The 56,394-nt window shown below is 65.3% G+C and carries 51 protein-coding genes and 1 riboswitch (2 of these 52 cut by a window edge); of the genes, 16 read left to right on the top strand and 35 right to left on the bottom strand.

Features of this window, described 5'->3' with window-relative positions:
- The 5 genes in view from AAFG07_RS27110 to AAFG07_RS27130 are tightly spaced (each overlapping or abutting the next) and all read right to left on the bottom strand, a layout consistent with a single transcriptional unit that may run on beyond the window.
- A protein-coding gene (locus AAFG07_RS27110; RefSeq protein WP_342722884.1) for a precorrin-8X methylmutase crosses the window boundary here: on the bottom strand, positions 1-477 show its 5' portion. The gene continues 153 nt to the left of window position 1, outside the view; only the first 477 of its 630 coding nucleotides appear in the window; the start codon lies at positions 475-477; its stop codon lies beyond the left edge, outside the window.
- Positions 477-1,640, bottom strand: a complete 1,164-nt coding sequence (cobG, locus tag AAFG07_RS27115) for a precorrin-3B synthase (protein ID WP_342722885.1) — start codon at positions 1,638-1,640, stop codon at positions 477-479. Before cobG ends, AAFG07_RS27110 begins: the two co-directional genes overlap by 1 nt.
- Positions 1,637-4,885 (bottom strand): cobaltochelatase subunit CobN, encoded by a 3,249-nt coding sequence (cobN, locus tag AAFG07_RS27120; RefSeq protein ID WP_342722886.1) that lies wholly within the window; start codon positions 4,883-4,885, stop codon positions 1,637-1,639. Before cobN ends, cobG begins: the two co-directional genes overlap by 4 nt.
- Positions 4,885-5,919 carry a cobalamin biosynthesis protein CobW gene (gene cobW / locus AAFG07_RS27125; RefSeq protein ID WP_342722887.1) on the bottom strand — a complete coding sequence of 345 codons (1,035 nt, stop codon included), beginning with the start codon at positions 5,917-5,919 and terminating at the stop codon, positions 4,885-4,887. The genes cobN and cobW overlap by 1 nt, the downstream gene beginning before the upstream one ends.
- Entirely contained in the window at positions 5,916-6,290 is a 375-nt protein-coding gene (locus AAFG07_RS27130) for a DUF1636 domain-containing protein (protein ID WP_342722889.1), read from the bottom strand. Before AAFG07_RS27130 ends, cobW begins: the two co-directional genes overlap by 4 nt.
- A 92-nt stretch (positions 6,291-6,382) precedes the next feature.
- Positions 6,383-6,599: riboswitch (cobalamin riboswitch) on the bottom strand.
- Between the two features lie 36 nt (positions 6,600-6,635).
- Between AAFG07_RS27130 and cobO the strand changes: the two genes are divergently transcribed.
- Complete coding sequence (gene cobO / locus AAFG07_RS27135) at positions 6,636-7,289, top strand: cob(I)yrinic acid a,c-diamide adenosyltransferase (protein ID WP_342722890.1); 654 nt, start codon at positions 6,636-6,638, stop codon at positions 7,287-7,289.
- Positions 7,290-7,300: 11 nt separating this feature from the next.
- Complete coding sequence (locus tag AAFG07_RS27140; protein WP_342722891.1) at positions 7,301-8,749, top strand: cobyric acid synthase; 1,449 nt, start codon at positions 7,301-7,303, stop codon at positions 8,747-8,749.
- Between the two features lie 4 nt (positions 8,750-8,753).
- On the opposite strand, the gene cobD is transcribed toward AAFG07_RS27140, so the two are convergent.
- Positions 8,754-9,719 (bottom strand): threonine-phosphate decarboxylase CobD, encoded by a 966-nt coding sequence (cobD, locus tag AAFG07_RS27145; RefSeq protein WP_342722892.1) that lies wholly within the window; start codon positions 9,717-9,719, stop codon positions 8,754-8,756.
- Positions 9,720-9,729: 10 nt separating this feature from the next.
- The gene (gene cbiB / locus AAFG07_RS27150; RefSeq protein ID WP_342729251.1) at positions 9,730-10,653 is read right to left on the bottom strand and encodes an adenosylcobinamide-phosphate synthase CbiB; all 924 of its coding nucleotides are present in this window, start codon (positions 10,651-10,653) and stop codon (positions 9,730-9,732) included.
- A 166-nt stretch (positions 10,654-10,819) separates the two neighbouring features.
- Here cbiB and cobU point away from each other — a divergent pair, with 166 nt between their 5' ends.
- The 5 genes from cobU to AAFG07_RS27175 are packed head-to-tail and all read left to right on the top strand — an operon-like array spanning position 10,820 to position 13,267.
- Positions 10,820-11,323 carry a bifunctional adenosylcobinamide kinase/adenosylcobinamide-phosphate guanylyltransferase gene (gene cobU, locus AAFG07_RS27155; RefSeq protein WP_342729252.1) on the top strand — a complete coding sequence of 168 codons (504 nt, stop codon included), beginning with the start codon at positions 10,820-10,822 and terminating at the stop codon, positions 11,321-11,323.
- 32 nt (positions 11,324-11,355) lie between these two features.
- On the top strand, positions 11,356-11,988 hold the full coding sequence (bluB, locus tag AAFG07_RS27160) for a 5,6-dimethylbenzimidazole synthase (protein WP_342729253.1): 633 nt from the start codon (positions 11,356-11,358) through the stop codon (positions 11,986-11,988).
- Complete coding sequence (locus AAFG07_RS27165) at positions 11,966-12,310, top strand: hypothetical protein (protein ID WP_342722893.1); 345 nt, start codon at positions 11,966-11,968, stop codon at positions 12,308-12,310. Before bluB ends, AAFG07_RS27165 begins: the two co-directional genes overlap by 23 nt.
- A 29-nt stretch (positions 12,311-12,339) precedes the next feature.
- On the top strand, positions 12,340-12,519 hold the full coding sequence (locus AAFG07_RS27170) for a CbtB-domain containing protein (protein WP_092127074.1): 180 nt from the start codon (positions 12,340-12,342) through the stop codon (positions 12,517-12,519).
- 10 nt (positions 12,520-12,529) lie between these two features.
- A complete protein-coding gene (locus AAFG07_RS27175; RefSeq protein WP_342722894.1) occupies positions 12,530-13,267 on the top strand; it encodes a CbtA family protein in 738 nt (245 codons plus the stop codon).
- Between the two features lie 25 nt (positions 13,268-13,292).
- Here AAFG07_RS27175 and AAFG07_RS27180 read toward each other — a convergent pair whose 3' ends face one another.
- Genes AAFG07_RS27180 through AAFG07_RS27200 form a run of 5 tightly spaced genes read right to left on the bottom strand, consistent with a single transcriptional unit; the run spans position 13,293 to position 18,492 of the window.
- Positions 13,293-14,564 (bottom strand): CoA transferase, encoded by a 1,272-nt coding sequence (locus AAFG07_RS27180; protein ID WP_342722895.1) that lies wholly within the window; start codon positions 14,562-14,564, stop codon positions 13,293-13,295.
- Position 14,565: 1 nt separating this feature from the next.
- Positions 14,566-15,300 carry a glutathione S-transferase N-terminal domain-containing protein gene (locus tag AAFG07_RS27185; protein WP_342722896.1) on the bottom strand — a complete coding sequence of 245 codons (735 nt, stop codon included), beginning with the start codon at positions 15,298-15,300 and terminating at the stop codon, positions 14,566-14,568.
- A gap of 18 nt (positions 15,301-15,318) precedes the next feature.
- On the bottom strand, positions 15,319-15,936 hold the full coding sequence (locus tag AAFG07_RS27190; protein WP_342722897.1) for a DsbA family protein: 618 nt from the start codon (positions 15,934-15,936) through the stop codon (positions 15,319-15,321).
- Between the two features lie 19 nt (positions 15,937-15,955).
- Positions 15,956-17,176 (bottom strand): ABC transporter substrate-binding protein, encoded by a 1,221-nt coding sequence (locus AAFG07_RS27195; protein WP_342722898.1) that lies wholly within the window; start codon positions 17,174-17,176, stop codon positions 15,956-15,958.
- 59 nt (positions 17,177-17,235) lie between these two features.
- Positions 17,236-18,492: a CoA transferase gene (locus AAFG07_RS27200; protein ID WP_342722899.1), complete on the bottom strand. Its 1,257-nt coding sequence runs from the start codon at positions 18,490-18,492 to the stop codon at positions 17,236-17,238.
- 113 nt (positions 18,493-18,605) lie between these two features.
- Between AAFG07_RS27200 and AAFG07_RS27205 the strand changes: the two genes are divergently transcribed.
- Together AAFG07_RS27205 and AAFG07_RS27210 are read left to right on the top strand one after the other, a co-directional pair.
- Positions 18,606-19,532, top strand: a complete 927-nt coding sequence (locus AAFG07_RS27205) for a LysR family transcriptional regulator (RefSeq protein WP_342722900.1) — start codon at positions 18,606-18,608, stop codon at positions 19,530-19,532.
- 119 nt (positions 19,533-19,651) lie between these two features.
- Positions 19,652-20,698 carry a LacI family DNA-binding transcriptional regulator gene (locus tag AAFG07_RS27210; RefSeq protein WP_342722901.1) on the top strand — a complete coding sequence of 349 codons (1,047 nt, stop codon included), beginning with the start codon at positions 19,652-19,654 and terminating at the stop codon, positions 20,696-20,698.
- A gap of 159 nt (positions 20,699-20,857) precedes the next feature.
- On the opposite strand, the gene AAFG07_RS27215 is transcribed toward AAFG07_RS27210, so the two are convergent.
- Positions 20,858-22,489, bottom strand: coding sequence for an NAD(P)/FAD-dependent oxidoreductase (locus tag AAFG07_RS27215; protein ID WP_342722902.1), 1,632 nt, complete (start codon positions 22,487-22,489; stop codon positions 20,858-20,860).
- Between the two features lie 181 nt (positions 22,490-22,670).
- On the opposite strand from AAFG07_RS27215, the gene AAFG07_RS27220 reads away from it, so the two are divergent.
- The gene (locus tag AAFG07_RS27220; protein WP_342722903.1) at positions 22,671-23,888 is read left to right on the top strand and encodes an ABC transporter substrate-binding protein; all 1,218 of its coding nucleotides are present in this window, start codon (positions 22,671-22,673) and stop codon (positions 23,886-23,888) included.
- 370 nt (positions 23,889-24,258) lie between these two features.
- Here the strand turns inward: AAFG07_RS27220 and AAFG07_RS27225 are convergent, their stop codons facing one another.
- The 12 genes from AAFG07_RS27225 to AAFG07_RS27280 form a co-directional block, all read right to left on the bottom strand.
- Entirely contained in the window at positions 24,259-25,092 is an 834-nt protein-coding gene (locus tag AAFG07_RS27225; RefSeq protein ID WP_342722904.1) for an inositol monophosphatase, read from the bottom strand.
- Between the two features lie 57 nt (positions 25,093-25,149).
- Positions 25,150-26,340 carry a multiple monosaccharide ABC transporter permease gene (gene mmsB, locus AAFG07_RS27230; protein WP_342722905.1) on the bottom strand — a complete coding sequence of 397 codons (1,191 nt, stop codon included), beginning with the start codon at positions 26,338-26,340 and terminating at the stop codon, positions 25,150-25,152.
- Entirely contained in the window at positions 26,337-27,917 is a 1,581-nt protein-coding gene (gene mmsA / locus AAFG07_RS27235) for a multiple monosaccharide ABC transporter ATP-binding protein (RefSeq protein ID WP_342722906.1), read from the bottom strand. Before mmsA ends, mmsB begins: the two co-directional genes overlap by 4 nt.
- 57 nt (positions 27,918-27,974) lie before the next feature.
- Positions 27,975-29,048: a multiple monosaccharide ABC transporter substrate-binding protein gene (gene chvE, locus AAFG07_RS27240; protein WP_342722907.1), complete on the bottom strand. Its 1,074-nt coding sequence runs from the start codon at positions 29,046-29,048 to the stop codon at positions 27,975-27,977.
- 614 nt (positions 29,049-29,662) lie between these two features.
- Positions 29,663-30,379 (bottom strand): HAD-IA family hydrolase, encoded by a 717-nt coding sequence (locus AAFG07_RS27245; RefSeq protein ID WP_342722908.1) that lies wholly within the window; start codon positions 30,377-30,379, stop codon positions 29,663-29,665.
- Entirely contained in the window at positions 30,379-31,305 is a 927-nt protein-coding gene (gene cbbX / locus AAFG07_RS27250; RefSeq protein WP_342722909.1) for a CbbX protein, read from the bottom strand. Before cbbX ends, AAFG07_RS27245 begins: the two co-directional genes overlap by 1 nt.
- Before the next feature lie 110 nt (positions 31,306-31,415).
- Entirely contained in the window at positions 31,416-31,841 is a 426-nt protein-coding gene (locus AAFG07_RS27255) for a ribulose bisphosphate carboxylase small subunit (RefSeq protein WP_342722910.1), read from the bottom strand.
- Positions 31,842-31,853: 12 nt separating this feature from the next.
- Complete coding sequence (locus AAFG07_RS27260) at positions 31,854-33,317, bottom strand: form I ribulose bisphosphate carboxylase large subunit (protein WP_342722911.1); 1,464 nt, start codon at positions 33,315-33,317, stop codon at positions 31,854-31,856.
- Positions 33,318-33,350: 33 nt separating this feature from the next.
- Complete coding sequence (gene fba / locus AAFG07_RS27265; protein ID WP_342722912.1) at positions 33,351-34,433, bottom strand: class II fructose-bisphosphate aldolase; 1,083 nt, start codon at positions 34,431-34,433, stop codon at positions 33,351-33,353.
- 15 nt (positions 34,434-34,448) lie between these two features.
- On the bottom strand, positions 34,449-36,470 hold the full coding sequence (tkt, locus tag AAFG07_RS27270; RefSeq protein WP_342722913.1) for a transketolase: 2,022 nt from the start codon (positions 36,468-36,470) through the stop codon (positions 34,449-34,451).
- A complete protein-coding gene (locus AAFG07_RS27275) occupies positions 36,467-37,342 on the bottom strand; it encodes a phosphoribulokinase (RefSeq protein ID WP_092127070.1) in 876 nt (291 codons plus the stop codon). The genes tkt and AAFG07_RS27275 overlap by 4 nt, the downstream gene beginning before the upstream one ends.
- Positions 37,343-37,352: 10 nt before the next feature.
- Positions 37,353-38,372, bottom strand: coding sequence for a class 1 fructose-bisphosphatase (locus AAFG07_RS27280; RefSeq protein ID WP_342729254.1), 1,020 nt, complete (start codon positions 38,370-38,372; stop codon positions 37,353-37,355).
- Between the two features lie 155 nt (positions 38,373-38,527).
- Here AAFG07_RS27280 and AAFG07_RS27285 point away from each other — a divergent pair, with 155 nt between their 5' ends.
- Both AAFG07_RS27285 and AAFG07_RS27290 read left to right on the top strand, forming a co-directional pair.
- Positions 38,528-39,460 carry a LysR family transcriptional regulator gene (locus AAFG07_RS27285; RefSeq protein ID WP_342729255.1) on the top strand — a complete coding sequence of 311 codons (933 nt, stop codon included), beginning with the start codon at positions 38,528-38,530 and terminating at the stop codon, positions 39,458-39,460.
- Between the two features lie 157 nt (positions 39,461-39,617).
- Positions 39,618-41,315: an ATP-binding protein gene (locus tag AAFG07_RS27290; protein ID WP_342722914.1), complete on the top strand. Its 1,698-nt coding sequence runs from the start codon at positions 39,618-39,620 to the stop codon at positions 41,313-41,315.
- A 23-nt stretch (positions 41,316-41,338) separates the two neighbouring features.
- Here AAFG07_RS27290 and AAFG07_RS27295 read toward each other — a convergent pair whose 3' ends face one another.
- Positions 41,339-41,761 carry a hypothetical protein gene (locus AAFG07_RS27295; RefSeq protein ID WP_342722915.1) on the bottom strand — a complete coding sequence of 141 codons (423 nt, stop codon included), beginning with the start codon at positions 41,759-41,761 and terminating at the stop codon, positions 41,339-41,341.
- Positions 41,761-42,483, bottom strand: a complete 723-nt coding sequence (locus tag AAFG07_RS27300) for a TetR/AcrR family transcriptional regulator (RefSeq protein WP_342722916.1) — start codon at positions 42,481-42,483, stop codon at positions 41,761-41,763. Before AAFG07_RS27300 ends, AAFG07_RS27295 begins: the two co-directional genes overlap by 1 nt.
- Before the next feature lie 156 nt (positions 42,484-42,639).
- On the opposite strand from AAFG07_RS27300, the gene AAFG07_RS27305 reads away from it, so the two are divergent.
- Together AAFG07_RS27305 and AAFG07_RS27310 are read left to right on the top strand one after the other, a co-directional pair.
- Positions 42,640-43,827, top strand: a complete 1,188-nt coding sequence (locus tag AAFG07_RS27305; RefSeq protein ID WP_212310932.1) for an HlyD family secretion protein — start codon at positions 42,640-42,642, stop codon at positions 43,825-43,827.
- 86 nt (positions 43,828-43,913) lie between these two features.
- On the top strand, positions 43,914-45,449 hold the full coding sequence (locus AAFG07_RS27310; RefSeq protein ID WP_342729256.1) for a DHA2 family efflux MFS transporter permease subunit: 1,536 nt from the start codon (positions 43,914-43,916) through the stop codon (positions 45,447-45,449).
- 36 nt (positions 45,450-45,485) lie between these two features.
- Here the strand turns inward: AAFG07_RS27310 and AAFG07_RS27315 are convergent, their stop codons facing one another.
- From AAFG07_RS27315 to AAFG07_RS27325, 3 genes are all read right to left on the bottom strand, one after another.
- On the bottom strand, positions 45,486-47,129 hold the full coding sequence (locus AAFG07_RS27315) for a benzoate-CoA ligase family protein (RefSeq protein ID WP_342722917.1): 1,644 nt from the start codon (positions 47,127-47,129) through the stop codon (positions 45,486-45,488).
- A 149-nt stretch (positions 47,130-47,278) separates the two neighbouring features.
- On the bottom strand, positions 47,279-48,094 hold the full coding sequence (locus AAFG07_RS27320; protein WP_342722918.1) for an alpha/beta hydrolase: 816 nt from the start codon (positions 48,092-48,094) through the stop codon (positions 47,279-47,281).
- 3 nt (positions 48,095-48,097) lie between these two features.
- Positions 48,098-48,592: a MarR family transcriptional regulator gene (locus AAFG07_RS27325; protein WP_342722919.1), complete on the bottom strand. Its 495-nt coding sequence runs from the start codon at positions 48,590-48,592 to the stop codon at positions 48,098-48,100.
- A gap of 294 nt (positions 48,593-48,886) precedes the next feature.
- Here AAFG07_RS27325 and AAFG07_RS27330 point away from each other — a divergent pair, with 294 nt between their 5' ends.
- Together AAFG07_RS27330 and AAFG07_RS27335 are read left to right on the top strand one after the other, a co-directional pair.
- On the top strand, positions 48,887-50,053 hold the full coding sequence (locus AAFG07_RS27330) for an ABC transporter substrate-binding protein (protein ID WP_342722920.1): 1,167 nt from the start codon (positions 48,887-48,889) through the stop codon (positions 50,051-50,053).
- Between the two features lie 84 nt (positions 50,054-50,137).
- Entirely contained in the window at positions 50,138-50,590 is a 453-nt protein-coding gene (locus AAFG07_RS27335) for a cupin domain-containing protein (protein ID WP_342722921.1), read from the top strand.
- Positions 50,591-50,781: 191 nt separating this feature from the next.
- On the opposite strand, the gene AAFG07_RS27340 is transcribed toward AAFG07_RS27335, so the two are convergent.
- From AAFG07_RS27340 to AAFG07_RS27360, 5 genes are all read right to left on the bottom strand, one after another.
- Positions 50,782-52,023 (bottom strand): flavin-dependent oxidoreductase, encoded by a 1,242-nt coding sequence (locus tag AAFG07_RS27340; protein WP_342722922.1) that lies wholly within the window; start codon positions 52,021-52,023, stop codon positions 50,782-50,784.
- Between the two features lie 283 nt (positions 52,024-52,306).
- Positions 52,307-52,702: a RidA family protein gene (locus AAFG07_RS27345; protein ID WP_342722923.1), complete on the bottom strand. Its 396-nt coding sequence runs from the start codon at positions 52,700-52,702 to the stop codon at positions 52,307-52,309.
- A gap of 1 nt (position 52,703) precedes the next feature.
- The gene (locus AAFG07_RS27350; RefSeq protein WP_342722924.1) at positions 52,704-53,543 is read right to left on the bottom strand and encodes an enoyl-CoA hydratase family protein; all 840 of its coding nucleotides are present in this window, start codon (positions 53,541-53,543) and stop codon (positions 52,704-52,706) included.
- 11 nt (positions 53,544-53,554) lie between these two features.
- On the bottom strand, positions 53,555-54,334 hold the full coding sequence (locus tag AAFG07_RS27355; protein ID WP_342722925.1) for an SDR family NAD(P)-dependent oxidoreductase: 780 nt from the start codon (positions 54,332-54,334) through the stop codon (positions 53,555-53,557).
- Positions 54,331-56,394 carry the 3' portion of a bifunctional salicylyl-CoA 5-hydroxylase/oxidoreductase gene (locus AAFG07_RS27360; protein ID WP_342729257.1) on the bottom strand. The gene runs 252 nt beyond the window's last position, so 2,064 of the gene's 2,316 nt are visible here — the last part of the coding sequence; its start codon lies off the right edge, out of view — the gene reads right to left on this strand; the stop codon is at positions 54,331-54,333. The genes AAFG07_RS27355 and AAFG07_RS27360 overlap by 4 nt, the downstream gene beginning before the upstream one ends.

The raw sequence follows: 56,394 nt of genomic DNA on the forward strand, positions 1-56,394 counted from the left end.
GATCGCCGCCGGCCGCGGACAGTCGGCGTCCTCCAGCATGTTGAGCAGATGGAACAACGCCGTCGGCGCGTTGCCGATCGCGACGATGGCGCCGGCCAGATGCGGCCGCCACAGCTCGAGCGCCGCCGCCGAGCGTGTATTGCGCATCGATTGCGCGAGTGCCGGAATCTTGACATCGCCGAGCGTGCAGATGACGGCGTTGCCGGCCGGCAGCCGTGCGCGCGTGATGCCCTCCGACACCATGCGTGCATCGCAAAGAACCGGCGCACCCTCCTGCAAGGCTGCCCGTGCGCGCCCAGCCATACCCGGCGTGAAACGGACATGCGCTTCCAGGCCCACCATGCCCGCGGCATGGATCATGCGCACGACCACCGGCTCCTCGTCTGATGTAAAGCGGGCAAGGTCGGCCTCCGACCGGATCGTCGCAAAGGACTGCCGATAGATCGTCGCACCATCAGTCTCATAGACGTGCGGCATCAGTGGCCTCCCATCAGCACGGAGGGATTTGCGAGGAGGTCCGAACGGGTGAGCCCTCGCAGGACCGGCACGTCCCGCGTCGTGCCGCAACGGATGAGGTCAAAGCCCGCGCTTGACGCAACGAGGGTGACGTCCACCGAGCCGGAATGGGCACAGCCCTTGGCGCAACCGGACACATGAAGCCGAGCATCAGCCGGGACAAACGATGCCAGCGCCGATGCCAATGCACGCGTATCGGCATGCGCCTCACGACAGCGCGGTGCGCCGCTGCAAGCGATCACGCGGAGCGCCGGATCATTGGGATCAGTGACGAGGTCCGCGTCACGGGGCATCTCATGCATGCCCTCCGCGAGCAGCATCCGCCAGGGCGTCATGCGAAGAGCTTGCGCGCAGCCGGCAAGATGGCTGAGCGTCTGGTGCGGCATTTGACCGAAGGCTACGCTAACCAGCGCGCCAGTCGGATAGAGGCCGGGCACAGGATCTGCCGATCGAGCCACGGGCGCCGCGTCGCCGCGAAGCGACTGCGGCAAGCTCGCGCCGCCGGACAGATGAGACGCCATCCGTCGTTTCTCAGCTTTGGCTCCGCCGGAGGTGACAAACCATTCGGCCATCGCGAGCGCGATATCCACCGCCTCTCCGCGCCAGACAGGGCGACCGTACCGTGCGCCATCGGGAAGCACCAGCAGTCCGCCGTTGCGAGCGCGCTCGATCCTGATATCCGCCGACGCGCCGGCCAGCACGCGCTTGCTGCCGTCATCGATCGCGAAACCGAACTTGGTGGGAAGATCGAGCCCCGCGCCGGCGAGCGCCCGCTCAAGCTCGGCCGCGAGCACGCGAGTATCGTCATCGGCAGTCCAGAATGGCGTCACCAGAATGTTGCGCTGCGCCTCGGTATCCGAATCCGCGTCAAGCAACCCGAGCCCGGCGAGCTCATCGATCAAGGCTGGATAACCCTCATCGCTGACGCCGCGGATCTGGAGATTGGCGCGGCTGGTCAGATCGATCAGGCCGTTGCCGTATCGCGCAGCCAGGTCGGCAATTCCCGCCGCCTGCGCCGCCTCCAGCCGTCCGCCGCGCGGACGGATGCGCACCACGAGGCCGTCGCCCGACTGCATCGGCCGCAGCGCCCCGGGACACCAGCCCTTGATCGCGATGGCGCTCATGAGGCCTCCTGCAGCGCTGCCGCAATCGAATTGCGCCGCGTCTGCCAGAGCGACGCGTCATGCAGCCGGGTGAAGCAGGTTTCGATCGCGGCCAGCGCCGCCGGATTCTCGCGCGCCATGAAGGCGCGGACGTCGTCATTGCCGAGCGTCGCGTCGTAATAGAGGTCGAACAGGTGCGGCGGCACAGCACCGGCGAGATGCGCGAACGTCGCCATGTGCTCCAGCGTCGCCGATATCTCGGCGGCGCCACGGAAGCCGTGGCGCATCATGCCGGCGATCCACGCGGGATTGGCGGCGCGCGCCCGCACCACCCGCGAGATTTCCTCGGTCAGCGACCGCGCATGCGGCTGATCCGGCCGCGTCGTATCGAGGTGATAGAGCGACGGGACTTTTGCGCCGAGCCGCCGGGCCGCCGCGGCGATACCGGCCTCATGCGCGGCATAGTCCGCCGCCAGCAGCAGATCGGTCTCCGGCAAATCCTGGGTGTGGACGAAGCTATCGGCAGCAGCGAGCCGTGCCTCGATGCCGGCGCGGTCAGGCCTGATCTCGCCATCAGATGCAATGGCCCAGGACGATGCCGACAGCCAGGCTTCGCCGGCCGCGTCGCGCGCCTCCTCCGTGAAGGCGTCCGGGACGGACGCGATGCCGGCGCCATAATGTCCGGGGCGAGGCCCGAACACGCGCGAGACGCGCTGCCGGTAAGGATTCTCGTCGCTCTCCTCGCTGCGTTCGGACAACGCCTCGGTCGCAGCTTCGAACAACTGCGCAAGTCCCGAGAAGACGTCGCGGAACAGCCCCGACACGCGCAGCGTCACGTCGATTCGCGGACGGCCAAGCTCTGCCGGCGCGATGATGTCGTAGCCCGACACCCGGCCCGATCCATGATCCCAGCGCGGCGCGATCCCGGCGAGGTGCAACGCCATCGCAAAATCCTCGCCGGAGGTGCGCATCGTCGACGATCCCCAGAGGTCGACGACCAGCCCTGTCGGCCAGTCACCGTGATCCTGCAAATGACGGCGCAGCAGCTCCTCGGCGAGCTTCACGCCCTGCGCATGCGCCGACGGCGTCGGCACCGCGCGCGGATCGACCGCAAACAGATTGCGTCCGGTCGGCAGCACGTCGCTGCGCCCGCGATAGGGCGAGCCCGACGGCCCCGGCGCAATGTGCCGACCGGCAAGCGCATCGCGCAACGCTGCCCGCTCTGCATCGCCGCAAGCGCCCTGCCCGAACACATGCAGGCCGTCGCCGAACTGGCTTTCCTTGAGATCGCAGACGAAACGATCGATCTGGGGAATGGCTTCGGCCGCGGAGACTGACGCCGCGAGACCGAGATCGTCCTCCAGCCCGGCGATGCGCGCTTCTTCGCGTATCGCGGCAATCAGGCGCTGCCGCCGCGCCGGATCGAGGCCGTCCGCAGTCGAATATTCATCGAGCAAACGCTCGAGCCTGCGCAAGCCCTCCGGCACCGCCGCCTGCGCCAGCGGCGGCGGCAGATGGCCGATCGTCACGGCACCGATCCGGCGCTTGGCCTGCGCGGCCTCGCCGGGGTCGTTGACGATGAAGGGATAGACGACGGGCAGATCGCCGATTAGCGCTTCCGGCCAGCATGCGGATGACAGCGCAACCGACTTGCCGGGCAGCCACTCCAGCGTGCCATGCGCGCCCATATGGACGACGGCATCGATGCCGTGCTGCCTGAGCCACAGATAGAAAGCGACATAGGCATGGCGCGGCGTTCGCGAGAGGTCGTGATAGTCCGTATCGCGCTGACCGACGTCACCGCGCTCCGGCTGAACCGCGATGATCGACTTGCCGCTCCGGATCGCCGCGAAATGAAACGCACCGTCACGGCAATCGGGATCAGCCTGCGGCGCGCCCCATGCGCGCGCAAGATCGTCCTGGAGCTGCTGCGGGAGGTTCGAGATCGTCGCGCGATATTCGGCCACGTCCCATGTCAGCTTCCGGTGCAGCAGCACGCCGCCCAGCGACTCCACCGGCTCCAGATCAAAGCCCGCAGCCACGAGGTCGGCGAGCAACACCTCCACCGAGGCAAGTGCATCGAGACCAACGGCATGCGCGATCTGATGCGGGCGGCCTGGATAGTTCGAGAGCACGACGGCGAGCTGCTTGTCCCGGGCGGGTTTGCCGGCAAGCCGATGCCAGGCTGCCACACGCGCGGCGACCGCGGCGACGCGCTCGGCATCCGGCCGATGCGCAAGATGCGCGAACTGCAGATCCGGATCGCGCTCGCCGGGCGATTTGAAGCTGACGACACCCGTGAACAGGCGGCCGTCGACCTCCGGCAGCACCACATGCATCGCGAGATCGCCGGGCGACAGGCCGCGCAGCGACAAGGCCCAATCCTCGCGCCGCGCCGTCGACAGAGCGACCTGGAACACCGGACATGATGCGGCATCGAACGGCGTCGTGCCGTCGTCACCGGCCGCGGAGAATGCGGTTGCATTGACGATGGCGGCCGGCGGGCATTGCGCGAACTGAGCGCGTAGCCAGTCGGCCACGCCCGCCGCCTTCAACGAGGTGACGAAGACACCGTGGGCGTCGAATCCCTTTTCGCGCAAAGCCTCGATCAGCGCATCGACCGGAGCCGCGTCGCCCGCCGCCAGATAGGAGCGATAAAAGGTCACCAGCACAAGCGGCCGGCCATCCGATGCCGGCAGCGCCGCGACGGCACCGCGCCGGGAATCGTAGACGCCGATCTCGGGAAGATCGATCTCACCGACAACCGGCCCGGCATAAAGGCCGGACGCCAGCGCCAGTTGCGCGATCACGGCCTGTGCGGCAACGGGGCCGCCCTTGTCGCACAGCACCTTCAGGCGGCGCAGCGTCGAGACCGGCAAGGTCGAGAATTCATCCAGCCGCAAATCGTCGCGGCCATCCGCCGGCAGCACCACCAGGGCGATGCCGCGCTCCTTCGCCAGACGATGCACCGCGGCCAGCCCGTAAGACCAATAGGGTTCGCCGCCGATCAGCCGAACCAGGATGCCGCGCGCATGCGACAGTGTCCGCTCGATATAGGTATCGACCGAAAGCGGATGGCGCAGCGCCGCGAGATTGGCGAGCCGCAGCGACGGCAGCGCGGCGCGGCCCCGCCGCCAGCCGGCCGCGAAGGCAGCGAGATCGCTGTCGGAAAACGACAACACCACGAGATCGGCCGGATCCTGGCCGAGGTCCCTTGGTGTCGCGGTCTCCTCAAGGCCGCGGCTCTCGCGGAAGATGACGTGCATCAGACACCTAGTCGCGCCCTGATCGCGGCTTCGTCGATGTCGCCGTGTTCGCCGATCACGACGAGCTTTGACTGCCGCGCCCGCGCGCCCCAGGGCATGTCGAACTGATGCCGCACCCGCTCGCCGACCGATTGCACCAGCAACCGCATCGGCTTGCCTTCGACCGCGATGTAGCCCTTGGCGCGCAGCACGTTCTGCTCGCGTGCCAGCCCCTTGATCGACGCGATCAGCGCATCGACATCCGCGATCTCCGGAAGATCGATCACCACGGAATTGAAGTCGTTGTGCTCGTGTTCGTCCTCACCGTCATGATGGGACGGCCGCGACGCGAGGTCGTCCTCTGCCGCAGCTTCGAGGCCCAGGATCACGCGGGCATCGATCGCACCGTCGACGATGGGCAACATCGGCACCTCGCGCGGCATCTCGGCCGCAATTACCGCCTTAGCCGCTTTGATCCCCTCGGCTCCGGCGAGATCGGCCTTGGTCAGCAATACGATGTCGGCACAGGCGATCTGGTCCTCGAACACTTCGGACAGCGGCGTCTCGTGGTCGAGGTTGTCGTCTGCGGCGCGCTGCGCATCAACCGCGGCCGGGTCAGGCGCAAAGCGGCCGGCGGCAACGGCCTCGGCATCGGCCAGCGCGATCACGCCGTCGACCGTGATCCGCGAACGGATCTCCGGCCAGTCGAACGCTTTCAGCAGCGGCTTCGGCAAGGCAAGGCCGGATGTCTCGATCACGATGTGATCGGGCCGCACAGGGCGTGCGAGCAATTGCTCCATCGCCGGGATGAAGTCGTCGGCGACGGTGCAGCAGATGCAGCCGTTGGCGAGCTCGACGATGTTCTCGGTCGGGCAATTGGCGTCGGCACACGACTTCAGGATCTCGCCGTCGACGCCTTCGCTGCCGAACTCGTTCACCAGCACGGCGAGCTTCTTGCCGTTGGCATTGCGGATCAGATGCTGGATCAGCGTCGTCTTGCCGGACCCGAGAAAGCCGGTCACGACGGTGACCGGAACCTTGGCGAGCGTGGTCATTCTGCGGCCTCCGGCACGACGGCGAGGGGTGGAATGCGGGCAAGCGATTGCTTGCGAAAGATTTCGGGACGGCTGCGCCACGGCACGATGCCGTCAGGCGCCGCCGCATAGGCAGAGGCGCCGGCGATCACATCCTTGGCATGATCAGCGGACAGGCGGCCGTAGACATAGGACCACCGCCCCGGCGCGCTGAGCGCAACCGAGCAGCCCTGGCTGCAAGCCGACAGGCATTCGACCGGAACCAGATTGACGTCATCGGGCACGCCGACCTCAACAAGCGCGGCATGCAGGCGCGCACCGGGCGCGACCTCACCTTCGGCCAGCGTCTGGCCGGCGCGACAGGTGATACAGACATGAAGTGTAACGCTCATCGCCCTTCCTGGATTGACTGCGGGAAGCGATGAGGCACACGAACCTGACGTGAACAGGTTCGTTCCCCGTCGCGGAACACCCCGTCCGCCGGTCTCAAACACACTGCGTCGGCAGGTCTCCCGGCTTGCGGAGTAGGATTTCTCCCTTGATGCCCACCTTCCCGACTCCATCAGGAAATCAGTGGCTTGGGCATCTCTCCGGTCACGGTCGCGGGGGCGGCTGCGCTTCGGGCAAACCTTGCGGTCTGAGCCCTATCGCATTCCCTCTTCGCCTGTCGTAGGACAGGAACCAACGCGGGGTCACCATTCGTCCTGGCCTCGCACTTGTCAAGCCGAAGGAACGTGATGATTTCTGATGGAAACGACGCTGAAGATCGCGCCGTCGGCACCGACCCTTCGCTGGATGCGCGGCATGCCGCCAAAATGGCGAAAAAGAAGGTCGCCCGCGACAAGATCATGGCGACCAAAAGCGGTGAAAAGGGCCTGATCATCGTTCATACCGGCGCCGGCAAAGGAAAATCCTCCTCCGCCTTCGGCATGATCGTGCGCTGCGTGGCGCATGGCTTTCCCTGCGCCGTGGTGCAATTCATCAAAGGCGCCTGGGATACCGGCGAGCGCCGCCTGCTGACCGGGCATTTCGGCGATCTCTGTCAATTCCACGCGATGGGCGAAGGTTTTACCTGGGAGACGCAGGATCGCGCCCGCGACGTCGCGGCAGCGCAAGCCGGTTGGGAAAAGGCCAAGCAGCTGATCGCGGATCCGAGCTTGCGGATGGTCGTGCTCGACGAGATCAACATCGCGCTGCGCTACGATTATCTGGCGATCGCCGATGTCGTCGACTTCCTGACCAATTCGAAGCCGCCGATGACGCATGTCGTGCTCACCGGGCGCAATGCCAAGGACGAATTGATCGAGATCGCCGATCTCGTCACCGAGATGACGCTGGTGAAGCACCCCTTCCGCTCCGGCATCAAGGCGCAGCCGGGCGTCGAGTTCTGACGGTCAGCACCATGGCGCGCGCGTTGATGATCCAGGGGGCCGGCTCGGACGTGGGCAAGTCGCTCATCGTCGCCGGCCTCGCGCGTGCCGCGCGACGACGCGGCCTGCGCGTGCTGCCGTTCAAGCCCCAGAACATGTCGAACAATGCCGCCGTGACCGTCGACGGCGGCGAGATCGGCCGCGCGCAGGCCTTGCAGGCGCTCGCCGCCGGCGTCGAGCCGCACACCGACATGAACCCGGTGCTGCTGAAGCCGGAAACCGATGTTGGTGCCCAGATCATCGTGCACGGCAAGCGGATCGCGACCGCCCGCGCGCGCGAATATGCCGCCATGAAGCCGTCGCTGATGGGCGCGGTGATGGCGAGCTTTGGGCGCCTGAAGCAGCGCGGCGACCTGGTGCTGGTCGAAGGCGCCGGCAGCCCCGCCGAGGTCAATCTGCGCAAGTCCGACATCGCCAATATGGGCTTTGCGCGCAGGGCCGACGTGCCCGTGGTCTTGGTCGGCGACATCGACCGCGGCGGCGTGATCGCGCAGCTCGTCGGCATCCAGGCGGTGATCGACCCCGATGATGCCGCGATGATCCAGGGCTTTGTCATCAACAAATTCCGCGGCGATCCGACGTTGTTCGACGACGGCTACCGCCTGATCGAAGCCCGAACCGGGTGGCGCGGCTTCGGTGTGCTGCCCTGGTTCGCTCGCGCCGGTGAGCTACCTGCCGAAGACGCGCTCGGGCTTGGCGACGCGCGCAAGCCCGGCCAGTGCAAGATCGCGTTTCTGGCGCTGTCGCGGATCGCCAATTTCGACGATCTCGATCCGCTGAAGCTCGAACCCGGCGTCGATCTCGTGATGGTGCGGCCGGGCGAAGCCATTCCGGGCGACGCGAAGCTCGTCATCCTGCCCGGCTCGAAATCCACCCGCGGCGATCTCGCCTTCCTGCGCGCGCAAGGCTGGGACATCGACCTGCTGGCGCATCATCGCCGCGGCGGCCACATCCTCGGGCTGTGCGGCGGATACCAGATGCTTGGGCAAAGCGTCGCCGATCCTGAGGGGATCGAGGGGCTCGCCGGCGAAACGCGCGGCCTCGGGCTACTCGATGTCACCACAACCATGACCGAACAGAAGACGCTGACCCGCGTCAGCGCGATGCATGCTGCGACCCGTCAACCGATCAGCGCCTACGAGATCCACATCGGGCGCACCGATGGCCCGGATCGCGCGCGGCCTTTTTCAATGCTTGACGGCTCGCCGGAAGGCGCCATGTCGCGTGACGGGCGCGTTCACGGCAGCTATCTGCACGGCCTGTTCACCTCGGACGAATTTCGCAAGGCGTTTCTTGCACAGCTCGATATCCCTGCGGCGGATCAGCCGTACGGCGCCAGGGTCGAGAGCGCGCTCGACGCGCTTGCCGAGCACATCGAGACCCATCTTGATGTGGAAGGCCTGCTCGCGCTGGCGCGCTAAACCATCAGCGCGACAACGCGGCGGCAAGACGGGACCATTCGGCCTCGCTGCCCGGCAGACCGAGACGCAACCATCCGGGCTTTTGCTGGAAGACGCGCGACCAGATCAGCGCTCGAGCAAGCCTCTCCTGCGCGGCGAGCGCATCGCCAACGTCGTAGAGACGAAACAGCGGCGTGCCGCCGAGCAGCGTCCAGCCCTGCGATCGCGCCGCCGCATCGAGCCTGACACAGTCATCCGCCAGCCGTGCGATCGTCGCCGTTGTCCAGTCGTGATCGAGCAAGGCGCGCCGCCCGATTGCGATCGCGGCCCCCGAAACCGGCCATGGTCCCGCCATCGCCGCAAGCGCGGCGATATCCAGCTCGCTGCCGATAGCGAAGCCGAGCCGCAAGCCCGCAAGTCCGTAAAACTTGCCGAATGAGCGCAGGATCAGGAGCCCGGATTGTCCGGCCTCTCCTGCAAGCGACAGGTCGGGTACAGCGTCCACAAAACTCTCGTCAATCACGAGCCGGCCAACGTGCGGCAGCAGCGCGAGCAGTTCGTCCCGATCATGGCACCTGCCATCCGGATTGTTCGGATTGACGACGATGGCAGTGTCCGCTCCCGCAAGCGCTGCGAGATCGGACACCTCATCGACGTCCCAACCGGCGGCCGACAACATCCCGGCGTACTCGTTGTAGGTCGGCGCAAGGATCCGTGCCCGCCCGCGCGGCGCCAGATGCGGCAGCAACTGAATGGCGGCCTGCGCACCGCTCATCGCCACGATCGGCGCGTCGGTGCGGTAGGCCTGCCGCGCGGCGTGATGGAGGGATTCAATCTCGGATCGCGACGGCAGCGCGTTCCATTGCCGCAGCTCGACATCGACGTCAGGATAAGGCACCCGATTGATCCCCGTCGACAGATCGATCCAGTCTTCCGTAGCGCCGCCGAAGCGCTGCTGGGCGACATCGAGATTTCCGCCGTGCTCACGCATGCGCCGCTCCTCACGCCAGCGCCAGGGCGACGAACGCCGCGACCAACAGCATCATGGCGTAACGATAGAGCTTCAACCCGGCGAGGACATCAGCGGCAGCCGGATCGCGCGCGCCCTCGTTCAGCCAGGGCTCATCCGCGATGCTGCCGTGATAGATGCGAGGCCCGCTGAGCCGCACATCGAGCGCGCCGGCCATCGCGGCTTCCGGCCAGCCGGCATTCGGCGAGCGATGGCGGTGCGCATCGCGCAACATGCACGACCACGCCTGCGAAGGCCGCGGGGCAAGCAACACGAACAGCAGGCCGGTCAGCCGCGCCGGAATGAGGTTGGCGAGATCGTCGATCTGGGCGGCAGCCCAGCCGAACGCCTCGTGCCGCTCGGTACGATGGCCGATCATGGAGTCCAGCGTGTTGATCGCCTTGTAGCCGAGGATTCCCGGCAGGCCGAACAGCGCGCCCCAGAACACCGGCGCCACGATGCCGTCGGAGGCATTCTCGGCGAGGCTCTCGATGGTCGCGCGTGCGATGCCGGTGTCGTCGAGCGTTGCGGGATCACGTCCGACAATCTGCGCGACCGCCGAACGCGCCGCCGCGATGTCGCCGGCGGCAAGCGGATTGGCCACCGCAGCCACATGGTCGTGCAGCGAGCGCAGCGCAACCAGCGGCCACGCCAACACGCCCACAACGACAATGCGTAGCCACCCGGATGCGAGCACGGACTGAACGGCCCAGCCAAGCGCCGCCGCCAGCGCGATCACGAAGATCGCGGCCGCAACACCGGCCATGCGCCGAAACGCCGGTGGATCGGCGGCCCGGTTCCATTTGGTATCGAGAAGCTTGATCAGCCGGCCAAGCCAGGTCACGGGATGGCCGATGCGGGCAAACAGCACCGACGGCCAGCCGATCAGGGCATCCACAGCCATCGCCACCGCCATTGCTCCCGCAAAAAACACGCACCCTCTCCTTGTCGCGAGCCCCCTGATGCGCAAGACGTGGACCGAGCGCAAGCCCTCCGTGACGGATTTCGGCTTTGTCTTTCACCGCGATTGGTGGTTAGAGCGTTTCGGGCGAAGCGGGACACCGCGCGCAACAGGGGATCTTATGGCCGTCGTTCTGATCACGGGTGGAGCCCGGTCCGGGAAAAGCCGCCGCGCCGAATTGCGCGCGCGCAGCTTTCCAGGTCAGCCGGTCTATATCGCCACCGCCGAGGCGCTCGACGCGGAAATGGACGCGCGGATCGCCACCCATCGCGCGCGGCGCGGCAATGACTGGATCGAACGCGAGGTGCCGCTCGATCTCGTGGAGGCACTGGCCAAGACCGATGGCGGCGGCGCAAGGCTGGTCGATTGCCTGACGCTTTGGCTGTCCAACCTGCTGCATGCGGAGCGCGACTGGTCGCAGGAGGTCGCGCGGCTGGCGGACGCGTTGTCGCGCCAACGCAGCCCGGTCATCATGGTTACCAACGAAGTTGGCCTCGGCATCGTGCCTGACAACGCACTGGCGCGGACGTTCCGCGACGCCGCAGGTCTCATGAACCAGAGCATTGCCGGCGCGGCGGACGAGGTCGAGTTCGTCGTTGCGGGGCTGCCGATGAAGCTGAAATGAGCAACACGATCGAACCCGGCAAAGGCCCCGCGATGGTCTCGTTCGACGATGCGTTTCGCCGGCAACTGCACGAACTTTTCGTGTGGCGGCGCGACGTGCGCCGCTTCCGCACCGATCCGCTGCCTGATGGTACGATCGAGCGGCTGATCGAGATCGCCTGCCTGTCGCCTTCGGTCGGGTTGAGCCAGCCCTGGCGGTTCGTCATTGTCGACGATGCGGCACGGCGCCGCGCTGTCATCGAGGACTTCAAGAGCTGCAACGCCGACGCGCTGCGATCCTATTCCGGCGAGCGTGCAGCAAAATATGCCGCATTGAAGCTATCGGGCCTCGAGGAGGCGCCCGGCCATCTGGCCGTGTTTGCCGAAAAGACCGACCAGATCGGCTCCGGCCTGGGGCGCGCCACAATGCCGGAGACAACAGAATACTCGGTGGTGGCCGCGATCTGCGCGATGTGGCTTGCTGCGCGCGCGGAAGGCATCGGGCTCGGCTGGGTCTCGATCTTCAATCCAGGCCGCGTTCACGAGATTCTGGAAATACCCGATACGTGGAAATTCATCGGCTACCTCTGTATCGGTTACCCCCAGGCGGAATGCGACCGTCCTGAGCTCGAGCAGGCCAAGTGGGAATCGCGGCGAGGTCCCGATGAATTCACCATCCGGCGCTGACGAATCTCCGGGCGGTAGCGGCGCCCTGAACGGCGCAGCCCACTGGCGCGCCGACATCGCCTCCCTGGTCTTTCCCATCCCTGAGCGCGGCGCCATCTGCGCGGTGCATCGGGGCGCGTTTCGAACATTGCTTGGCGTCGACCCGACGCCGGACGGCTGCATCGGTTATTTCGCACGGTTTGAAGACGCGTTCAGGGCCGCGGCGCGCGCCAAGATCCTGCGCAAGCGCATCTCCCTTGGAACAAATCTGCATCTTACCAGTCGCGACATCGCTCGAAAGCTGCTAGAAGCCGACCAAATCGAATGTGGAGAACGACCATGAGCCAATCCCAGGCCGCGCAAACCCAGGTCATGCAATCCCAGGTCACGCATCTGCCGGTCGCGACCGGACGGGTCGGACGGCTTGCCCAGTCCCTGATGGCGATGTCGCTTGGTCTGTTCATCGTCGGGGTGGTCGGCTTCTCGCACATCGACGTGATCCATAACGCCGCGCACGATGTGCGCCATTCCAACGCATTCCCCTGTCACTGACCCCGCCGGTATGAGCACGTTTCGCTCGATCGTCTTCTCGTCGGTCATTGCCGGATTCATCGTCGGCCTGATCGTCACCGCGGTCCAGCAGTTCGGCACCGTTCCGCTGATCCTCAAGGCCGAGGTCTATGAGAAGGCGGCCGAGCACAAGCACGAAGCCTCCGCGCCGCCGCGGGCCATCCTCGTCCACGATCATGCGGAACATGATCACGGCGCCGAGGCGTGGGAGCCGCGCGACGGCCTGGAGCGCAATCTCTATACCGCGGGAGCAAACATCCTGACCGCGATCGGCTTTGCGCTGCTGCTTTGCGGCTTCTTTTCGGTTCGCAGCGGCGCGACCGGCGAGCCGATCTCGTGGCACGAAGGCTTGATGTGGGGCCTCGCAGGCTTTGCCGTCTTCACGATTGCGCCGGGCCTTGGGCTGCCGCCTGAACTGCCGGGGGTCCCCACCGCACCACTGTTGTCGCGTCAGATCTGGTGGGTGACGGCGGTGCTGGCGACATCGGCCGGCCTCGGGCTGATCGTCTTTCGGCGTTCGATGCCGGCCGCCATCGCGGGCGTGGTCCTGATCATGCTGCCGCATTTGATCGGCGCGCCCGAGCTGGAGCATGTCGAGACCAACGTGCCCTCGTCATTGTCGCATCAGTTCGTGGTCGCGGTCACGCTGACCAGCCTGGTGTTCTGGTCGCTGCTGGGCGGCCTGACCAGCGCAGCGTTCGCCTATTTCGATCGGCCCGCATCGGCGTGACGCCCCTGCCTGAGAGCGTGGCCGCTCAGCTCGCCTGCCTGAGCGGCTTGCCGGCCCGCAGCTCCCTGTCCTGCACCAGCACCTTCTCCGCATAGAGCTGGTCGATCTCCTGCTCGGACAGCCCAAGGTCGCCCAGGATCTCCTCATTGTGCTCGCCGAGCAGGTCGGCCCTCAGCTCGGTGCGCTGCGGCCATTCCGAGAAGCGCATCGGCGCGCCCGGAATCGCAAATTGGCCGATCCGGGGATCGCTGACATGGCGGACCGTGCCGCGCTCGATCAGATGCGGCTGAGCCATGGCGTCATTCAGGGTCAGCACCGGCGCACAGGGGATCCGTTCCTGCTCCAGTGCGGCGATCGCCGCATCGCGTGACGGAAACGTCTTGAGCCAGACTTCGACGATCTCCCCCACCAGCACCCTGTTGTCGGCCCGGGCGCGTGCGGACTCGAACCGCGGATCTTTCTCGAGCTCCGGCCGCCCCAGCGCGCGAACCATTTGCGGCCATTGATGCGCCAGCGCGCAGATCACGAGAAACTCACCCCGGCCGCAATCGAACACGCCCACCGGGCCGCCATTCGGGTGCAGCGAGCCTTCCCGCTGCGGCACGAAGCTATCCCCGCGCAGCGAGACCTTCGGCACATTTGCCTCGTGCATGTGAAAGTAGGTGTCCAGCAGCGTCGATTCGATGAACTGCCCTTCTCCGGTCCGCTCGCGGTGCAGCAGCGCAAAGCCGACCGCCATCGCCGCGGCAACGCCGGTCGAGGCGTCCCCGATCGCGACCGGCACCTGCGCCGGCTTCCCATCGGGATCGCCGATCACGCCGGTGATGCCGGCGAAGGCCTGCGCGATGTAGTCGAAGCCGGGCTTGTCGCTCAGCGGACCGGTCTGTCCGGCGAACGAGATCGAGCACATGATCAGCCGCGGATTGATTTTCCGGAGCGTCTCATAGCCAAGTCCGGCGCGCTCCATCACGCCGGGCGTAAAATTCTCCACCAGGACGTCGGCCCTGGCGGCGAGCCGGGTCAGGATCTGGCGGCTCTTCTCATGCTTGAAATCGAGCGCGAGGCTACGCTTCGAATGGTTCTGCTGGAAGAAATACGTGCTCTGCGAGGTGTTCTTGTACGCGGGATCGCGCGGCTTCAGACCCTGGAAGCGCGACCGGTCGCCGAACGGCGCGAGCTCGATCTTGATCACGTCGGCGCCGGCTTCGGCCAGCAGACGCGTGCAGGTCGGGCCTGCGACGAACTGGGTGATATCGAGCACGCGATAACCGGTCAGCATTTTCGGAGGCAGAGTCATCTCAATTGTCCAGTTGTTGTGACTGAAGAGCTTCGGCGGGCGCGTGTCCGCGCGCCGGCCTCGTTCCAAACAGATTGCTGCGCGCCTGCGCGTCGAGCGTCTTGCGCACCGCGCGCCGCCCGACCGCGAGCCCCTTCTGGAGCAGCGGCCGTGCGCGCAGCTCTGTGAACCAGCGCCTGACGTGCGGGACATCGTCGAGCGTGAAGCCTTGCGCCTTATGGGTCATCACCCAGGGAAAGCAGGCGATGTCGGCGATCGAATAGTCGTCGCCCGCGACATAGGTGCTTTCGCCCAGCCGATCGTTGAGCACACCGTAGAGACGGCGGGCCTCGTTGCCGTAGCGCTCGACCGCATATGGAATCCTGCTCGGCGCATAGAGCGAGAAGTGCCCGTTCTGGCCCAGCATCGGCCCGAGCGCGCTCATCTGCCACATCAGCCATTGCTGCACGCGGGTGCGGCCATGCAGATCAAGCGGAGCGAACCTGCCGGTCTTCTCCGCGAGGTAAAGCAAGATCGCGCCCGACTCGAAGATCGTCAGCGGCTCGCCTCCACCGGGCGGATCCCTGTCGACGATGACAGGGATCCGCCCATTGGGATTGAGCTTGCGGAATTCGGGCTTGAACTGGTCGCCGCGCGTGATGTTGACCGGCACGACGGTGTACGGCAGCCCGCACTCCTCGAGCATGATCGAGACCTTCCAGCCATTCGGCGTCGGCGCGAAATGAAGATCGATCATCGGAGCCTCCGGCACGGCTCAGGCCAGTTGCTTTTCGCGCGACAGCGACAGTCCGGCCTCCTGCAGCCGCCGCTCGAGCATCGGCACCCGGTCGTTGCCCCAGAACTGCTCGCCGCGGAAGACACAGATCGGCACGCCGAAGATATGATCGCCCTGGCTCTCCTGCTGTGCCTCCTCATATTCGCGCCGGCCGTCACCTTCGAAATAGCTGCGGAATTCAGCGCCGGACATCCCGAGCGATTCGATGAAGCGCTCCACCGCATCGATCTCGTCGACCGCGAGCTCGCGCCGGAAGAACAGCTCGTAGACCAGGCGGCTGTATTCGATCAGCCGCCCCTGCTTCTCCGCGAACAGTCCGCCGATCAGCGCCGGTGCGGTGTCGAAGATCTTCAGCGGGCCGCGGATGATCTTCTTGTCGCCGCGCTCGTTCGCGGACCGCCGCGCATCCATGTAGGAATACTTGACCTTGTATTCCGAATAGACGCTGCGCTGGCCGGAGCCCTTGATCCGGAGCTGGAACGGCCGCCACTGCACCTTGATGTCGAACTTCTTCTCCAGCTCGAACACCGGATCGAATGCCAGCCAGGCATAGGGGCTCTTGTAGTCCGAATACATCTTGAGAACTTCGCGGGACATTGTCTCTCCTTTGCCGATGTCATTGCGATTGAGCGACGAGCGGGCACTGGCTCTCCGACAACGGCTGCGCCGCCTCGGATGCCGGAATGACCTTCTCGATGGTGTAGTAATCCCAGGGCTTCCTGACCTCGCCGGGGGCCTTGATGCTCGCCATGTAGAACGGATGCATCAGCCAGCCGTCGGCGCGCACAAAACCGTTCTCGACATACATGTCGTTGACCGGCAGCTTCCGGATCTCGTCGGCGACCTTCAGACCATCGAGCGTCCTGGCGGCAGCGACGGCCTGGAGATAATGCAGCGTTCCCGAATAGACCGCGGCCTGGTCCATGGTCGGCATCGCGTGATGCTGCCTGAAGAAGCGCTCCGACCAGGCTCGCGTCTTGTCGGTGCGGTCCCAGTAGAACGGGGTTGCGAAGGTCAGGCCCTGCACATTGGCAATCCCGAGTGCGTGCACATTGGTGATGTAGGTCAGGGGCACCACGATGTGCTGGCCGCCCTCGGCGATGCCGAACTCCTTGGCCTGCTTCAAGGCATTGGTAGTGTCCTCGGCCGCCGAGATCAGCCAGATCACCTTGGCCTTCGACGCCACCGCCTGCAGCAGGAAGGAGCTGAAGTCGGGATTGTTCTGCGGGAAGCGCACCGAGCCCAGCACCTTGCCCCCGGCCGCCTTGATCGCACCCGCCGCAGCGTCCTCCATCGCCTTGCCGAAGGAATAGTCGGCCGAGAGGAAGAAGAACGTATCGAGCCCTCGTTCGATCAGCGGCTTCGGCAGCGGCGCCGAAATAGCGTAGGCGTTGAGCGACCACGAGAAAGCGGTCGCCGCGCAGGCCTGCTGGGTGATTGCAGGGCTTCCCGTCACGCCGTGGATGACGATTTTGTTGCGCGTCCGCGCCAGCTCCTGCACGGCGAGCGCCACGGCGGATTGCGCCACGTCGACGACGACGTCGGCACCGCCATTGTCGAACCAGTTGCGGGCGATCGCCGCGCCGACGTCGGCTTTCGCCTGGTGATCGCCGGAGATCACCTCAATCGGACGATCCAGCACCTTGCCACCGAAATCCTCGACCGCCATCCTGGCAGCGAGCACCGAGCCCGGCCCCATGATGTCGCGGTACATCCCCGACATATCGGTGAGCACGCCGATCCTGACCGGCTGCACATCCGCCGCCCGAACCGGCGTCAGTATCGCGCCGCCGACCAGCAACGCGATCGCTGCAGCTGTGCTTGTTCGTTTCTTCACCACGACCATCTCGACGCTCCCCCGCTTGGGACGGCATGCATGTGCCGGCCTTCTTGCTTTCAGATGATCCGCCTGGACCTCAGATCGTCGATCCGCTGCCCGGAGAGGCCGAGCAGCCCGCCATAGATCTCCTGATTGTTCTGCCCGAGCGTCGGCGCCGGCGCGGTGTATCCCTTGTGCGTCCGTCCCATCTTGATCGGGAACCCGGCGCCGATGACGCGCTGCTCCAGCGGCTCGGTCGGATGCACGACCGCCTTCAGCATGTCGCGCGCGCCGAGATGCTCCCAGGCGAGGATGTCGTCGATGTCGCGGATCGGGCTCGCGGCGACATCGCCGCGATTGAGCGCCTCGATCGCCTCGAGCGTGGTGCGGCCCAACGTCCATTCGCCGACGATCGCATCGACGATCGTGTTGTTGGCGACGCGCCAGCCGGTGTTCATGAACTTTGCGTCCGCGGCGAGGTCGAGCCGGTCCATCACACCCAATAGCGCCAGCCAGTCCTCATTCGTGGCGGCGCCGAGCGCGATCGCACCGTCGCGCGTGGCATAGGTGTTGAAGGGCGAGAACCGCATGATGCGATTGCCCTGCCGTGGCGCCATCCCCATCTGCTTGTAGCAATCCAAGGGCTCGTCGAGCACCAGCGACAACAGGCAGTCGGCCATCGCGACGTCGACGAACTGGCCTCGTCCCGACACGCGCTGCTCGGTCAGCGCGGCGAGGATGCCGGAGACGGCAAAGGCGCCCGTGATGCCGTCCGCAAGCGCGGTGCCGGCCTTGCTTGGGCTGCCGTCAGGCGCACCGGTGATCGACATCAGACCGGACGCCGCCTGGATCATCAAATCGTAGGCCTTGAGACGCCGGTCGGCGCCGGTCGAGCCGTAGCCGGTCAGCGCACAATGCACGATCGCGGGGTTGACCTGGCGGTTTGCCTCATAGTCGACCCCGAGCCGCTCGGCCGCGCCGGGACGCAGATTCTCGACCAGGATGTCCGACTTGCGCAGCAGCGCATGGAACAGCTCCATGCCCTCTGCCGTGCGCATGTTCAGCGTGATCGACTTCTTGTCGCGGCAGCGCTTCAGATAGGCGAGGCCGAGGTCGCTGTCATGCTTGCGGTCGAGCGAGACGCCGTCCCTGCCGAGGAACGGCGGTCCGGTCATGGTGGGATCACCCTGCTCCGGGGTGTCGATGCGGATGACCTCGGCGCCGAAACCCGCCAGCATCAAGGTCGCGAACGGACCTGAATAGAACCGCGTCAGATCGAGGACGCGGACACCGTGCAGCGCGCCTTGCCGCGTCATCGTCGGGCTCGCCGTCATCTGCAATTTCCCTTCCCGCCTGCCGCGCTGTCGTTGTCTTCATCGTTGACGCGGCGGGCATATAGGTCAAATATTTTCCGATCCGGATTATTGATGCGAAACTGGAATGAATGATGCGCGAGCGACGCCCACGCCGGTTCGAGGTCAGCCTCAAACATCTTCGCGCCGCCAACTCGGTCGCGGTGTATGGCAGCTTCACCGCGGCTGCCGCCGACCTCGGCATGACGCAGTCGGCGGTGAGCCGTCTGGTGCTGCAGCTCGAACGCCAGCTCGGCGTCTCGCTGTTCCTCAGATCGACGCGCAACGTCATCCTGACCGCGCCGGGCCGCGAATTCACGGCATCGACGCAGCGCCTGCTCGCCGATCTCGGCGCCCAGGTCGACAACGCCCGCGCGCTCGGCGAACAGATCAAGGGACGCCTGATCATCTCCTGCCTGTTGTCACTCACGCACCACGTGGTGCCGGAGGCCGTGCTGAAATACCGGAAGGCGCATCCCGGCGTCGAAATCCACCTGCGCGAGGGCCTCGGCAGCGAGGTCTATGAGGATGTGCGCAGCGGTCTTGCCGATTTCGGCGTCGGCAACGTCACCGCGCTCGGCCAGGAAGTCGTCAGCGACGACGCGGTGCAGGAGTCCTGCTTCGCGATCCTGCCCTCGCGCCATCCGCTGCGAAACAAGGCGACGCTGAGCCTCCGCGAGCTGCGCAACGAAACCTTCGTCTCGCTTCCGACCGGCTCGGGCCTGCGCAAGCAGATCGACAGCACCGCGACCGCAAGCGGCATCGTGCTCAATCACAGCACCATCGTCGAGCAGTTCGGCACGCTCTACGATTTCGTCGCGGCCAATGTCGGCATCTCGATCGTTCCGGCCTCGGCGGTGCCGCCGCGGGCGCCGCGCGGCGTGGTCGTCAAGCGGCTGGTATCGCCGCCGCTGGTTCGTAAGATCGGGATCCTGCGGCTGAAGAACCGCCCGCTGACGCCGGCCGCGACCGGATTTCTGGATATCTTCCGGCCGCTGTTCCTGAGCGCGTCACGCCGATAACCCAAGAATCATTTGAGATTCGCAGCGGAGCCTGATTAGGTTCGCCGACGCCGTCTGCTGCGCGCCGCAACTGGCACGCATGGCGGCGGCAATGCCGAACCGACAGGGCCCGACCACCGATGACCAGGACGCGACGGACACGACCGACGATTCGTGACGTCGCGGCCGAGGCCGGCGTCTCCGTCTCAAGCGTCAGCCGCACGCTCAATGGCGGCCTCTATACCAGCGCCGAGCTGCATGCGCGCATCATGCGCGCGGTGAAGCGTCTCGGGTTCGAGCCCGACCAGGCGGCGCAGGCGCTGCGCTCGCGGGCCTCCAACACCATCGGCTGCATGGTGGCCGATTTCTCCAACCCGCACTACACCGGCATGGTGAGCGCGGCGGAGGAGGAATTCCAGCGCGCCGGCTTCCTCTTGATGCTGGCGGCGACCAAGCATGAGGAGGCGCGCGAGGCGGCGTTCCTGTCGGCGGTGCGGCGGCGCCAGATGGATGGATTGCTGCTGTTCGCCGGCGACAATTCCCACAAGGATTTCATGAAGGGGCTGGCGACGCTCGACCTGCCCTGCGTGACCGTCGACCGCGAGGTACCCGATAGCGTCATGGTTCGCGTCGATCACCGCGGCGGCGCGCTGGAGGCAACGCGCTATCTGATCGGCCTCGGCCATCGCCGGATCGCGTTGCTGACCGGAAGTGCTGCGGTGCTGCCGAGCTCGGAACGGCTTGCGGGCTACCGGCAGGCGCATCAGGAAGCGAAGATCGAGGTCGACCCGACCTTGATCCGCCCGCACATGCAGGGCGCCAACACCGCCTTCAGCTCGGTGTGCCAGCTGCTGCAAATGACAAAGCCGCCGACCGCGATCATCTCGCTCGGCACCAGCATGCTGGCCGAAGTGCTGGAGGCGATCACCAGCAACGGCCTGCGCTATCCGCAGGACGTATCGATCGTGTGCAGCGGCGACACCGACCTCGCCCGCCATGCGACGCCCGCGATCTCAGCCCTGAGCTGGGACATGAACGAGGTCGGCCGCACCGCCGCGCGGCTGTTGCTGGAACGGATCCGCGAGCCCGACAAGGCCGGTAGCAGCGCCCCCGTGTTCCTGCCGACGCGCCTCGTCCTGCGGCATTCCTGCGCTGCGCCGCCAGCGCCCACCCGAGGTCGGAAGTAGTCTGGCGGATTAAGCGAGTATTGGAAACGGTTCCAGCCGCTCAGATCGAATAGCTCCATCCACGTCATTGCGAGCGAAGCGAAGCAATCCACAGCCACCGCATGTGCGGATCGATGGATTGCTTCGCTGCGCTCGCAATGACGGAGAGAGACGGCGCTCTCAGCGCAGCCCGAAACCCTCATAACCGCGCTGCGCGATCTGCGCGATGCGGTGCCGGTAGCCCTGGCCGACATAGGGCATGAACACGCGCGGCTTGCCCGCGATGTTGGCGCCCTGGTACCAGGAATTAGCCTTCGGATAGAGCGTGCGGCTGGCGGCGTCGGCGACATGCGCCATCCAGGCCCGCTCGGCATCGCGTTCCGGCTCGATCCGAGTCAATCCCTTGGCGCGCATGTTGTCGAGACAGGCCGCGATCCACTCAACATGGTTTTCGCAGGCGTGGATCACGTTGCCGATGACGGAGGGGCTGCCCGGCCCGGTCACGACGAACAGATTTGGGAAACCCGACACCATCAGGCCGAGATAGGCGCTGGGCCCATCGGCCCAGGCTTCCTTCAGGGTCGTGCCGTCCCGCCCACGGATCTGCATCGCGGCGAGCGCCCCGGTCATTGCGTCATAGCCTGTCGCCAGCACCAACGCATCGAGCGTAAAGGACCGCGTCGCGGTCGCGACGCCGGTCTGGGTGACCGTCGTCAGCGGCTCCGTGCGCAAATCGACCAGCTCGACATGCGGCAGATTGTAGGTCGCGAAATAACCGGTATCGATGCAGATGCGCTTGACGCCGAGCGGATAATCCTTCGGTGACAACGCCTCCGCCGTCGCCCGGTCATTCACGATGCCGCGGATCTTGTCGCGCACGAAGTCGCAGGCGACGTCGTTGACGGCTGCATCGGTCAGGATGTTCGGGAACGCGGTCAGGATGCCGCCGCCGCCCTGCTCCCAAAGCTGTTCATAGCGCGCCCACTGCACGTCCCGCTCGGGCACGGGCGCGCCGAAGGCATTCGAAGGCACCCGTCCGAACTCCGGCGTCTCGAGGCTTTCGCGATATTTCGCGATCACGGGCTCGGCGGCAGCGATGTCGGCTTCGGACAGCGGCGCATTGCGTGCAGGCACCGAGTAGTTCGGCGTGCGCTGAAATACGGTCAGGCGGCTCGCCGCCTTGGCGACCATCGGGATCGTCTGCACGCCCGACGAGCCGGTGCCGATCACGGCAACGCGCAAGCCGGTAAAGTCGATCTCCTGATGCGGCCACTGCCCGGTGTGATAGACCGGGCCACGAAAACGCGCGAGGCCCGCGAGCTTCGGCTTGTTGGGCACCGAGAGATTGCCGGTTGCCATCACACAAGTCGATGCGACGATGCAATCGCCGCGATCGGTGCGCAACGTCCAGCTCTCGCCGGCCTCGTCCCAGTCGGCGCTGGTCACGCGGGTGTCGAAGCGGATCAGGGAGCGCAGATCGAAGCGGTCGGCGACGCGCTGCGCGTAGCGCAGGATCTCCGGCTGGGCGGCGTACTTCTCACTCCAGCGCCATTCCTGCCGCAGCTCCTCCGACCAGCTGTAGGAATAGAACAGGCTCGGTATGTCGCAGCGCGCGCCGGGATAGCGATTCCAGTACCAGGTGCCGCCGACATCGGACGCCGCCTCGATGCCGATCACCTTCAGCCCGAGCTCGCGCAACCGATAGATCGCATAGAGCCCGCCGAAGCCGGCGCCGACCACGACGGCATCGCATTCGGCGACCAGCGGCGGCCTCGCGCCATGGTCCGGGCTCGTCTGCTCCAGTCTGCTCATTTGTCACATCTCTCCGGCCGCAGGAATATTGCCATCGGTGGGAACGCGCGCTAGTCTGGAAACGTTTCCAGATCGGAAGCGCATACGATAATTGTCGTCGGGCGTCAACGCACCGGCCCTCGGCAGGGGGCTGCGCGCACGTCACAAGGCGATCAGCGGACAATCAGGGAGTGATTGAGGGATGTTGGACGGATTTTGTCTTCGTGCGTGCCTGGCGGCCGCGGTAACGATCGGCGCGCTGTCGCCGGCACTCGCGCAGAAGAACTACGGCCCAGGGGTCTCGGATACCGAGATCAAGATCGGCAACATCATGCCCTATAGCGGCCCCGCTTCGGCCTACGGCGCGATCGGCCGGACCGAGGCGGCCTATTTCAGGATGGTCAACGATCAGGGCGGCATCAACGGACGCAAGGTCAACTTCGTCAGCTACGACGACGGCTTCTCGCCGCCGAAATCGGTCGAGCAGGCACGCAAGCTGGTCGAGGGCGACGAGGTGCTGCTGGTGTTCCAGCCGCTCGGCACCGCGCCCAATGTCGCGATCCAGAAATATCTCAACGGCAAGAAGGTCCCTCACCTCTTCATCGCATCGGGCGCGACGCGTTTCGGCGATCCGCAAGGCTTTCCGTGGACGATGGGTTGGCAGCCGAACTACCAGAGCGAAGGGCGGATCTACGCCAGATACATCCTGGACAAATTCCCGAACGGCAAGATCGCGGTGCTCTGGCAGAACGACGATGCCGGCAAGGATGCGCTCAAGGGGCTGCGCGACGGCCTCGGCGACAAGGCGAGCAGCATGATCGTCGCCGACAAGTCCTACGAGCTGACCGATCCCACGCTGGATTCGCAGATCGTGGCGCTGCGCGCCTCCGGCGCCGACATCCTGTTCACCTGGGCGGCGCCGAAGGGCGCGGCGCAGACCATCAAGAAAGTCGCCGAGCTCGGCTGGAAGCCGACCTTCTTCCTGACCTCCACCGCTACCTCGGTCGCCTCGGTGATGCGCGCCGCCGGCATCGAGCATTCGCAGGGCATCATCTCGGTCGCCTACCTCAAGGATCCGACCGACACGATCTGGAATGACGATGCCGAAACGAAGGAATGGCGGGCATTCATGGACAAGTACATGCCCGACGGCGACAAGACCAACGGCAATCACGTCTATGGCTACGCCGCCGCGCAAACGCTCGCGCAGGTGCTGATGCAGTGCGGCGATGATCTCACACGCGAGAATGTGATGAAGCAGGCCGCCGGCCTGAAGAACTTTGCGCCGAAGATGATCCTGCCCGGGATCAGGATCAACACCAGCGCGACTGACTTCCGTCCGATCGAACAGTCGCAGCTGATGCGGTTTGAAGGCGAGAGCTGGAAGCTGTTCGGCAACATCATCACCGGTAGCGAATAGTGCCGCCGTGCCCTCTGTTCAATGAGAGGGTGGGACGAGACGCAAAGTTGAGGCAACTCGTATCGCGAGAGCGCGCAAGTATGACTCACATACCGTACAACACATTCGAGGTCGTCCCTGCGAAAGCAGGGACGACACCGAACTAGCTGTTTGACAGTTGAATCCTATCCGACCCGTCATCCTGAGGTGCGAGCCTCTTCGGCGAGCCTCGAAGGATGAATCGGCCACAGTGGGGCCGTGCATCCTTCGAGACGCGCTACGCGCTCCTCAGGATGACGGGGCTAATGGCGACGCATGCGCAGGGACGACACCGAGCGGGTTGCTTGACAGTTGAGCGCGAAACTCTATTCCGAACGCACATCATCCACCTCTAGCCGGCTGGCGTCAGGATCGCCTGCCGGGCCGCATGCCAGCTCGCTTCGTCGGGCGCGCAGAGCAAACCGCCGGTCAGATTGACCGGCTTGTAGGGCGATCCGTCGAAATGCGCGCTGTAGCCGCCGGCCTCGCGATGCAACAGCCAGCCCGCGGCATGATCCCACGGCATCAGCTTGTTGTAGAACAAGAGATGGCAATGGCCCGACGCCGCCATGCGATACTCGTGCGCGGCGCATCTGAGCCAGGCGCTGACACCAAGCTTGGACAGATTGCCGGCGACGATTGGGCGCAGCGCCTCCGGCAGAAAGTTGACGCCGATCACCGCGTCCATCTGCTTGACAGGCACTGCTGGAGCCACCCTGAGGTCATGCCGCCTGCCGTCCGGCATTTCGAGCCAGGCGCCCTCGCCGCGCAGCGCGAAGGCGGTGTCGTTGCTGACGGGATCGTGGATCGCGCCGAACACGATCTCGCCGCGCATCGTGGCGGCCACCATGGAGCCGAACAGCGGCAGGCTCGAGGTGAAGTTCCGCGTGCCGTCGATCGGATCGATGATGAAGGCGAGGTCCGCGGTTCCGACCTGATCGAGCGCGGCCGGATCGCGTGCCGTGCCCTCCTCGCCGATCACGACCGCGTTCGGAAACGCCCGGAGCAGCGCCGCCGAGATCGCCTGCTCGGCAAGCTCGTCAGCTTCGGTGACGACGTCGAATGCCGACGTCTTGGTGCGGACCTCGATCTCCCGGACGCGGCGAAACCGCGGCATGATCTCAGTGCGGCCGACTTCGGCGAGGATGTTTCCGATGTTCAGCGCATCGGCATGGGACAGTTTCACGCGGCGTTCTCCTGCGTTGCGCCGGCTTCCTATCGCAGGATCATGACTGCGCGGCAATCAGCGGCGCTGGTTGTAGACGTCGATGCAGACGGCGCCCAGCAGGACGAGCCCCTTGATCACCTGCTGGTAATCGATGCCGATGCCGAGGATCGACATGCCGTTGTTCATCACGCCCATGATCATGGCACCCACCACCGCGCCGCCGACCCGGCCGACGCCGCCATAGGCCGACGCCCCTCCGATGAAGCAGGCGGCGATCACGTCGAGCTCGAAGCCAAGGCCTGCCTTCGGCGTCGCGGTGTTGAGGCGGGCAGCAAACACCAGCCCGGCGAGCGCCGCCAGCGCGCCCATGTTGACAAAGGTAAAGAAGGTCAGCCGCTCGGTCTTGACTCCCGAGAGCTTCGCCGCCTTGGCGTTGCCGCCGACGGCATAGATCTGCCGGCCGATCACGGTCCGCCGCGTGACGAAACCGTAGAGCGCGATCAGCACCGTCATGATGACGAGCACGTTCGGCAGGCCGCGATGCGAAGCGATCAGATAGGTGAAGTAGAGCACCGCGCCGGCCAGTGCGATGCTCTTGGCGATGAAGAACGCATAGGGCTCGACCTCGATGCCGTGCGACTGCTCGCGCGCCCGGCTCTTGGCGCTCGCGAGAACCAGCGCGAACGCCAGCACGACGCCGATCAGCAGCGAGGTCGGATAGAGCGTGCCGGCGCTCGGAAACAGCTCGGGGATGAAGCCCGACGACAGCTTCTGGAAGGTCGGCGGAAACGGCCCGACCGACCGGCCCTGCAGCACCGCGAGCGCAAGGCCCTTGAACACCAGCATGCCCGCCAAGGTCACGATGAAGGAGGGAATCTTGAAATAGGCGACCCAGTAGCCCTGCGCCGCGCCGATCGCGGCACCGATCAAGAGACAGACGATGAAGGCGATCGGGTAGTCGACATGGTAGCTCACCATCAGCACCGCTGCGACCGCGCCGACGAATCCCGCGACCGAGCCGACCGAAAGGTCGATATGCCCGGTGACGATCACCAGCAGCATGCCGAGCGCCATGATCACGATATAGCTGTTCTGCAGCACGAGGTTGGTGAGATTGACCGGCTGCAACAGCGTGCCGTCGGTGACGATCTCGAAGAACAGCATGATCGCGAGCAGCGACAGCAGCATGCCGTAGTTGCGCAGATTGTTCTTGATGAAGCCGGAATGCTTCGGGGTCTCGGGAAGTGACACCGTCTTGTCGGTCATTGTGCTCTGCCTCCCGCCCGCGGCTCACCGGCAGGGGCGCCGTTTCCGGACAACCTGACATTGCGCATGATGGCGCGCATGATCTTCTCCTGCGTCGCGTCGTCCTTCGCGAACTCGCCGACGAAGGCACCGTCATTCATCACGCAGATCCGGTCGCAGATGCCGAGCAATTCCGGCATTTCCGACGAGATCACCACGACGCCCTTGCCGGCCTCCGCGAGCTCGTTGATGATACAATAGATCTCGTATTTTGCCCCGACGTCGATGCCGCGGGTCGGCTCGTCGAGCAGCAGCACCTGCGGATCGGTCATCAGCCATTTCGACAGCACCACCTTCTGCTGGTTGCCGCCCGAGAGCTGCCCGGCCTCCTGATAGACGTCGGAACAGCGGATCCGCATCCGGTTGCGGTAGTCGCTCGCGGCCTTCAGCTCGACGACATCGTCGATTACGCCGCGATCCGACACCTGGCGAAGGCTCGCCAGCGTCACGTTCTTGCGGACGTCGTCGGCGAGGATCAACCCGAGCTGCTTGCGGTCCTCGGTGACATAGGCAAGGCCGGCATGAATCGCAGCCGGCACGCTGGCAAGGTTGGCCTCGCGGCCGTCAAGGCTGATCCTGCCGGAGATATTGTAGCCCCAGGCCCTGCCGAACAGGCTCATGGCGAACTCGGTGCGGCCGGCGCCCATCAGGCCGGCGATGCCGACCACCTCGCCGCGGCGCACCTTGAAGTCGACGTTCTTGATCACCTGCCTCCCGGTATGCAGCGGGTGATACACCGACCAGTTCTCCACCGTCATCACGGGATCGCCGATCGCAACGTTTCGCTCGGGGAAACGATGCGCGAGATCGCGGTTGACCATGCTGCGGATGATCCGGTCCTCGTCGACCTGCTCGGTCCTGCAATCGAGGCTGTCGACGGTGCGGCCGTCGCGCAGCACCGTGATCCGGTCGGCGACCCGTGCGACCTCGTTCAGCTTGTGCGAGATCAGGATCGAGGCGATGCCCTGCTCGCGGAATACCAGCAGCCGGTCCAGCAGCGCGGCGCTGTCCGCCTCGTTGAGGCTCGCGGTCGGCTCGTCCAGGATCAGGAGCCGCACCTGCTTCGACAGCGCCTTGGCGATCTCGACCAGCTGCTGCTTGCCGACGCCGAGATCGGTGACCAAGGTGTCCGGCGATTCCCGCAGGCCCACCTGCGCGAGCAGCTCGGCCGTTCGCCGGTACACCGCGTTGCGGTCCACCACCCCGAACCGCGATGGCGCGCGCGACAGAAAGATGTTCTCGGCGATCGACATCAGCGGGATCAGCGCCAGCTCCTGGTGGATGATGATGATCCCCAGCGCCTCGGAGTCGTTGATGTCGCGGAACCGGCGTTCCTCGCCGTCGAACAGGATCGACCCTTCATAGCTGCCGGCGGGATAGACCCCGCTCAGCACCTTCATCAGGGTCGACTTGCCCGCACCATTCTCGCCGACCAGCGCATGGATCTGCCCGGCTTCCACGGTGAAATTGACGTCGCGCAATGCCTGCACGCCGGCAAAGCTCTTGCTGACGTTACGCATCTCAAGCATCGCCGTCATCGGATCACATCCCGCAACGTCACTCGGCCTCGGCGCTATCAGCTCCGCTCGCCCGCCTTAGTCGAATTGCGAACGCTTGTAGTAGCCGCTGTCAATCAGGACTTTCTCCCAATTGGTCTTATCCACCACGACCGGCTTCAGCAGATAGGACGGAACCACCTTGACCCCGTTGTTGTAGGTCTTGGTGTCGTTGACGCTGACCTCCTTCTTGCTCAGCACGGCATCGACCATGTCGGCCGTGACCTTGGCGAGATCGCGGGTGTCCTTGAAGATGGTCGAGTACTGCTCGCCGCGCAGCATCGCCTTGATCGAGGGCACCTCGGCGTCCTGACCGCTGACGAACGGCATCGGCTGATCCTTGCTACCGTAGCCGACGCCCTTCAGGGAGGAGATGATGCCGATCGACAGGCCGTCATAGGGCGACAGCACCGCATCGACGCGCTTCTTGCCGTAGAAGGCGCTGAGCAGATTGTCCATCCGCGCCTGCGCGGTCGCACCGTCCCAGCGCAGGGTCGCGACCTTGCCCATGCCCGTCTGGCCGCTCGCGACCACGAGCTTGCCGCTGTCGATATAGGGCTTCAGCACCGACATCGCGCCGTCGTAGAAGAAATAGGCGTTGTTGTCGTCGGGCGAGCCGCCGAACAGCTCGATGTTGAAAGGCCCCTTGCCGTCCTTCAGCCCGAGCGCATTCACGATCGACCCTGCCTGCAGCACGCCGACCTGGAAATTGTCGAAGGTCGCGTAATAGTCGACGTTCGGCGTGTCCCGGATCAGGCGGTCATAGGCGATCACCGTGATGCCCTGGGCCTTAGCCTGCTTCAGCGCATCGGACAGCGTGGTGCCGTCGATCGCCGCGATGACCAGCACCTTGGCGCCCTTGGTTACCATGTTCTCGACCTGGGAGAGCTGGTTCGGGATGTCGTCGTCGGCATATTGCAGGTCGGTACCGTAGCCGCGTTCCTTCAGCACCTTGACCATGTTGTTGCCGTCGTCGATCCAGCGCGCCGAGGATTTGGTCGGCATCGCGATGCCGATGGTCGGCTTGCTCTGGGCCATGGCGTCGCGATGGGACGCCGTCGCGGCAAGGCCGGCCAGCGCGAGCGCGAACACGGTGGTCTTCAATTTGAACATGCTTCACTCCCTTGGTTTTTTAGTTGGGATACCGTTGCCGTGGTCAGCGCCAATCGACGGCTATCGTTCGTGGGCTGGCCGCAGATCTAGGGCGATGTCGGATCGGCGCCGGGGCCGTCACCAACCGAAATTGCGGAATGTCGATCGAACCCGTCAACAGCACCAATGCTCACTCCGCACGATCAGCCGTGTCGATCCTACAATGCCGGGGTCACCCGCGAGTCATGTTGTGGGACGGACGAGGCGCAGGAATGACGTGGAGGATCATGAGGCGCCTGTCTCCCAGAATCGTTGGCGAGCGGCGGCCTCCGCCAGAACTTCTGGCGGTGCGGCACTTTGCTTCTGGCAACCTTTGGTGGACGTCGTCCCAACCATATGGTGGCAAGCGCCAACTGGTCATTTATTTAAGAAGCAGAATAAATTGACCGGAGAGCGGCGGATCATAAGGCATTATCTCCCGAAATTGCTGGCAGGCCCACAGTCCGCTGGGGTGTGGCAGGGCTTCTCGCAACCTTTGGTGAGATTGTGCCTCTACTATGCGATGGACGCAAGTACCATTTATTTCACTGCGCGAATAAATTAATCGAACTGCCACGCGACGGCGGCAGCGGCCTTCAGGCGTCGATCTCGGAGAGATCATCGACGACCAGCAGGGCTCCGGCGAAATCGTCGTCGCTGAAATAGGTGCTGCGCGTGATGACCACGGAGATGCCGGCCCCAGCCGCGGCGGCGAGACCGTTGCCGGAATCCTCGACCGCGATGCAATCCGCCGGCCCGAGCCCGAGCCGCGCCAGCACCTCGACATAGACGTCCGGAGCGGGCTTCTTCCGCGGCACGTCGTCGCCGGCGACAACAGCCTCGAACAGGTCGGCCCAGTCCAGCCCCAACGCGACCGACAGCAGCGCATCGATATTGCCATGCGAGGTGGTCGTGGCGATCGCCAGCCGTTGGCCGCGGCTGCGCGCGCCGGCGAGCCAGGCCCTCACGCCCGGCCGCAACGGGCAGCCGCCTGCCGCGATCAGCGCGGCATAGCGCGCGGTCTTGATCCCGTGCAGGTCGGCGATATCAGAGAATGTCAGCGACGGGACCGCGTTCCTCTGGTCGAAGGCGCGGATGCGCTCCTTGCCTCCGGCGACGCGAAGCAGCCGCCCATAGATGACCTGGTCCCAGAACCAATCGAGGCCGGCCTCGGCGAACGCCTCATTGAAGGCGCGACGGTGCACCTCCTCGGTCTCGGCGAGCGTGCCGTCGACATCTAAGATCAGGGCGCGCGCGCCCGCGATGATGTCGCGCATCCCGGCGTTCCTGATGCCGGCGAGCGCCTGGTTCATCATCCCTCGCCCGCCGCGCCCGCCCCTTTCGCGAACACGCGGCTCGCAAGCACGTCGCCGGCCTCGATCGACATCACGTCGTCGGCCGTGAGCGTGCGGTCGAGCTTTGCCACGATCCGGTTGGCCTGGCGCAGCCGGATGCGGTCGAGCGCGTTGCGGATCGAGCGCGCATTGGAGAACAGCGGCTGTTGCTTGCGGATGCCGATGTACCGGGTGAAGGCCTCGCGTGCTTCCGGAGAGAAACGATAATTCTGCTGCTGCAACATCAGTTCGGCGATCCAGAGCAGCTCGCCGTCCGAATAGTCGGGGAAGTCGATATGATGCGCGATGCGCGAGCGGAACCCCGGATTGCTCTGGAAGAATTTCTCCATGCGGTCGCCATAGCCGGCCAGGATCACCACCAGATCCTCGCGCTGCTGTTCCATGATCTGGAGCAGGATCTCGATCGCCTCCTGGCCGTAGTCGCGCTCGTTTTCGGGGCGGTATAGGTAATAGGCCTCGTCGATGAACAGCACACCGCCCATCGCCTTCTTCAGTATTTCTTTCGTCTTCGGCGCGGTGTGGCCGATATATTGCCCGACAAGGTCATCGCGCGTGACGCTGATGACGTGGCCGCGGCGCACGAAGCCGAGCTTGTGCAGGATGCCGGCCATCCGCAGCGCGACCGTGGTCTTGCCGGTGCCGGGATTGCCGGTGAACGACATGTGCAGGGTCGGGAACGTCGTCGCCAGCGCCATCTTCTGCCTGATGCGTTCGACCAGCAGCAGCGAGGCGATCTCGCGGATGCGCGTCTTCACGGGCCTCAGACCGATCAATTCGGAATCGAGCTGATCGAGCACGTCGCCAATGCCGAGGTCGGCGAATTCATGCCGGAGGTCGATGCTCTCTAGCGGCGTCTCGCGGATTTGTTCTTGCGGTTGCGTCATTATCCTCTCGCTTCGAGAAAAGCTCCGTCGCCGCGGCGGCGACGACGGAGAAGTGCATCCGGACCAGACGGTCGAGGGAGCAACCCGCCTGGCTTGCAAGCCGGACGCGGTCAACGATCGGTGTAGCGTTCGCCCTCGGGGCGACCAGCCGCATAGGAATGCGTCGCGTAATGCAGGTTGCGTCCGGCCGCCTCCTGGCGGTCGAGCCGGAAGCCCGGCTCCTCGCGCGGCCGGTTGACGATGAAGGAGATGCGAACCGACTCCCAGCCTTGACTGGAATCGAAGCCGGAGAACCGGATGTAGCGGTCGCCATAGACCCGCCGGCAATCGGCGAGTTCCTTCATGATGCCCGCCGCATCGCGCAGGTCGAACATCGGCAGGCCCCACATGTCCCAATAGGTGTTGCGGGGATGCGGATCGTCGGTGGACTCGAGGTTCACCGCCCAGCCCTTGTCGAGGCAGTATTGCACCTGCGCAGCGATCTGCTCATCGGTGAGATCGGGCAGGAAAGAGAAGCAGCCTTGGGTCACGCGCATGAGAAACTCCTGTCAGACCGCCATGCTCGGCGTGGGAACGAAATCGGGGGCGTCGGTCGACTCGTAGTTGAAGGTGACGTCCTTCCAGACGTCGAGCGCCTCGCGCAACGGCGTGCAGGTCTGCGCCGCCTTGGCCAGGATCTCCGGCCCTTCGTGGACGTAGTCGCGTCCCTCGTTGCGGGCGAGGATCATGGCTTCCAGCGCGACGCGGTTGGCGGTGGCGCCGGCCTGGATGCCACGGGGGTGGCCGATCGTGCCGCCGCCGAACTGCAGCACGACGTCCTCGCCGAGCAGGTCGAGCAGCTGGTGCATCTGGCCGGCATGAATGCCGCCGGAGGCCACCGGCATCAGCTTGTTGAGGCTCGCCCAGTTCTGGTCGAAGAACACGCCGTGCTCGAGCTGCAACGGATTGAAGTCCTCGCGGCAGATGTCGTAGTAGCCGCGCGTGGTGTTCGGATCGCCCTCGAGCTTGCCGACCACCGTGCCGGCATGGATGTGATCGACACCGGCGAGCCGCATCCATTTCGCGATCACGCGGAACGAGACGCCATGGCTGCGCTGCCTGGTGTAGGTCGAGTGACCGGCGCGATGCAGATGCAGGATCATGTCGTTCCGGCGCGCCCACTTCGCCATCGACTGGATCGCGGTGTAGCCGATCACAAGATCAATCATGACGATATTGGAACCGAGCTCATGGGCGAACTCGGCGCGCTCGTACATGTCCTCCATGGTCGCCGCGGTGACGTTGAGATACGTGCCCTTAATCTCGCCGGTCGCGGCCTGCGCGCGGTTGACCGCCTCCATGCAGTATAGGAAGCGCTCGCGCCAGTGCATGAAGGGCTGCGAGTTGATGTTCTCGTCGTCCTTGGTGAAGTCGAGCCCGCCTTTCAACGCTTCATAGACGACGCGGCCATAGTTGCGGCCGGACAGGCCGAGCTTCGGCTTCACGGTGGCGCCGAGCAAGGGACGGCCGAACTTGTCGAGCCGCTCGCGCTCCACCACGATGCCGGTCGCCGGGCCCTGGAACGTCTTCACATAGGCGACCGGAAGCCGCATGTCCTCGAGCCGCAACGCCTTCAGCGGCTTGAAGCCGAACACGTTGCCGATGATCGAGGCGGTCAGGTTCGAGATCGAGCCCGGCTCGAACAGGTCGAGATCATAGGCGATATAGGCGAAGTAGCTGCCCGGCGAGTTCGGCACCGGATCGACGCGATAGCACTTCGCCCGGTACTTCTCCGCGGCGGTCAGCCGATCGGTCCACACCACGGTCCAGGTCGCAGTCGAGGATTCGCCAGCCACCGCCGCGCAGGCTTCGGTCGGATCGACGCCGTCCTGCGGCGTGACGCGGAACAAAGCGATGACGTCGGTGTCCTTGGGCTCGTAGTTCGGTTCCCAATAGCCCATCCGCTTGTATTCCATCACGCCGGACTTGTAGCGATCCTTGCCGCGCACGGTAATCGATGGCTGTATGTTCATCTCAATCTCCTGTCGTCGTTCGTCGCCGTCTGCTCAGGCGGCCTGGGTGATCTTTCCAATCTGCGGATCGAGCGCGCCGGCGCGGTAGCGACGGGCCATCTCCGGCAGTGCAACCACCTTGATCCTGGCGGCATTGCCGGCCGTGCCGAACTGCTCGAAGCGGTCACGGCAGAGTTCGCGCAGCGCATCCATCGCCGGCTTGAGGAATTTGCGCGGATCGAACTCGCTCTTCGACTGCGCGGCGACCTTGCGGAAGGCGGCGGCCATCGCCAGGCGGCAATCGGTGTCGATGTTGACCTTGCGCACGCCGTGCTTGATGCCGCGGACGATCTCCTCGACCGGGACGCCCCAGGTCTGCGGCATCTCGCCGCCGAACTGGTTGAACATGTCCTGCAGCGCCTGCGGCACCGAGGACGAGCCGTGCATCACCAGATGCGTGTTGGGCAGGCGCGTGTGGATCTCCTCGACCACGCGCATCGCCAGGATCTCGCCGTCGGGCCGCCGCGTGAACTTGTAGGCGCCATGTGAGGTGCCCATCGCGATCGCGAGCGCATCGACCTTGGTGGCACGGACGAAATCGACCGCCTGGTCGGGATCGGTGAGCAGCTGGTCATGGCTCAGCTTGCCTTCGACGCCGTGACCATCCTCCTGCTCGCCGCCGCCATGCTCGAGCGAGCCGAGCACGCCGAGTTCGCCTTCCACCGACGCGCCGACCCAATGCGCCATATCGACCACCCGGCGGGTGATATCGACATTGTAGTCGTAGTCGGCCGCGGTCTTGGCGTCGGCCTTGAGCGAACCGTCCATCATCACGGAGGTGAAGCCGTAGCGGATCGCGGTGGCGCAGGTCGCCTCCTCGTTGCCGTGATCGAGATGCAGGCAGAGCGGGATCTGCGGATACATCTCCTCCAGCGCATCGATCATCTTCGCCAGCATGATGTCGTTGGCATAGGACCGCGCGCCGCGCGAAGCCTGGATGATCACAGGCGCATCGCAGGAAGCCGCCGCCTCCATGATGGCGAGGCCCTGCTCCATATTGTTGATGTTGAAGGCCGGCACGCCGTAGCCGCGTTCGGCGGCATGGTCCAGCAATTGCCTCAATGTGATCCGCGCCATGGTGGCGTCCTCCTCTCAATTCGCTCGTTGCATGAGCTGTCTTGCCGCCGCGGCGACCGCCGCCGGCGTGATGCCGAATTCGCGGTACAGCACGTCGGCCGGCGCGGACGCACCGAATCCGGTCATGCCGACGAACGCACCGTCGTCGCCGAGCCAGCGCGCCCAGTCGCCCTCGACAGCGGCTTCGACACCGACGCGCGGCGCGTTGCCCAGCACCTGGGCGCGATAGTCGCGCGGCTGCTGGCGGAACAGGTCGAAGCACGGAGCCGAGACGACCGCGGCCTTCACCCCTGCTTCCGCCAGCAGCTTTGCGGCTTCGAGCGCGATCGACACCTCCGAACCCGTTGCAATCAGGGTGACGTCACGCCCGAAGGCCGGCTCGACGAGAACGTAAGCGCCGAGCGCGACCTGGTTGTCCTTGCTGCCGTCGCGAACCGTCGGCAGCGCTTGCCGCGACAGGCAGAGGATGGACGGCGAGGTCTCTGACTTCAACGCACAGTCCCAGGCTTCCGCGGTCTCGACCGCATCGGCCGGACGGAACACCAGCAAATTCGGGATCGCCCGCAGCGCCGCGAGATGCTCGACGGGCTGATGCGTCGGCCCATCCTCGCCAAGGCCGATCGAATCATGGGTCATCACATGGATGACGCGGATGCCCATCAATGCCGCGAGGCGGATCGCCGGCCGGCTGTAATCGGCGAAGCTGAGGAAGGTGCCGCCATAGGGGATAAACCCGCCATGCAGCGCGATGCCGTTCATCGCAGCCGCCATGCCGTGCTCGCGGATACCGTAGTGGATATAACTGCCGTCGAGTGTTTCCGGCCGCACCGAAACCTGCGACTTCGCCAGCGTCAGGTTGGAGTGCGTGAGGTCGGCCGATCCGCCCAGGAGATTGGGCAACGCTTCGGCGATCACGTCGATGACCTGCTGCGAGGCCTGCCGCGTGGCAAGTTTCGGCCGCTCGGTCGCGAACCGACCGACGAGCTCTGCCATCGCCTCGGCATAGGCGCAGGGCAACTTCCGGTTCAGCGCGTCGTGGAACGGAGACCGCTCGCCCTTGTCGGCCTTGCAGGCGCTGCGCGAGCGCTCGATCCAGGCCCGCCGCGCGTCGCGGCCGCGGCCACCGAGTTCGCGCCACTCGGCCAGCACCGCATCGGGGACCTCGAAGGCCGGATACGACCAGCGCAGCGCGGCACGGGTCTTCGCCGCCTCGTCGGCGCCGAGCGGTGCGCCGTGCACCTTCTCGCTGCCCTGCCGGTTCGGCGCACCGAACCCGATCACCGTCCGGCAGGCGATCAGCGACGGACGGTCGCTCGCTCGTGCCTGCCTGATCGCCGCAGAGATTGCCTGCGGATCGTGGCCGTCGATGCGGCAGACGTTCCAGCCGTTGGCCGCAAACCGTGCCGTCTGGTCGTCCGAGCAGGACAACGAGGTGGCGCCGTCGATCGAGATCTGGTTGTCGTCGAACAACACGATCAGCCGGTTCAGCCGCAAATGGCCGGCGAGCGAGATCGCCTCGTGGCTGAGGCCTTCCATCAGGCAGCCATCGCCGGCGATCACATAGGTGTAGTGGTCGACGAGATCGTCGCCGAAGCGGGCGTTCATCAAGCGCTCGGCAAGCGCCATGCCGACCGCGGTCGCGATCCCCTGCCCGAGCGGCCCGGTCGTGGTCTCGACACCGGGCGTATGACCATACTCAGGATGTCCCGGGGTTTGCGATCCCCACTGCCTGAACGCCTTGAGCTGATCGAGCGTCATGCTTTCGTAGCCCGTCAGATAGAGCAGCGCGTAGAGCAGCATCGAGCCGTGACCGGCCGACAGCACGAAGCGGTCGCGGTCGGGCCAGGACGGATCGGCCGGGTCGAATTTCAGGAAGTCGGTGAACAGCACGGTCGCGACATCGGCCATGCCCATCGGCATGCCGGGATGGCCGGATTTCGCCTGCTCCACCGCGTCGATGGCGAGGAAGCGGATGGCGTTGGCCATCTCGTCGTGGCTGATTTCAGGCCGGCTGGCAACGGACGCAAGTGCGGTCATATCGTTCGCCTCTTTCGTTCGATCAATTGCAGGATCAGCGGGGTCAGGATGAGCTGCATCGCGAGGTCGAGCTTGGCGCCGTGAATCACGATCGAATTGGCGCGCGACATGAAGCTGTTCGGGATCATCGAGAGCAGATACGGGAAATCGATGCCGCGCGGGTTCTTCAACCGAATCACGACCATCGATTCATCCGGCGTCGGGATCCAGCGCGCAATGAACGGGTTCGACGTATCGACCGTCGGCACGCGCTGGAAGTTGATGTCGGTCTCGCTGAATTGCGGGCAGATGTAGTTCACGTAATCCGGCATGCGGCGCAGGATGGTGTCGGTCACCGCCTCGGTGGAGTAGCCGCGATGGCTGCGATCGCGATGCAGCTTCTGGATCCATTCGAGGTTGATCACCGGCACGACGCCGATCTTGAGATCAGCGTGCTGCGCGACATTCACCTTGTCGGTGACCACGGCGCCGTGCAGGCCCTCGTAGAACAAGAGGTCGGAATTCTCCGGCAGCGCCTCCCATGCGGTGAAGGTGCCGGGCTTGGCGCCGTAGAGCCGCGATTCCTCTTCGTCGTGCACATAGTGCCGCGTCGTGCCGGTGCCGGTCTCGGCATAGTCGCTGAACAGCTTCTCCAGCTCCTCGAACAAATTGGTCTCGGGGCTGAAATGGCTGAAATGCTTGTCGCCGCGCTCGGCCTTCTCCAGCATCTGGCTGCGCATCTCGGCGCGGTCGTAGCGATGGAACGCGTCGCCCTCGATATAGGCCGCGACCACATTCTCGCGGCGGAAGATGTTCTCGAACGTCTTCTTCACCGAGGTGGTGCCGGCGCCGGACGAGCCGGTGATCGAGATGATGGGATGTCGACGAGACATACGCTCCCCCTCAGCGGAACAGGCCGCGCCGCGCGAACAGCGGGGCATCGCTGCTCTCGAACAACGGCTCGACGGTCAGGTGGATCGCATCGACGTCGCGCACGGCGCGCGCCGATCCCATGATCAGCGGCACGCGCTGATGCGGCGTGCGTGCCGAGAGTTCGAGAATGCGCGACCGGCCGCTGGACGCGGCGCCGCCCGCCCACTCCATGATCAGCGCGATGGGATGCGCCTCGTACAGCAGGCGGAGCCGGCCCTCGCGGTAGCCCTGGCGCGCATCCGCCGGATACAGGAACACGCCACCGCGCATCAGGATGCGGTAGGCCTCGGCCACCAGCGAGCCGATCCAGCGCATGTTGAAATCCTGCCCGCGCTCGCCGTTCACGCCGGCAAGGCAGTCGTCGATGTAGTTGCGCACCGGGCCGCTCCAGTGCCGCCGGTTCGAGGCGTTGATGGCGAATTCCTTAGCATCCTGCGGCACCCGCAAATCACGCGCAGTCAGGACGAACTCGCCGGTTCGCGGATCCAGCGTGAAACAGTCGACGCACTGGTCGAGCGCCAGCACCAGCACGGTCTGCGGACCGTAGATGAAGCAGCCCGCGGCACATTGCGCCGTACCGGGCTCGAAGAAGGTCGAGATGATGTCGTTTCCCTTCGGCCGGATCGAGAAGATCGTGCCGATCGAGATGTTGTTTTCGAGATTGGCGGATCCATCGAGCGGATCGATCGCGACACAGAGCGGCGCATCGGGATCGAGCGTCTCCGGCAGCTCGACCTCTTCCGACAACACCGCAGCGACGGGCGCCGTACGCAGCGCGTCGCGCATCAGGTTGTCGGCGACGATGTCGATGGTCTTCTGGCGATCGCCGTCGGGATTGACCCCGCCGCTCTCGCCGCCGATGCCGGCGAGCGGCCCCGCGGCGATGATGCGCGAGAGCTCGATCGCGGCGCCGGCAAGGGCTTCGATCACCGCAACGGTCGCGGCGCGCAGCGGGTTGTGCTGCGTCGGCCACTCCAGATGGGCATGCAATGCAGAACGAATCTCCACCGGCCTCTCCCTTTGATCGCGCCCTCTGTCCCGAGGTGTCGAGAGGCGACCGCAGGGGAGTCGCCTTCGCCCTATCAACGCGCGAATTGCCCAATTAGGGAAATTTCATTATCTTGGGTCTGGGCAAAGTATTCCTTATGGAGCTTGTGATGGCCTTCTCGCGGGATCTCACCATCCGCCAGCTGCGTGCGCTGTCGGCCGTGCACGCGGCCGGCTCGATCACGTCGGCGGCCAACCAGCTCAACCTGACGCAGCCCGCGGTGACGCTGCAGCTCCGCAACCTGCAGGCGCTCGCGGGATTGCCGCTGATCCAGCGCACCGGCGACGGCATGGCGCTGACCGATGCCGGCGCGCATGTGCTGGCGCTCATCGAGCGGATCGAGGCGGCGCTGAAGGACTGCGAACAGTCGCTCGACATGATCGCCGGCCGCAGCGGCGGCCGCGTCGCGATGGGCGCGGTCTCGACCGCGAAATACTTCGTGCCGTTCGCGATCGCGGCGTTTTCGCGCCGCTTTCCCAAGATCGAGGTCACGCTCAGGATCGGCAACCGCGAGGAAATCCGCGACGCGCTGCGCGGCTACGATCTCGACATCGCAGTGATGGGCCGGCCGCCGGCCGATGTCGAAGTCGAGATGAAACCGCTTGGCCGGCATCCGCACTTCATCATCGCCGCACCGGATCACCGGCTGGCGCGGCGGCGGCACGTCGCGACATCGGAGCTCGCCAATGAAACCTTCATCACCCGCGAGCAGGGATCGGGCACGCGGATGCTGATGCAGCAATATTTCGAGCGGGTCGGACTGGAGCCGAAACTCGGCATGGCGATGGACAGCAACGAGACCATCAAGCAGGCGGTGATGGCCGGGCTCGGCATCGCCTTCATTTCCCAGCACACCGTGTTCCATGAACTGGAGGATGGCCGGCTGGTGGTGCTCAAGGTGAAGGGCCTGCCGATCGTCCGGCAGTGGCACGCAATCAGGCGCACCGACAAGATCCTGCTGCCACCCGCGCAGGCGATGCTGGACTTCCTGGGCAAGGAGGGTTGGCGTTATCTCCCGAATTCGCGCTAGCCGCGCGCTGCTTCGACACCAGTTCGATCGAAAAAATCGAGTTAACGCCGTATGTTAAGCATTGAAGTTCCCGCGAACGCGTGCCACATCTTAACTGCGGTCACGCGCGGACCGTATCCCTGCGAGGGAGGATGAACTGCAAAACCAGTCCCCGCCGATGCCTGACTTCAAGGCGTTATTCGAGGCGGCGCCCGGCCTCTATCTGGTGCTGACGCAGCCTGACTTCAGCATCGTGGCAGTAAGCGACGCCTATCTGCGCGCCACCAAGACCGAGCGCGCCGCGATCCTTGGGCGCGGGCTGTTCGACGTATTTCCCGATAATCCGGACGATCCGGCCGCCGACGGGGTGCGCAACCTGCGCGCCTCGCTGGAACGTGTGGTCCAGTTCCGCCGCCCCGATACCATGTCGGTGCAGAAATACGATATCCGCAAGCCCGAGTCGGAGGGCGGCGGATTCGAGGAGCGCTACTGGAGCCCGCGCAATACGCCGGTGTTCGGGCCGAGCGGACAGTTCAGTTACATCATCCATCGGGTGGAAGACGTCACCGGCTTCATTCAGCTAAAGCAGCGCGGCGCCGAGCAGGACAAGCTGACCGACCGGCTGCGCGAGCGCACCGAGCAGATGGAAGCTGAAATCTTCATGCGCGCCCGCGAGGTCGAGGCCGCGCGGGAGCAGCTCGAAGCCGAGCAGAAGCTGCGCCAGGTGCAGAAGATGGAGGCCGTCGGGCACCTCACCGGCGGCATCGCCCACGACTTCAACAACATCCTGACCGTCATCACCGGCCTGATCGACATCCTCGCCGAGGCCGTCGAGCACGACGCCGCGCTGTCGTCGGTGACAAAAATGATCAGCGATGCCGCCTTTCGCGGCGCCGAGGTGACCAAGCATCTGCTCGCCTTCTCGCGCCAGCAGCCGCTACAGCCGCGTGAAGCCAACCTCAACACGCTGGTGCAGGACACCGCGCGGCTGCTGCGCCCCTCGCTCGGCGAGCAGATCGAGATCGATACCGCGCTCGAGCCCGACGCCTGGCCGGCTTTCATCGACCCCAACCACATGGCGACCGCGCTGCTCAATCTCGCCGTCAATGCCCGCGATGCGATGCCCGACGGCGGCAAGCTGATGCTGGAGACCAGCAACGTCATCCTCGACGAGGTTTATGCCGCCGCCAATCTCGACGTGCGGGCGGGTGAATATGTGATGGTCGCGGTCAGCGACACCGGCGGCGGAATCCCGGAGGGGATCCGCGAAAAGGTGTTCGAGCCGTTCTTCACCACCAAGGATACCGGCAAGGGCACCGGCCTCGGGCTGAGCATGGTCTACGGCTTCATCAAGCAGTCTGACGGACATCTCAAGATTTATTCCGAAGAGGGCCACGGCACATCGATCAAGCTCTATCTGCCGCGCAGCATGGGCGACATGGTCGACGTCGAGCCGCCTCCTCCGGTCGACATGCGTGGCGGCCACGAATCCATCCTGGTCGTCGAGGACGATCCGCTGGTCCGCAATTACGTCAGCGCCCAGCTCGAGCAGCTTGGCTACCGCACCATGGTCACCGCCAACGGCCCGGAAGCATTGGCCGCGGTCGAGAAGGGCTTCGTCTGCGACGTGCTGTTCACCGACGTCATCATGTCCGGCGGCATGAACGGCCGGCAGGTGGCCGATGCCGTGATCGCCAAGCTGCCCTCGGTGCGCGTGCTGTTCACCTCGGGCTATACCGAGGACGCGATCATCCATCACGGCCGTCTCGACCCGGACGTCACGCTATTGCCCAAGCCCTACCGCAAGGCCGATCTCGCCCGGATGATCCGGCAGGTGCTGACGCAGCCTCCCGCATCGGTGGTGGCGGCCAAGTAACGCGGCTTTGTAGCGCGGCTTGCTCAGGGACCAAAGCTCGAGCGGCTCTGGATTTTCCAGGCGCCGCCGAGCAGGCTCAGCACATAGAGGGAATCGTAGATCCCGATGACCGATCCGTCCTCGCGGTAGCGCGTATAGCGGACGGCGTAATGCGCCTTGGTCGGCGACGACTGCACGAGCTTGGTCTCGTTCCAGGCGCTGTGATGCCAGCCATCCTGTTTGCGCAACCGCTCGAACAGGTCCATCGGATTGTTGCCGGGCTGCTGATAGACCGTGACCACGCCGCCGGCGATCCGCACATGCGGGAAGTGCATCAGTGCGTCCATGGCGGACGCGTCATAGCGATTGAGCGCCGCCATCCAGCGCGTCAGCACATCCTCGCATTTGGCCTGGTCGTCGCGCGCGATCTGCGCCTCGACGGTATACGTCGCGGCCGGCTCCGGCATCACGCGCCTCCACTTTGCTTGTTGATCCGGTCGGCCGGCACGGCGCATCCGGACAGGAACAGCGCGGCACAAGCCTTGGCGCGCGCGGCCATCTCGCTGTGCACCGGCGCGGGCTTGTGCCCGAACATGACATCGCGCTGCGGCTTGAACACGAGCATGCCGAGCAGCATGCCCGCTGCGGCTTCGGTGTCATCGAGCACGATCCGCCCTCGCCGCTGCTGGATGCCGAGCCAATTCGCCAGCGCGGCGATCGAGCGCTGCATGGCCTTTTCGTAAAACGTCTCGGCGATGTCAGGGAATTTGTCGCTCTCGGCCAGGATGATCCGTTGCAGCGCGATGACCTCGGCATCGAGAACGAGCTCGGCGCAGGTCAGCAGCGCGGCCTCCAGGGCCGCCGCAACATTGCGGCCGTCGCAGGCGCCGAGATTCACGATGGACACGAACCGGTCCACCCGGTCGGTCACCATGCCTTCGAACAGCGCCAGCTTGGTCGGGATCAAACGATAGAGCGTCTTGGTGGAAACGCCGGCGCGGCAGGCGACGTCGGCGATGCTGGCCGCGGCGAAGCCGCGCTCCGAGAACTCACGGCGCGCGGCCTCATAGATCAGCGCGCGCGTCTCGTCGTCGGAACGAAGCTGCGGCCGCCCGCGGCCGCGCCGTTCCGGCGCCGGCGCCGGCGCCGGCGCGGTCTGCTCTGTCTGGTCTTTGTCATTCCGGTTCATCCGCGAGCCATGCTTTTAGATGATGACTGTCATTCTATTGACAGTCCCAATATGGGCTCTATTTTGGAAAACATCAAGTTTCCTAATTATCCCGGGCCGCCGAAATTCAAATTCATACGGTTTCCCAGCGGGATAGAACGATCAGGAGCGCCTGCCATGAGCCAGCACGAAACGTCCTTCAAGGCCGAGAGCCAGGTTCCGGCCGAGACCGCCAAGCAGTTGATCGCAAATCCGGAGGCGGCCAAGCCCCCCGCCGCCAAGGGCAAGCTTCGCCGCCTGCTCATGACCGGCGCGGCCCTCGCCCTGCTGGCGGGTGGCGCCTGGTATGGCTGGGATTACTGGACGGTCGGCCGCTTTCAGGTCTCGACCGACGACGCCTATGTGAAGGCCGACAACACCACGATCGCACCGAAAGTGTCCGGCTATCTCAGTGCGGTGCTGGTCGGCGACAACGAGCATGTGCGCGCCGGCCAGATCCTGGCGCGGATCGACGAGCGCGATTTCAAGGTCGCGCTGGACCAGGCCAAGGCCGACGTCGCCGCCGCCGAAGCCGCGATCACGAGCAAGCGCGCCCAGCTCGACGTGCAGCACTCGGTGATCGAAGCGGCGCGCGCAACGCTCGCCGTGGATACCGCGAACCAGACCTTCGCCGAGCAGGAGAACAAGCGTTACACCGACCTCGCCGGCACCGGCTACGGCAGTGTGCAGAACGCGCAGCAGGCGCAGTCGCGCTATGCCAGCGCGCAGGCCGCCATCGCCCGCGACACCGCAAACCTCGCCTCCGCGGAGCGCCAGGTGGAACTGCTCAAGGCTGACATCGCCCAGGCCGTCGCGGCGCAGGCACGGGCGACCGCGCTCCAGCATCAGGCCGAGTTGAACCTCGGCTACACCACCATCATCGCGCCGATCGACGGTGTGGTCGGCAACCGCACCCTGCGCACCGGCCAGTTCGTCCAGGCCGGCACGCAACTGATGTCGCTGGTGCCGGCCACCGGCGCCTACGTGATCGCGAACTACAAGGAGACGCAGCTCACCAATGTCCGCAAGGGCCAGCCGGTCGAGATCGAGGTCGACATGTTCCCCGGTCAGGTCGTACGCGGCCATGTCGACAGCCTCGCGCCGGCGAGCGGCCAGGAGTTCGCGCTGCTGCCGCCGGACAACGCCACCGGCAACTTCACCAAGGTGGTGCAGCGCATCCCGGTGAAGATCGTGCTCGACGCAACCAATGTCGACCTGCGGCCGGGCATGTCGGTGATCCCCTCCATCGCGACGCTGTCGCATCCCGCCGAGGAAACTCCGCGCTCCAGCGCCTCTCCCAAGCTCGCTGTCGCCTCTTTCAAATAGGTGATGTCATGTCCGACCTCGCGCTCTCCTCCCCGGCTGCTGCGCCTCGCGCAGTAGCCGCAGCAGTCGACCCCAACCGTGCCAGCATGGCCGTCTGGATTTCCATCGTCGCCGCGATGATCGGCGCCTTCATGGCGATCCTCAACATCCAGATCACCAACGCCTCGCTGCTCAACATCGAGGGCGGCATCGGCACCGGCGTCGACAACGGCTCCTGGATCTCGACGTCCTATCTGATCGGCGAGATCGTGGTCATCCCGCTGACCGACTTTCTCAGCCGGGTGTTCTCGTTCCGCAAGATCATCATTGGCTTCGCCACCCTGTTTGCGATCTTCTCGGTCGCCTGTGCCTTCACCCACGACCTGCCGTCGATGATCGCGATGCGCGGCCTGCAGGGCTTCTTCGGCGGCGTGCTGATCCCGATGGCCTTCACGCTTGTATTCACGAAGCTGCCGAAGGTGCAGCAGCCGATCGGTCTTGCGATGTTCGCGCTCGCCGTGACGTTTGCGCCGGCGATCGGCCCGACCATCGGCGGCTACCTGACCGAGAATTACGGCTGGCAGACCATCTTCTTCGTCAACGTGATTCCGACCGCGGTGATGGTCGTCACCCTTTCTCTCACCCTGGAACGCCAGCCGATGCAGCTGCATCTGCTGCGCGAGGGCGACTGGCTCGGCATCGCCACGATGGCAATCGGCCTCGCATCGCTGCAGGCCGTGCTCGAGGAAGGCAACAAGGACGACTGGTTCGGCTCGCCCTTCATCGTCAAGCTTGCGGTGATCGCAGCCGTCAGCCTGACCTTGTTCGTCTGGATCGAGCTCGTCGTCGAGAAGCCGCTGCTCCGGCTGCGGCTCCTGACTCAGCGCAGCTTCGGCTTCGGCACCATCTCGGCGGTGTTCGTCGGCTTCGCGCTGTTCGGCTCGGTTTACCTGCTGCCGGCCTATCTCGGCCAGGTGCAGCGCTACAATGCCGAGCAGATCGGCCAGGTGCTGGCCTGGACCGGCCTGCCGCAGCTGATCCTGATCCCGCTGGTGCCGAAGCTGATGCAGCGCTACGACCCGCGCTTCATCGCCTTCACCGGCATGATCCTGTTCGCGATCTCCTCCTTCATGAACATCCAGATGTCCCTCGACTATTCCGGCGACCAGTTCTTCTATCCGAACATCGTTCGCGCCGTCGGCCAGGCGATTACGCTGGCACCGTTGTCCGCCATCAGCCTCGGCAGCGTTGCGCCGCAGGATGCACCTGCGGCCTCCGGCATCTCCAACATGATGCGCAACCTCGGCGGCGCGATCGGCACGGCGCTGCTCAGCACCATCGTCACCAAGCGCGAGCAGTTCCACTCCAACATCATCGGCCAGTCCGTGCATCTGGGCCGCGAGGAGGTGCGCACCCGGATCGCCGAGGTCACCAACTACTTCCTCAGCCACGGCATCTCCGACCCCGCCACCGCACACAGCCAGGCAATCGTGGCGATCGGCAATATTGTGAAGCGCCAGGCGCTGGTGCTCGGCTTCAGCGACGCTTTCGCGGTCATCGGCGTGGTGCTGGTGCTTGCCGCGATCGCGATCGTGCTGACCGGCAAGCCGAAGAATGTCGCCGGCGGCGGCGCGGCGCATTGATCTCTCGGGGCGGCGGCCGCAGGCCGTCGCCCTCCCCTAACTCGCCTCGCGCAGCTTGAAGCGTTGGATCTTCCCGGTCTGGGTCTTCGGCAGCGCTTCGACAAAAGCGATCGCGCGGGGATATTTGTACGGCGCGATCGTCGCCTTGACGTGATCCTGCAGCAGCCTGACCTCGACATCGTCGCTGCGCGCGCCCTGCTTCAGCACGATGAAGGCCGAGACGATCTGTCCTCGCTCCTCGTCAGGCGCGCCGATGACAGCGCATTCCGCGACATCGGGATGTCCGAGCAGCGCGGCCTCGACCTCGGGACCAGCGATGTTGTAGCCCGCCGAGATGATCATGTCGTCGGCGCGCGCCACGAATGACAGCCGGCCATTCTCGTCGCTGACGAAGGCATCGCCGGTGATGTTCCAGCCATCGCGGACATATTTGGTCTGCCTGGAGTCGGCGAGATAGCGGCAGCCGGTCGGGCCGCGAACCGCCAGCTTGCCGACCTGCCCCGGCGGCAACTCGTTCATGTCCTCGTCGACGATCCTGGCCTGGTAGCCGGTAACAGGCGTACCGGTGGTGCCGGCGACGGCGCTGCCGGCGCGGTTGGTGATGAAGATGTGCAGCAGCTCCGTGCTGCCGATGCCGTCGAGGATCGGCTTGCCGGTCTTCTTCGTCCAGCTCTCGAACACCGGCGCCGGCAGCGTTTCGCCGGCCGAGACCGCGAGCCGCAACGACGACAGATCGGCTCCCTTGTCCATCGCGGCCATCATCGCCCGATAGGCGGTCGGCGCGGTGAAGCAGATCGTCGCCTTGTAGGTCTCGATGATCCGGATCATCTCGCTCGGCGCCGCATTCTCAAGTAGCGTCGCGGTGGCGCCATAGCGCAGCGGGAAGATCGCGAGCCCGCCAAGGCCAAACGTAAACGCGAGCGGCGGCGAGCCGACGAACACGTCGTCCGGCGTCACCTTGAGCACTTCCCTGGCATAGCCGTCCGCGACGATCAGAAGGTCGCGGTGGAAATGCATCGTCGCCTTCGGTTCACCTGTGGTGCCCGACGTGAAGCCGAGCAGCGCAACGTCGTCGCGGCCGGTCTTCACCGCATCGAACTTGACCGGCTTGTTCAGCGCGATCCGATCGAGCTCGGCATCGTGGTTTTGCGTGCCGTCGAAATTGACCACCTGCTTGAGGAATTTGCTGGTCTTGGCGCAGGCCACCAGCTCATCCGCGATGCGGCTGTCAGTCAGCGCCAGCGCAATCTCGGCCTTGTCGACGATCTTGGCCAACTCGCCGGCGCGCAACATCGGCATCGTGTTGACGACAACAGCGCCAGCCTTGGTCGCCGCGAGCCAGGCCGCGACCAGCGCCGGGTTGTTTCCCGAGCGGATCAGGACGCGATTGCCGGGCTTGACGCCGTAATTCTCCACCAGCGCATGCGCCAGGCGGTTCGACCAGTCGGTCAATTCCTTGTAGGTGCGCTGGCGGCCGTTGCCGATCAGCGCGATGCGATCGCCCATGCCCTGCTCGACGATGCGGTCGGTCAGTTCGACCGCGGCGTTGAGATAATCGGGATAGCTGAATTCGGGCCGATCGAGCAGCAGCTGCGGCCATTGCGCCGACGGCGGCAGGTTGCGCCGCGCGAAATCGTCGACATGCCCGGATGGGCCGAGCCCGGGAAATTCACCTGACATTCGATTGCCCCTCGCTTTCCATCCAGAAAGGCCAAGACCAACATCAATATCGAGGACGCCCGGCAGCGTTCCGATCGCCAATCATTTTATACTTAAAATAATTTGGCGCAAGGGTGGAATCGCGCGGAGATGGCGCGGTCCCGCAAACCTCAGATCTGCGTGAGCTGCTTCAGCCGCGCGACCATCGTCGAGCCCGGGTCGGCGAGCGGTGCGATCGCGGTGAAATGATTGGCATTGGGCACGGTGCCGAACCGCGTCGCCACGCCGGCTCCGCCCCAGACGTCGACGATGGTGCGGCTCTGCCGGTGATATTCGGCGCTCTCGGCGCCGCCAACCACCGCATCGAGCGTGGCGCCTGCGGGCGCTTTCCAGAGCAGCGGGCTCACTGCCCGTGCTGCGTCGCGGTCAAGGCCAAGCGCCTTGTTGATGGAAGTCCCGACCAGCGGATCGAGTTCGAACAGGCCGGAGATCGTGTAAGCAGCCTTGACCAAATTCGCCGGCAGCGACGCATCGTAGGCCTGCCAATCGGTCGCAAGCATGCATGCGGCAAGATGCCCGCCCGCGGAATGCCCCGACATGACCAGCGGCCGGCCGAGCTTCGCCAGTTCGCGTGACGCCGCGCGCATCTCGCCGATGATGTCGCCGACCGTCACATTGGGGCAGAGGTCGTAACTCGGCACCGCGACGCTGATGCCGTGACCATTGAGGCCCCGCGCGCAGTGGCTCGACGACGAGCCATCCAGCGCCTGCCAATAGCCGCCGTGAATGAAGACCACGAGCGGTCCGTCGCGATCGCCCTCAAAGAGATCGATGACGTTGCGGCTGCCGGGACCATAGCTCAGCCGCCGTGGCGGGTGCTGCTCGCGATAGGCCGCCGAGTCCCTCGCCCAGCCGGCCATCAATGCCGGATTTTCCGGCACCCGGGCCCGGTTGTTGTATTCGACTTCGTAATCGATCTCGCTCACGGCTCAAGCTGACCTCGCCTTGGCGGCGCGCTGCGCCGAGCCCTTGGCCTTGGCGAGCAGCCGCATCAGTTCGCGGATATCCTTCGGCGAGAGATCGCCGAAGATATCGGCGATCCATTTCTCGTGCTCGGCCGCCATCTTGCGGAACTCGGCGCGGCCAAGCTTGGTCAGCCGGATGAACTGCACGCGGCGGTCGGTCTCCGAGGTGCGGCGATCGAGATGGCCTGACTCGACCAGCCGCTCGACCAGGCCGGTGACGTTGCCGTTCGACACCATCATCCGCTTCGACAGGTCCGACAGCGTCATGCCGTCGGACACCTTGTCGAGCTGGGCCATCAGGTCGAAGCGCGGCAGCGTAACGTCGAACTTCTCACGCAGCCGGCTGCGCACCTCGCCTTCGATCAGCGTGGTGCAGGTCAAGAGACGCAGCCACAGCCTGAGCTCGGTGCCGTGATCGTCGGGCAGTTCGACGGCTTTGGTTTCGGAATCGAGGATCATGCGGCGATCGTGCCTCCGCGGCGGGTTTCGGTCGGACTGATTGCTTTCAGCTTCAAGCAATTCGTCGCGCCCCGCAAGGACAAATGCGAATCCCGCCCAATACGCGCGGCCGATCCCGCAATTTCTTTAAACTTCAAGCAATTGGCGCGCCGCTTGCATGTGCAGCGCCTGCTTGGTGCGCGGCGGATCGCCCTGACGCAATGCCACATCGCTTGCAGCGGTCGCGCGCGTCAGACTAAGCTGAGGCCAAACGGGCTGAAGCCGAAACATCAAGTCAGTGGTTGGGGGAGAGACATGAAACAATTGACGAGGCTCGTGGGATTGACGGCGCTGCTGGGTATCGCGGTGACCCCAGCTATCGCGCAGGAAAAGATCAAGATCGGCGTGCTGGTGACGACCTCGGGACCGGCCGCGGCGCTTGGTCAGCAGGTCCGCGACGGCTTTGCGCTCGCGATCAAGGATCTCGGCGGCAAGATGGCCGGCCGCGAGGTCGAGATCGTCAACGCCGACGACGAGCTGAAGCCCGACGGCGCCGTGGTCAAGGTGCGCGGCCTGCTCGAGCGCGACAAGGTCGACTTCGTGGTCGGCCCGATCTTCTCCAACATCCTGCAGGCGATCCACCGCCCGGTCACCGAGAGCAAGACCTTCCTGATCAGCCCGAATGCCGGCCCCTCCAGCTACGCCGGCAAGGAGTGCAACCCGTTCTTCTACGTGACGTCGTACCAGAACGATCAGGTGCACGAGGTCCTCGGCAAGGTGGCGCAGGACCGCGGCTACAAGCGCGTCTATCTGCTGGTGCCGAACTATCAGGCCGGCCGCGATTCCGTCGCCGGCTTCAAGCTGGACTACAAGGGCGAGATCGTCGAGGAATCCTACACGCCGCTCAACACGCTGGATTTCCAGCCCGAACTTTCCAAGATCGGCTCGCTGAAGCCGGACGCGCTGTTCACGTTCATGCCGGGCGGCATGGGCGTCAACCTCGTGAAGCAGTACAAGCAGGCCGGCGCCACCGTGCCGGTGCTCTCCGCCTTTACCGTCGACGAATCGACTTTGCCCGCGCAGCAGGACGCCGCCGTCGGCATGTTCGGCGGTGCGAACTGGGCGCCGAACCTTGACAATCCCCAGAGCAAGAAGTTCGTGGCGGCCTATGAGGCGGCCTACAACGGCGTGCCCGGCACCTACGCGATGCAGGCCTATGACGCGGCGCTGTTGATCGACAGCGCGGTCAAGGCCGTGAAGGGCGACCTCTCCAACAAGGACGCGGTCGCGGCCGCGCTGAAGAAGGCCGACTTCACCTCGCTGCGCGGTAACTTCAAATTCAACAACAACGGCTATCCGATCCAGGATTTCTACCTCACCAAGGTCGCGAAGCGGCCGGACGGCAAATTCCAGACCGAGATCGTCGAAAAGGTGTTTTCGAATTATGGCGACCGCTACGCCAAGGACTGCGCGGCCAAGTAGCTCACGCGAAGCGTTTTCGAGCGAAGTGGATACCGGTTCGCGCGAAGAAAACGCGCAAAATGGAACCATGGAGGAAGTACAAACATGAAAGACGAGATCGCCGGCATCACCCGCGCCAATGAGGGCATTCAGGGCATTTCCTGGAGCATCCTCGGCCAGACCTATGTGCCGAAGAGCCGCACCGAGCATTCCTTCTCCTGGCACGCCACCTTCCCGCCGGGCACCTTCGTCCCGCCGCACATCCATCCCGACCAGGACGAGTACCTCTACATCCTCGAGGGCAAGCTCGACTTCATGCTCGACGGCGCCGATGAAGCGGCAACACCCGGCGATCTGGTACGCCTGCCGGCCGGCAAGCCGCACGGCATCTTCAACAAGTCGCAGCAGCCGGCCAAGACGCTGTTCTGGGTGTCGCCGACCCGCAGGCTGTACGACCTGTTCTGGGCGATCCACAACATGAAGGAACAGAACCCGGACGACGTGGTGCGGCTCGCCGCCGAGCACAACATCCACTTCCTCCCGCCGCCTCCGGCTTAAACGCGCAGGCCTCAATCCCGTCATCCTGAGGAGCGCGTAGCGCGTCTCGAAGGATGCACGGCCCGGCTGGTGGCCGTCGACCCTTCGAGACGCCGCTTCGCGGCTCCTCAGGGTGACGGATCGGGTGTTGCGCGCCTCGTCATCACGAGGGGCTGTAGCCTCGGGACTCGTGCGGTCTCCGTCCGACTTCCCTACTGCCGCGCCACCACGCGCGCGGCAAAGCCGGCCTTCGCGGCATAGCCGCGCACGATCGCCTCGCGCGCCTCGTAGTTGAGGATGGTGTCGACGTCGGTAAAGCCCTGCGGCGCGAGCTGCTCGACGGCGTCGATCACGCCCTCCGGCCCGCCGCGGCGGTTGGAGGCGACGATGTCGGCGGTCATCGGCAGCCGCTGCCGCTCATAAGCCGCCAGCGCCTGTCGCGGATGCTCCGACCGCGCCAGCATGTCGGCGAGGCAGCGCGCATCGAGAATGGCCTGCGATGCGCCGTTCGAGCCGACCGGATACATTGGGTGCGCGGCGTCGCCGAGCAGCGTGACGCGGCCGCTCGACCAATAGGGCAGCGGATCGCGGTCGCAGCACGGATACTCCCAGAACTCCGGCGTCGCGTTGATCAGGCCGGCGAAGTCGACCTGCGGGATCGTGAAACCAGTGACATAGGGCATCATCTCGTCGCGCCGGCCGAGATTGGACCAGCCCTCGCGCCGCGGCGGCGGCGAAGAGCCGTCGCCGATCCGCACCAGCACCGCCCAATTGGTGAGCCGGCTTGCCGGGCTCGATCCCGGCGCGATCGGATAGATCACGGCCTTAGCGTTGAGCCCGCCGGCGATGATCATCGAACGTCCGGTCAGAAAGGCCGGCCAATCGGTGGCGCCGCGCCACAGCATCAGCCCGTTCCAGCAGGGCCCGCCCTCATCCGGAAACAGCGTCTGCCGTACCTTGGAGTGGATGCCGTCGGCGCCGATCAGGATGTCGCCGCGCGCAGTGTGCACATGGCTGCCGCTGCGATCGAAGAAGTAGGCGGACACACCGCCCTCGTCCTGTGTGAAGGAGCCGAGCCGGCAACCGGTGCGGATCGCATCCGCGCCAAGCCGGTCGATGACGGCCTGATGGATCACGCTTTGCAGGCGGCCACGATGAACGGAGAATTGCGGCACGTCGTGGCCGGCATCAAGCCCGCGCTTCTCGTGCCAAACCTGCTGGCCGTGCCGCGTCAGATAGAACAGCTCAAAGGTGCGGATCGCGACCTCGTCGAGCTTGTCAAGCAGGCCAAGCCCCGCCAGCTCGCGGATCGCATGCGGCAACGTGTTAATGCCGACGCCGAGCTCGCGGATCGTCTCCGACTGCTCGTACAGCTCGCAACTGATGCCGCGCGAGCGCAGCATCAGCGCAGTGGTGAGGCCTCCGATTCCGCCTCCGACGATAATCGCCTTCATCGTCCCTTACTCCACTCACAACAGGACGTTTTACGCTTTCGCCTAGGGTCGCACGGCCCTTTGTCCGGCCGCAAGCGGCTTTGTCGCCCAGGACTTGGACCGGCCTGCGATGATTGAGCTTAGGCTTAACATTGGCTCAGCGGACTCCAATCTATCCCCGTCACCCTGAGGCGCGAGCGCAGCGAGCCTCGAAGGGTCGACGGCCAACGGCCGGGCCGTGCATCCTTCGAGGCTCGCTCCGCTCGCACCTCAGGATGACGGAACTGGCAGGAGCGCGCTCCCGTCAATCCGGCACCACGGCGATCGCCTGGATTTCCACCTTGGCGCGGTCCTCGATCAGGCCCGCAACCTGGATCGCGGTCATCGCCGGAAAGCGCCGGCCGATCACGTCGCGATAGACGGCGCCGATCTCCTTCAGCCGCGCGGAATATTCCTTGCGATCGAGCAAGAACCAGGTCATCGACACGATGTGCTCGGGACCGGCCCCGCCGGCGGCGGCCACCGCGACGATGTTGCGCAGGGTCTGGCCGATCTGCGCCACGAGATCGTCGCTCTCGAACACGCATTGCCCGTTCCAGCCGATCTGGCCGGCAATGAATATCTGCTTGCCTCGTGCGGCCACGCCGTTGGCGTAACCGATCGGCTTCGCCCACCCTTCCGGTTGCAGGATCTCGATCATCTCAATTGCCCTCGAAGGCGGGTTTCTGCTTGGCGGCGAAGGCCTCGAAGGCGCGGCGGAAATCGCCGGTCACCATGCAGATCGCCTGCGCCTGCGCCTCGGACTCGATCATCTCGTCGACGCCCATCGCCCATTCCTGGTTGAACATCGTTTTCGTCACGCCATGTGCGAACCACGGTCCATCCGCAAGCGAACGCGCGAGGTCCTGCGCGGTGGCGGCGAGCTCGGCCGGCGGCACCAGGCGGTTGTGAAAGCCCCACGCAAAGCCTTCGTCGGCACTCATCGCGCGGCCGGTGTAGAGCAGATCGGCGGCACGGCCCTGCCCGATCACGCGCGGCAACAATCCGCACGCCCCCATATCGGCGCCGGCGAGGCCGACGCGGGTGAACAGGAATGCGGTCTTGGCCTGCGGCGTCGCCAGCCGCAGGTCGGACGCCAGCGCCAGCATCGCGCCGGCCCCGGCGCAGATGCCGTCGATCGCGGCCACGATGATCTGCGGGCATTTGCGCATCGCGCGCACCACCTCACCGGTCATCCGGGTGAAGGCGAGCAGGTCCGGCATCGCCATCCGCGTCAGCGGCTCGATGATCTCGAACACGTCACCGCCGGAGCAGAAATTGCCCTCGGCGCCGGTCAGCACGATGGTGCGAACGTCAGAAGCATATTTCAGGTTGGTGAAGAGATCGCGCAGCTCCTCGTAGGACTCGAAGGTCAGCGGGTTCTTCTTGTCCGGCCGGTTCAGCGTGATCGTCGCGACGCGCCCGCTCGCATCCGCCTGCCAGCGGAAGTGCTTTGCAGGATAATCCCTGAACGGACGCAGCTTTGCTTTCATCTCGGACATGATGTGTTCCTTCACCCGGTAAAGACTTCGCCGCCGGCGACCGCCACGGCTTGTCCATTGATTGACGATGCGCCCTCGGACGCGAGCCAGAGGATGCTGTCGGCGACCTCCTCCGGCGTGACCAGCCGCTGCATCGGATTGACCTTGGCGAGCGAAGCCCGCGCCTCCTGCTCGCTGCGACCGGTCTTGGCGACGATGTTGGCGGCCGCATCCGCCACCAGCGGCGTATCGGTGTAGCCGGGGCAAACCGCATTCACGGTGACGCCGCGCCGCGCGTACTCCAGCGCCAGCGAGCGCGTCAGGCCGACGACGCCGTGCTTGGCGGCGACATAGGCCGAGACATAGGCATAGCCGGTGAGGCCGGCGGTCGAGGCCACGTTGATCACGCGCCCGCGGCCGCGCTGCGCCATGGCAGGCAGCACCGCATGCGTCACCAGGAACACGCTGGAGAGATTGCTTGCCAGCATGTCCGCCCACAGCGCCACGCTCGTCTTGTCGAACGGCGCGCTCGCAGCCCTCCCGGCATTGTTGACAAGGATGTCGATCGGGCCGGCCTCGGCCTCGATCTGCGCGATACCCTTGGTCACCGCCGCTTCATCGGTCACGTCGATCGCGACAACAGCGCCAGCGCGCGCCCCGAGCAACGAAGCCGTCGCCTTCAACGCATCGATCCGCCGTCCGGCGATGCTGACGCGCACGCCGGCGTTTGCGAGCGCGATCGCCGTCGCCGCGCCGATGCCGGAACCGGCACCCGTGACGAGCGCATGGGCGTTGGGCCAGAACCCTGTCATGCCTTCACTCCCGCGGCTGCGCGTTCGAGATTGGCCTCGTATTGCGACTTGCCCGACAGATACTGCTTCGGCCAGGCGACCTGCTTGACGCCGATCTTCGCAGCCTCATGCAGCGTCCAGGCCGGGTCGGCGAGATGCGGCCGCGCGATGGCACAGAGATCGGCGCGGCCGGCGGCGATGATCGAATTGGCGTGGTCCGCCTCCGAGATCGCGCCGACCGCGATCGTGGCGATGCCGACCTCGTTGCGGATCTTGTCGGCGAACGGCGTCTGGTAAAGCCGGCCATAGATTGGATGATCGTCGGCCCAGACCTGCCCCGAAGAGCAATCGATCAGGTCGGCACCGGCTTCCTTGAACAGTTTTGCAAAGGCGAGCGCATCCTCGGGCGTGTTGCCGCCCTCGGCCCAGTCGTGACAGGACAGGCGGACCGACATCGGCTTGTCCTCCGGCCACACCGCGCGGATGGCGCGGAACACCTCCAGCGGATAACGCGCGCGGTTCTCGATCGATCCGCCATAGGCGTCGGTGCGGCGGTTGGTCAGCGGCGACAGGAAGCTCGACAGCAGATAGCCGTGGGCGCAGTGCAGCTCCAGAATATCGAAGCCGGCGCTAGCGGCGCGCCTGGCGGCGGCAACGAACTGGTCGCGCACCTCGTCCATCTCGGCGCGGCTCATCGGCTCCGGGATCTGGCCGTCGGGCAGATAAGGCACTGACGAGGCCGACACCAGCGGCCAGTTATGATCCGACAGCGGTTCGTCCATGCCTTCCCAGGCGACGCGCGTCGAGCCCTTGCGGCCGGCATGGCCGAGCTGGATGCCGATCCTGGCTTGCGAATTGCGATGCACGAACTCGACGATCCGCTTGTAGGCCACAGCCTGTTCGTCATTCCACAGACCGCAGCAGCCGGGCGTGATCCGCGCCTCCGGCGAGACGCAGGTCATCTCGGTGAACAACAGCCCGGCGCCGCCGAGCGCACGAGAGCCGAAATGCACCAGATGGAAGTCGTTCGGCACGCCCTCCTCCGCCGAGTACATCGCCATCGGCGAAACAATGATCCGGTTATGCAGCGACAGGCCGCGGATCTGGAACGGCGTAAGCATCGGCGGCGTGACGCGCTCGTTGGTCGCCGGCACCCCGCTGCGCTCGGCAAACCAGCGTTCATAGCCTTCGAGCCATGTCTTGTCGCGCAGCCGCAGATTCTCGTGGCTGATGCGCTGCGAGCGGGTCAGCAGCGAATACATGAACTGCTCCGGCTCGAGCGTATCGGCATAGCGCGAGCCGACCACCTCGAACCATTCCATCGCGTTGCGCGCAGCATTCTGGATTCGCGCCACGTCGACCCGGCGCAGCTCCTCGTAAGCCTTCAGAACGGCGGGAATGCTGTCCTTGGTCGCGCCGTGGATCTTGAACTGGTTGGTGAGCTCGATCGCATCTTCGAGCGCGAGCTTGGTCCCCGAGCCGATCGCGAAATGCGCGGTGTGGGCGGCATCGCCCATCAGTACGACATGGCTGTTGCCGTTGAACGCGGTCCACTTGCCGCAGATCAGCCGCGGAAACGACAGCCAGGCCGAGCCGCGCAGATGCCGCGCGTTGGAGACCAGATGATGCCCCTCGAGGATTTCCGCGAACACGTTCTCGCAGAACGCGATGGATTCTCCCTGATCCATCTTGTCGAGGCCGTGGGCGAGATAGGCCTCCTCGGTGGTCTCGACGATGAAGGTCGCCGCGCCCTCCTCGAACTTGTAGATGTGCGACTGGAACCAGCCATGCTCGGTCTTGCGGAAGTCGAAGGTGAAGGCATCGAACGGACGGTTCGTCCCAAGCCAGATATAGCGGTTCGGCCGCATCAGCATGTCGGGCTGGAAGGTCTCAGCGTATTTGGCGCGGACCTTCGAGTTCACCCCGTCGCACGCCACGATCAGGTCGGCGTCGGGGAATTCGAGATCGGAATTGACCTCGCGCTCGAAGATCAATTCGACGCCGAGCTCCTCGGCCCGCGCCTGCAGGATGTTGAGCAACCGCTTGCGGCCGATGCCGACGAAGCCGTGGCCGGTGGTGCG

Source organism: Bradyrhizobium sp. B097, from assembly GCF_038957035.1.
Taxonomy (GTDB): Bacteria; Pseudomonadota; Alphaproteobacteria; order Rhizobiales; family Xanthobacteraceae; genus Bradyrhizobium.

What these genes read in the sequence shown, in the direction of transcription:
- cbbX (WP_342722909.1), bottom strand. Translation starts at nt 31,305, where the DNA reads ATGACGCAACCGCAAGAACAAATCCGCGAGACGCCGCTAGAGAGCATC.
- AAFG07_RS27355 (WP_342722925.1), bottom strand. Translation starts at nt 54,334, where the DNA reads ATGACAGGGTTCTGGCCCAACGCCCATGCGCTCGTCACGGGTGCCGGT.
- AAFG07_RS27190 (WP_342722897.1), bottom strand. Translation starts at nt 15,936, where the DNA reads ATGTCCCGCGAAGTTCTCAAGATGTATTCGGACTACAAGAGCCCCTAT.
- AAFG07_RS27185 (WP_342722896.1), bottom strand. Translation starts at nt 15,300, where the DNA reads ATGATCGATCTTCATTTCGCGCCGACGCCGAATGGCTGGAAGGTCTCG.
- AAFG07_RS27205 (WP_342722900.1), top strand. Translation starts at nt 18,606, where the DNA reads ATGCGCGAGCGACGCCCACGCCGGTTCGAGGTCAGCCTCAAACATCTT.
- cobN (WP_342722886.1), bottom strand. Translation starts at nt 4,885, where the DNA reads ATGCACGTCATCTTCCGCGAGAGCCGCGGCCTTGAGGAGACCGCGACA.
- AAFG07_RS27350 (WP_342722924.1), bottom strand. Translation starts at nt 53,543, where the DNA reads ATGTCCGAGATGAAAGCAAAGCTGCGTCCGTTCAGGGATTATCCTGCA.
- AAFG07_RS27210 (WP_342722901.1), top strand. Translation starts at nt 19,652, where the DNA reads ATGACCAGGACGCGACGGACACGACCGACGATTCGTGACGTCGCGGCC.
- chvE (WP_342722907.1), bottom strand. Translation starts at nt 29,048, where the DNA reads ATGTTCAAATTGAAGACCACCGTGTTCGCGCTCGCGCTGGCCGGCCTT.
- AAFG07_RS27345 (WP_342722923.1), bottom strand. Translation starts at nt 52,702, where the DNA reads ATGATCGAGATCCTGCAACCGGAAGGGTGGGCGAAGCCGATCGGTTAC.
- mmsB (WP_342722905.1), bottom strand. Translation starts at nt 26,340, where the DNA reads ATGACCGACAAGACGGTGTCACTTCCCGAGACCCCGAAGCATTCCGGC.
- AAFG07_RS27305 (WP_212310932.1), top strand. Translation starts at nt 42,640, where the DNA reads ATGAGCCAGCACGAAACGTCCTTCAAGGCCGAGAGCCAGGTTCCGGCC.
- cobO (WP_342722890.1), top strand. Translation starts at nt 6,636, where the DNA reads ATGATTTCTGATGGAAACGACGCTGAAGATCGCGCCGTCGGCACCGAC.
- AAFG07_RS27310 (WP_342729256.1), top strand. Translation starts at nt 43,914, where the DNA reads ATGGCCGTCTGGATTTCCATCGTCGCCGCGATGATCGGCGCCTTCATG.
- AAFG07_RS27165 (WP_342722893.1), top strand. Translation starts at nt 11,966, where the DNA reads ATGAATTCACCATCCGGCGCTGACGAATCTCCGGGCGGTAGCGGCGCC.
- AAFG07_RS27215 (WP_342722902.1), bottom strand. Translation starts at nt 22,489, where the DNA reads ATGAGCAGACTGGAGCAGACGAGCCCGGACCATGGCGCGAGGCCGCCG.
- AAFG07_RS27260 (WP_342722911.1), bottom strand. Translation starts at nt 33,317, where the DNA reads ATGAACATACAGCCATCGATTACCGTGCGCGGCAAGGATCGCTACAAG.
- AAFG07_RS27285 (WP_342729255.1), top strand. Translation starts at nt 38,528, where the DNA reads ATGGAGCTTGTGATGGCCTTCTCGCGGGATCTCACCATCCGCCAGCTG.
- AAFG07_RS27295 (WP_342722915.1), bottom strand. Translation starts at nt 41,761, where the DNA reads ATGCCGGAGCCGGCCGCGACGTATACCGTCGAGGCGCAGATCGCGCGC.
- fba (WP_342722912.1), bottom strand. Translation starts at nt 34,433, where the DNA reads ATGGCGCGGATCACATTGAGGCAATTGCTGGACCATGCCGCCGAACGC.
- cobG (WP_342722885.1), bottom strand. Translation starts at nt 1,640, where the DNA reads ATGAGCGCCATCGCGATCAAGGGCTGGTGTCCCGGGGCGCTGCGGCCG.
- AAFG07_RS27220 (WP_342722903.1), top strand. Translation starts at nt 22,671, where the DNA reads ATGTTGGACGGATTTTGTCTTCGTGCGTGCCTGGCGGCCGCGGTAACG.
- cobU (WP_342729252.1), top strand. Translation starts at nt 10,820, where the DNA reads ATGGCCGTCGTTCTGATCACGGGTGGAGCCCGGTCCGGGAAAAGCCGC.
- bluB (WP_342729253.1), top strand. Translation starts at nt 11,356, where the DNA reads ATGGTCTCGTTCGACGATGCGTTTCGCCGGCAACTGCACGAACTTTTC.
- AAFG07_RS27330 (WP_342722920.1), top strand. Translation starts at nt 48,887, where the DNA reads ATGAAACAATTGACGAGGCTCGTGGGATTGACGGCGCTGCTGGGTATC.
- AAFG07_RS27130 (WP_342722889.1), bottom strand. Translation starts at nt 6,290, where the DNA reads ATGAGCGTTACACTTCATGTCTGTATCACCTGTCGCGCCGGCCAGACG.
- AAFG07_RS27275 (WP_092127070.1), bottom strand. Translation starts at nt 37,342, where the DNA reads ATGTCTCGTCGACATCCCATCATCTCGATCACCGGCTCGTCCGGCGCC.
- cbiB (WP_342729251.1), bottom strand. Translation starts at nt 10,653, where the DNA reads ATGGCGGTGGCGATGGCTGTGGATGCCCTGATCGGCTGGCCGTCGGTG.
- AAFG07_RS27170 (WP_092127074.1), top strand. Translation starts at nt 12,340, where the DNA reads ATGCAATCCCAGGTCACGCATCTGCCGGTCGCGACCGGACGGGTCGGA.
- AAFG07_RS27140 (WP_342722891.1), top strand. Translation starts at nt 7,301, where the DNA reads ATGGCGCGCGCGTTGATGATCCAGGGGGCCGGCTCGGACGTGGGCAAG.
- cobD (WP_342722892.1), bottom strand. Translation starts at nt 9,719, where the DNA reads ATGCGTGAGCACGGCGGAAATCTCGATGTCGCCCAGCAGCGCTTCGGC.
- AAFG07_RS27290 (WP_342722914.1), top strand. Translation starts at nt 39,618, where the DNA reads ATGCCTGACTTCAAGGCGTTATTCGAGGCGGCGCCCGGCCTCTATCTG.
- cobW (WP_342722887.1), bottom strand. Translation starts at nt 5,919, where the DNA reads ATGACCACGCTCGCCAAGGTTCCGGTCACCGTCGTGACCGGCTTTCTC.
- AAFG07_RS27245 (WP_342722908.1), bottom strand. Translation starts at nt 30,379, where the DNA reads ATGAACCAGGCGCTCGCCGGCATCAGGAACGCCGGGATGCGCGACATC.
- AAFG07_RS27315 (WP_342722917.1), bottom strand. Translation starts at nt 47,129, where the DNA reads ATGTCAGGTGAATTTCCCGGGCTCGGCCCATCCGGGCATGTCGACGAT.
- AAFG07_RS27335 (WP_342722921.1), top strand. Translation starts at nt 50,138, where the DNA reads ATGAAAGACGAGATCGCCGGCATCACCCGCGCCAATGAGGGCATTCAG.
- AAFG07_RS27340 (WP_342722922.1), bottom strand. Translation starts at nt 52,023, where the DNA reads ATGAAGGCGATTATCGTCGGAGGCGGAATCGGAGGCCTCACCACTGCG.
- AAFG07_RS27200 (WP_342722899.1), bottom strand. Translation starts at nt 18,492, where the DNA reads ATGACGGCGAGCCCGACGATGACGCGGCAAGGCGCGCTGCACGGTGTC.
- mmsA (WP_342722906.1), bottom strand. Translation starts at nt 27,917, where the DNA reads ATGACGGCGATGCTTGAGATGCGTAACGTCAGCAAGAGCTTTGCCGGC.
- AAFG07_RS27300 (WP_342722916.1), bottom strand. Translation starts at nt 42,483, where the DNA reads ATGAACCGGAATGACAAAGACCAGACAGAGCAGACCGCGCCGGCGCCG.
- AAFG07_RS27180 (WP_342722895.1), bottom strand. Translation starts at nt 14,564, where the DNA reads ATGACTCTGCCTCCGAAAATGCTGACCGGTTATCGCGTGCTCGATATC.
- AAFG07_RS27255 (WP_342722910.1), bottom strand. Translation starts at nt 31,841, where the DNA reads ATGCGCGTGACCCAAGGCTGCTTCTCTTTCCTGCCCGATCTCACCGAT.
- AAFG07_RS27175 (WP_342722894.1), top strand. Translation starts at nt 12,530, where the DNA reads ATGAGCACGTTTCGCTCGATCGTCTTCTCGTCGGTCATTGCCGGATTC.
- tkt (WP_342722913.1), bottom strand. Translation starts at nt 36,470, where the DNA reads ATGACCGCACTTGCGTCCGTTGCCAGCCGGCCTGAAATCAGCCACGAC.
- AAFG07_RS27325 (WP_342722919.1), bottom strand. Translation starts at nt 48,592, where the DNA reads ATGATCCTCGATTCCGAAACCAAAGCCGTCGAACTGCCCGACGATCAC.